Source organism: Sphingomonas sp. CFBP 13728 (assembly GCF_014841895.1).
Classification (GTDB): domain Bacteria; phylum Pseudomonadota; class Alphaproteobacteria; order Sphingomonadales; family Sphingomonadaceae; genus Sphingomonas.
This window is the reverse complement of sequence record NZ_JACYUS010000001.1, coordinates 1-57,671: the sequence shown is the minus strand read 5'-3', so window position 1 is coordinate 57,671 and position 57,671 is coordinate 1. Positions and strand designations below refer to the sequence as shown.

General features: G+C 67.1%; 45 protein-coding genes (1 of these 45 running past the window's edge). 27 read left to right on the top strand and 18 right to left on the bottom strand.

The window, feature by feature from the left end; genetic code table 11:
• From addB to IFT67_RS00180, 10 genes are all read right to left on the bottom strand, one after another.
• A protein-coding gene (gene addB / locus IFT67_RS00225; RefSeq protein ID WP_192144586.1) for a double-strand break repair protein AddB crosses the window boundary here: on the bottom strand, window positions 1-293 show its beginning. It extends 2,668 nt beyond the left edge of the window; only the first 293 of its 2,961 coding nucleotides appear in the window; it begins with the start codon at window positions 291-293; its stop codon lies off the left edge, out of view.
• Window positions 286-984: a nucleotidyltransferase family protein gene (locus tag IFT67_RS00220; protein ID WP_192146280.1), complete on the bottom strand. Its 699-nt coding sequence runs from the start codon at window positions 982-984 to the stop codon at window positions 286-288. Before IFT67_RS00220 ends, addB begins: the two co-directional genes overlap by 8 nt.
• A 53-nt stretch (window positions 985-1,037) precedes the next feature.
• Window positions 1,038-2,018, bottom strand: coding sequence for an aminoglycoside phosphotransferase family protein (locus IFT67_RS00215; protein ID WP_192146279.1), 981 nt, complete (start codon window positions 2,016-2,018; stop codon window positions 1,038-1,040).
• Window positions 2,015-2,458: a tRNA (adenosine(37)-N6)-threonylcarbamoyltransferase complex ATPase subunit type 1 TsaE gene (tsaE, locus tag IFT67_RS00210; RefSeq protein ID WP_244647110.1), complete on the bottom strand. Its 444-nt coding sequence runs from the start codon at window positions 2,456-2,458 to the stop codon at window positions 2,015-2,017. The genes IFT67_RS00215 and tsaE overlap by 4 nt, the downstream gene beginning before the upstream one ends.
• 124 nt (window positions 2,459-2,582) lie before the next feature.
• On the bottom strand, window positions 2,583-4,946 hold the full coding sequence (locus IFT67_RS00205; protein ID WP_192144584.1) for a sensor histidine kinase: 2,364 nt from the start codon (window positions 4,944-4,946) through the stop codon (window positions 2,583-2,585).
• A 166-nt stretch (window positions 4,947-5,112) separates the two neighbouring features.
• Window positions 5,113-8,217 carry a TonB-dependent receptor domain-containing protein gene (locus IFT67_RS00200; RefSeq protein WP_192144583.1) on the bottom strand — a complete coding sequence of 1,035 codons (3,105 nt, stop codon included), beginning with the start codon at window positions 8,215-8,217 and terminating at the stop codon, window positions 5,113-5,115.
• A 306-nt stretch (window positions 8,218-8,523) separates the two neighbouring features.
• Window positions 8,524-9,915, bottom strand: coding sequence for an amino acid permease (locus tag IFT67_RS00195; protein ID WP_192144582.1), 1,392 nt, complete (start codon window positions 9,913-9,915; stop codon window positions 8,524-8,526).
• Window positions 9,916-9,940: 25 nt separating this feature from the next.
• On the bottom strand, window positions 9,941-10,594 hold the full coding sequence (locus IFT67_RS00190; RefSeq protein ID WP_107962524.1) for a GntR family transcriptional regulator: 654 nt from the start codon (window positions 10,592-10,594) through the stop codon (window positions 9,941-9,943).
• A 49-nt stretch (window positions 10,595-10,643) separates the two neighbouring features.
• On the bottom strand, window positions 10,644-11,642 hold the full coding sequence (locus IFT67_RS00185; RefSeq protein WP_192144581.1) for a 4-hydroxyproline epimerase: 999 nt from the start codon (window positions 11,640-11,642) through the stop codon (window positions 10,644-10,646).
• 5 nt (window positions 11,643-11,647) lie between these two features.
• A complete protein-coding gene (locus IFT67_RS00180; RefSeq protein WP_192144580.1) occupies window positions 11,648-12,574 on the bottom strand; it encodes a dihydrodipicolinate synthase family protein in 927 nt (308 codons plus the stop codon).
• Between the two features lie 76 nt (window positions 12,575-12,650).
• On the opposite strand from IFT67_RS00180, the gene IFT67_RS00175 reads away from it, so the two are divergent.
• Window positions 12,651-13,895 carry an NAD(P)/FAD-dependent oxidoreductase gene (locus IFT67_RS00175; protein WP_342450516.1) on the top strand — a complete coding sequence of 415 codons (1,245 nt, stop codon included), beginning with the start codon at window positions 12,651-12,653 and terminating at the stop codon, window positions 13,893-13,895.
• Window positions 13,892-15,067 (top strand): M24 family metallopeptidase, encoded by a 1,176-nt coding sequence (locus tag IFT67_RS00170; RefSeq protein ID WP_192144578.1) that lies wholly within the window; start codon window positions 13,892-13,894, stop codon window positions 15,065-15,067. The genes IFT67_RS00175 and IFT67_RS00170 overlap by 4 nt, the downstream gene beginning before the upstream one ends.
• 30 nt (window positions 15,068-15,097) lie before the next feature.
• Here IFT67_RS00170 and IFT67_RS00165 read toward each other — a convergent pair whose 3' ends face one another.
• On the bottom strand, window positions 15,098-15,955 hold the full coding sequence (locus tag IFT67_RS00165; protein ID WP_192144577.1) for a LysR substrate-binding domain-containing protein: 858 nt from the start codon (window positions 15,953-15,955) through the stop codon (window positions 15,098-15,100).
• A gap of 228 nt (window positions 15,956-16,183) precedes the next feature.
• On the opposite strand from IFT67_RS00165, the gene IFT67_RS00160 reads away from it, so the two are divergent.
• From IFT67_RS00160 to IFT67_RS00145, 4 genes are all read left to right on the top strand, one after another.
• On the top strand, window positions 16,184-16,864 hold the full coding sequence (locus IFT67_RS00160) for a glutathione S-transferase family protein (protein WP_192144576.1): 681 nt from the start codon (window positions 16,184-16,186) through the stop codon (window positions 16,862-16,864).
• A 164-nt stretch (window positions 16,865-17,028) separates the two neighbouring features.
• The gene (locus IFT67_RS00155; protein WP_192144575.1) at window positions 17,029-19,410 is read left to right on the top strand and encodes a TonB-dependent receptor; all 2,382 of its coding nucleotides are present in this window, start codon (window positions 17,029-17,031) and stop codon (window positions 19,408-19,410) included.
• A gap of 35 nt (window positions 19,411-19,445) precedes the next feature.
• On the top strand, window positions 19,446-20,375 hold the full coding sequence (locus IFT67_RS00150; protein ID WP_192144574.1) for an ABC transporter substrate-binding protein: 930 nt from the start codon (window positions 19,446-19,448) through the stop codon (window positions 20,373-20,375).
• Between the two features lie 24 nt (window positions 20,376-20,399).
• The gene (locus tag IFT67_RS00145) at window positions 20,400-21,719 is read left to right on the top strand and encodes an LLM class flavin-dependent oxidoreductase (RefSeq protein WP_192144573.1); all 1,320 of its coding nucleotides are present in this window, start codon (window positions 20,400-20,402) and stop codon (window positions 21,717-21,719) included.
• On the opposite strand, the gene IFT67_RS00140 is transcribed toward IFT67_RS00145, so the two are convergent.
• Both IFT67_RS00140 and IFT67_RS00135 read right to left on the bottom strand, forming a co-directional pair.
• Window positions 21,709-22,278 (bottom strand): ankyrin repeat domain-containing protein, encoded by a 570-nt coding sequence (locus IFT67_RS00140; RefSeq protein ID WP_192144572.1) that lies wholly within the window; start codon window positions 22,276-22,278, stop codon window positions 21,709-21,711. The two genes, IFT67_RS00145 and IFT67_RS00140, sit on opposite strands and share 11 nt — an antisense overlap.
• Window positions 22,279-22,346: 68 nt before the next feature.
• Window positions 22,347-24,059, bottom strand: a complete 1,713-nt coding sequence (locus tag IFT67_RS00135; protein ID WP_274602655.1) for a catalase — start codon at window positions 24,057-24,059, stop codon at window positions 22,347-22,349.
• 287 nt (window positions 24,060-24,346) lie between these two features.
• Here IFT67_RS00135 and IFT67_RS00130 point away from each other — a divergent pair, with 287 nt between their 5' ends.
• The 10 genes from IFT67_RS00130 to IFT67_RS00085 all read left to right on the top strand — a co-directional run bounded on the left by IFT67_RS00130 (window position 24,347) and on the right by IFT67_RS00085 (window position 36,202).
• The gene (locus tag IFT67_RS00130) at window positions 24,347-24,661 is read left to right on the top strand and encodes a hypothetical protein (RefSeq protein ID WP_192144571.1); all 315 of its coding nucleotides are present in this window, start codon (window positions 24,347-24,349) and stop codon (window positions 24,659-24,661) included.
• Between the two features lie 52 nt (window positions 24,662-24,713).
• Window positions 24,714-25,988 (top strand): TolC family protein, encoded by a 1,275-nt coding sequence (locus IFT67_RS00125; RefSeq protein ID WP_192144570.1) that lies wholly within the window; start codon window positions 24,714-24,716, stop codon window positions 25,986-25,988.
• A complete protein-coding gene (locus tag IFT67_RS00120; RefSeq protein WP_192144569.1) occupies window positions 25,985-27,160 on the top strand; it encodes an efflux RND transporter periplasmic adaptor subunit in 1,176 nt (391 codons plus the stop codon). The genes IFT67_RS00125 and IFT67_RS00120 overlap by 4 nt, the downstream gene beginning before the upstream one ends.
• Window positions 27,157-30,372 (top strand): efflux RND transporter permease subunit, encoded by a 3,216-nt coding sequence (locus tag IFT67_RS00115; protein WP_192144568.1) that lies wholly within the window; start codon window positions 27,157-27,159, stop codon window positions 30,370-30,372. The genes IFT67_RS00120 and IFT67_RS00115 overlap by 4 nt, the downstream gene beginning before the upstream one ends.
• 208 nt (window positions 30,373-30,580) lie before the next feature.
• Window positions 30,581-31,795: an acetyltransferase domain-containing protein gene (locus IFT67_RS00110; protein WP_192144567.1), complete on the top strand. Its 1,215-nt coding sequence runs from the start codon at window positions 30,581-30,583 to the stop codon at window positions 31,793-31,795.
• Between the two features lie 109 nt (window positions 31,796-31,904).
• Window positions 31,905-32,177 (top strand): hypothetical protein, encoded by a 273-nt coding sequence (locus IFT67_RS00105; RefSeq protein ID WP_192144566.1) that lies wholly within the window; start codon window positions 31,905-31,907, stop codon window positions 32,175-32,177.
• Complete coding sequence (locus IFT67_RS00100) at window positions 32,174-32,614, top strand: periplasmic heavy metal sensor (protein WP_107962542.1); 441 nt, start codon at window positions 32,174-32,176, stop codon at window positions 32,612-32,614. Before IFT67_RS00105 ends, IFT67_RS00100 begins: the two co-directional genes overlap by 4 nt.
• Window positions 32,611-33,171, top strand: a complete 561-nt coding sequence (locus IFT67_RS00095; protein WP_192144565.1) for a sigma-70 family RNA polymerase sigma factor — start codon at window positions 32,611-32,613, stop codon at window positions 33,169-33,171. Before IFT67_RS00100 ends, IFT67_RS00095 begins: the two co-directional genes overlap by 4 nt.
• A gap of 56 nt (window positions 33,172-33,227) precedes the next feature.
• A complete protein-coding gene (locus tag IFT67_RS00090) occupies window positions 33,228-35,048 on the top strand; it encodes a copper resistance system multicopper oxidase (protein WP_192144564.1) in 1,821 nt (606 codons plus the stop codon).
• On the top strand, window positions 35,045-36,202 hold the full coding sequence (locus tag IFT67_RS00085) for a copper resistance protein B (protein ID WP_192144563.1): 1,158 nt from the start codon (window positions 35,045-35,047) through the stop codon (window positions 36,200-36,202). Before IFT67_RS00090 ends, IFT67_RS00085 begins: the two co-directional genes overlap by 4 nt.
• Before the next feature lie 137 nt (window positions 36,203-36,339).
• Here the strand turns inward: IFT67_RS00085 and IFT67_RS00080 are convergent, their stop codons facing one another.
• From IFT67_RS00080 to IFT67_RS00070, 3 genes are read right to left on the bottom strand one after another with little or no spacing between them, the layout of a single operon-like run.
• Window positions 36,340-38,106: a DUF885 domain-containing protein gene (locus tag IFT67_RS00080; RefSeq protein WP_192144562.1), complete on the bottom strand. Its 1,767-nt coding sequence runs from the start codon at window positions 38,104-38,106 to the stop codon at window positions 36,340-36,342.
• A gap of 2 nt (window positions 38,107-38,108) precedes the next feature.
• Window positions 38,109-39,128 (bottom strand): Ldh family oxidoreductase, encoded by a 1,020-nt coding sequence (locus IFT67_RS00075; RefSeq protein ID WP_192144561.1) that lies wholly within the window; start codon window positions 39,126-39,128, stop codon window positions 38,109-38,111.
• Window positions 39,125-41,473, bottom strand: coding sequence for a glycoside hydrolase family 127 protein (locus IFT67_RS00070; RefSeq protein WP_244647109.1), 2,349 nt, complete (start codon window positions 41,471-41,473; stop codon window positions 39,125-39,127). The genes IFT67_RS00075 and IFT67_RS00070 overlap by 4 nt, the downstream gene beginning before the upstream one ends.
• Before the next feature lie 263 nt (window positions 41,474-41,736).
• On the opposite strand from IFT67_RS00070, the gene IFT67_RS00065 reads away from it, so the two are divergent.
• Window positions 41,737-43,014: a DEAD/DEAH box helicase gene (locus IFT67_RS00065; RefSeq protein ID WP_192144560.1), complete on the top strand. Its 1,278-nt coding sequence runs from the start codon at window positions 41,737-41,739 to the stop codon at window positions 43,012-43,014.
• A gap of 49 nt (window positions 43,015-43,063) precedes the next feature.
• Here IFT67_RS00065 and IFT67_RS00060 read toward each other — a convergent pair whose 3' ends face one another.
• Both IFT67_RS00060 and IFT67_RS00055 read right to left on the bottom strand, forming a co-directional pair.
• On the bottom strand, window positions 43,064-45,124 hold the full coding sequence (locus tag IFT67_RS00060) for a TonB-dependent siderophore receptor (RefSeq protein ID WP_192144559.1): 2,061 nt from the start codon (window positions 45,122-45,124) through the stop codon (window positions 43,064-43,066).
• The gene (locus IFT67_RS00055) at window positions 45,124-47,610 is read right to left on the bottom strand and encodes a PepSY domain-containing protein (protein WP_342450514.1); all 2,487 of its coding nucleotides are present in this window, start codon (window positions 47,608-47,610) and stop codon (window positions 45,124-45,126) included. The genes IFT67_RS00060 and IFT67_RS00055 overlap by 1 nt, the downstream gene beginning before the upstream one ends.
• A 339-nt stretch (window positions 47,611-47,949) precedes the next feature.
• Between IFT67_RS00055 and IFT67_RS00050 the strand changes: the two genes are divergently transcribed.
• From IFT67_RS00050 to uraD, 10 genes are read left to right on the top strand one after another with little or no spacing between them, the layout of a single operon-like run.
• Window positions 47,950-48,222, top strand: a complete 273-nt coding sequence (locus IFT67_RS00050; RefSeq protein WP_192144558.1) for a hypothetical protein — start codon at window positions 47,950-47,952, stop codon at window positions 48,220-48,222.
• Complete coding sequence (locus tag IFT67_RS00045) at window positions 48,219-49,559, top strand: AtzE family amidohydrolase (RefSeq protein WP_192144557.1); 1,341 nt, start codon at window positions 48,219-48,221, stop codon at window positions 49,557-49,559. The genes IFT67_RS00050 and IFT67_RS00045 overlap by 4 nt, the downstream gene beginning before the upstream one ends.
• Window positions 49,556-50,893: an NCS2 family permease gene (locus tag IFT67_RS00040; protein WP_192144556.1), complete on the top strand. Its 1,338-nt coding sequence runs from the start codon at window positions 49,556-49,558 to the stop codon at window positions 50,891-50,893. The genes IFT67_RS00045 and IFT67_RS00040 overlap by 4 nt, the downstream gene beginning before the upstream one ends.
• Entirely contained in the window at window positions 50,890-51,801 is a 912-nt protein-coding gene (locus IFT67_RS00035) for a 5'-methylthioadenosine/S-adenosylhomocysteine nucleosidase (RefSeq protein WP_192144555.1), read from the top strand. The genes IFT67_RS00040 and IFT67_RS00035 overlap by 4 nt, the downstream gene beginning before the upstream one ends.
• A 1-nt stretch (window position 51,802) precedes the next feature.
• A complete protein-coding gene (locus tag IFT67_RS00030) occupies window positions 51,803-53,386 on the top strand; it encodes a gamma-glutamyltransferase family protein (RefSeq protein WP_192144554.1) in 1,584 nt (527 codons plus the stop codon).
• Window positions 53,380-54,747 (top strand): Zn-dependent hydrolase, encoded by a 1,368-nt coding sequence (locus IFT67_RS00025; protein WP_192144553.1) that lies wholly within the window; start codon window positions 53,380-53,382, stop codon window positions 54,745-54,747. The genes IFT67_RS00030 and IFT67_RS00025 overlap by 7 nt, the downstream gene beginning before the upstream one ends.
• A complete protein-coding gene (pucG, locus tag IFT67_RS00020; protein ID WP_524539091.1) occupies window positions 54,734-55,972 on the top strand; it encodes a (S)-ureidoglycine--glyoxylate transaminase in 1,239 nt (412 codons plus the stop codon). Before IFT67_RS00025 ends, pucG begins: the two co-directional genes overlap by 14 nt.
• Window positions 55,969-56,844 carry an allantoinase PuuE gene (gene puuE, locus IFT67_RS00015; protein WP_192144551.1) on the top strand — a complete coding sequence of 292 codons (876 nt, stop codon included), beginning with the start codon at window positions 55,969-55,971 and terminating at the stop codon, window positions 56,842-56,844. The genes pucG and puuE overlap by 4 nt, the downstream gene beginning before the upstream one ends.
• Window positions 56,841-57,221, top strand: a complete 381-nt coding sequence (gene hpxZ, locus IFT67_RS00010; protein ID WP_192144549.1) for an oxalurate catabolism protein HpxZ — start codon at window positions 56,841-56,843, stop codon at window positions 57,219-57,221. Before puuE ends, hpxZ begins: the two co-directional genes overlap by 4 nt.
• A complete protein-coding gene (gene uraD, locus IFT67_RS00005) occupies window positions 57,218-57,622 on the top strand; it encodes a 2-oxo-4-hydroxy-4-carboxy-5-ureidoimidazoline decarboxylase (protein WP_192144547.1) in 405 nt (134 codons plus the stop codon). The genes hpxZ and uraD overlap by 4 nt, the downstream gene beginning before the upstream one ends.
• Window positions 57,623-57,671 lie beyond the last annotated feature (49 nt).

Sequence of the window (57,671 nt, the reverse complement as noted above, 5' to 3'; positions counted from 1 at the left end):
GGCGGATCGATATCGTCCGCGGGATCGAGCGCGGCGCTGACCGCCTCGCCCATCTCCGGATCGCCCAGCGCCACCAGCCGCGGCAAGACGAGCCCACCGCCGCTCGCGCGGACGAACGCTTCGGTGACGGCCTTCACCGCGCGGTTGTTTGGCAGGACGACGAGCGCACGGGCGAGCGCCAGCGGATCGCGCCCCACCCGCCGGGTCAGCCCAGCGACGAGCGCATCCGCAAACGCCCGGTGCGCTGGGATCGTGTAGAGCGTCGGACGAGCCGCCGTGGCGACGTCAGCCATCCGCAAGGATCGCCTCGGTCTTCGGGATCGCGGCGGGCGTCCCGACGTCGAACCACAAGCCCTGGTGGACCTGACCATAGGCGCGCCCGGCGGCGATCGCGCGGTCCCAGAAGATGTTGGTCGAGAACGGCCCCTCCGGCCAGTCGGCGATCAGGCGCGGGTGCAGGATCTGGATGCCGGTATAGGCGAACGGCGCGACGCGGCCGGGCTTGCGGCGGCCAGCGATCCGCCCGTCGCTGCCGAGATAGAAATCGCCCATGCCGCCGTGATTGTTCGCGCGCGCGAGCGGCACCATCAGCAACAGCGCGTCCATCTTCGCGTCGTCCCAGCGCGACGCGAGCAGCCTGATCGCGTCGACCGGCCCGTCGATCCAGAGGTTGTCGCTGTTGACGACCAGCACCGGCGCATCGCCGAGGAGGCCGCGCGCCTGGACGAGCCCGCCGCCCGTCTCCATCAGCATTTTCCGCTCGTCGGAGATCACCACGTCGATCCCGTCGAACCGGTCGGTGACGTGCGCCTCCAGCGTATCCGCGAGATAATGCACGTTGACGACCGCGCGCTTGATCCCGGCGGCCTGCAACCGCTCGAACACGTGATCGATCAACGGCTTGCCCGCGACCTTGACCAGCGGCTTGGGTCGCGTCGCGGTCAGCGGGCGCATGCGCTTGCCCAAGCCGGCGGCCATCACCATCGCCGTCTCCGGCACGACGCCGCGAGGGACGGGCCGGATCGTCTGCTGGCGGCTCACGCGCTCAAGGCCAGCGGATCGCCGCGCAGCGCGGGCGGCACGTTCGCGGCGAACCACGCCGCGACCGGCGCCATTACCGGCTGCGCCAGATCGCGCTCAAGATACGTCCACACACGCGGGCACATCGTCGCGTAATGCGGCTTGCCGTCGCGCTTCCACAGCCGCGTGAAGATGCCGAGGATCTTCGCATTCCGCTGCGCGCCGAGCACGTGATACGCGTTCATGAAGGCATCATCAGTCTCTGGCCCCGCATCCGCCGCCGCACGATATCGCTCCAGCATCGCGGCCTCGACTGCCGAATCGACCGTCCGCCGCGCATCCTGCAACAGCGACACGAGGTCATAGGCCGGATGCCCCGCAAGCGCGTCCTGAAAATCGAGCAGTCCGAGCGAGCGCGCCGGACCGACCAGCATCAGGTTCTCGGCATGATAGTCGCGCAAGACCGTGACAGGAGTCTCGGCAATGGCATGGTCGAACACCGACTCCCAAGCCGCGTCCCATCCTGCGAGATCAGGCTCGATCCCAACCGCGGGGCAATACCATTCGACGAATAGCCCCGCCTCGCGCTTCAGCACCGCGCGATCATAGGGGGCGACCGGCCCAGCCGGCTCGGCACGCAACCGCACCAGCAAGTCGATCGCCGGCGCATACAGCGACAGTTCCTCCTCCGGTGAAGCATCGACCGCCTCGCGCAGTCGATCGTCGCCGAAATCCTCGATCAGCACGAGCCCCTGGTCGAGATCGCACGCTAGAATAGCGGGCGCTGCGAAGTCACGCTCGACCAACCACTCGGCGACCGCGATGAACGGGCGGGGATCTTCGTGCGGCGGCGGCGCGTCCATCAGGATGGCTTGCCGCCCGCTCTCGACTGCGCGGAAATAGCGGCGGAACGAGGCGTCACCGGCGACCGGGAGGATCTCCGCACCTCCCCAGCCATGGGCGTCGAGGAAAGCGGCGGCGCCGGGCGGCGGGGTCATGTCGGCCATCGCGACCTCCAAGCTTCCGGCACGCCGATAGTCAAGCCGCGCGTGCCGTCCGGCTCGATCGTCAGGCTGAGCCGAAGCGCATCCGGCCAGTAATCCGGGCCTGCGCGCCCGGGCCATTCTACGAGCAGCAGCGAATCGTAGCGCGCATCGTCGAGCGCCAGTTCTTCAATCTCTGTCGGGTCGTAGATGCGGTAGAGGTCGACGTGGACGACGGGGAAGCGCACTTCGGGCGGCTCATAGGGCTGGACGATCGCGAAGCTGGGCGATGGCGCTTCGCCGGCTAGGCCAAGTGCGGCGAGAAGACCCCGGGCGACGCTGGTCTTGCCGGCGCCGAGCGTGCCTTCGAGGGTTATCACGTCGCCGGGGCGGACACGCTCGGCCAACAGCGCGCCGAACGCTTCGGTCGCTTGCGGATCGGGTAGGCGGATCATGTGCATTAGCCCTCTCCCCCTCGGGGAGAGGGTTGGGTGAGGGGCTGTTCCGGGCGATGCGCTGCTTGGCGGCCCCTCACCCCGACCCTCTCCCCGGAGGGGAGAGGGAGCAGAAGATACGCCCTCATCGACGCGGCAATTCTACGGTGATCAGCGTGCCGGCGCCGGGTTCGGACACCAGCTCGATCGTACCGCCGTGCGCTTCCACGAACTGCTTCGCCAACGGCAACCCCAACCCCAAAGCGCGGTCCCCCATAGGCTTCGACTCGGCGAACCGATCAAACGCATGCGCCACCGCCTCCGCATCCATCCCGACACCATCGTCCGACACAACGATCCGCGCCGACGTCGCATTGCCGTCGGTATGCAACAGCACCCGCCCGCCATCCGGCGTCGCCGCGACCGCATGTCGCAACAGATGCTCGACGACCTCCTTCAGCCGCTTCGGGTTGCCGTTCACGCGGCCCGTCGACCGCGCGACCTCGATCGCGAAATCGAGTTTGCGTCGCTTGGCCGATGGCAGGATCGTCTCTGCCGCCGCGCGCACGGTGGTCGCGAGATCGACGTCGCTGCGATCGGTTTCCGCACGATCGCTCTCCGCGCGCGTCAGGTCGAGCACGTCGTCGACCAGCAACCCCAGCCGCTCGACGGACTCGAGGATCGCCCCGACATAGCCCTCGGCCTGCGGCGTCAGCGCGCCGGCATATCCGCCATGCAGCATCTCCGCGAACCCGCTGATCGAGGTCAGCGGCGTGCGGAGTTCGTAGCTCATGTTGGCGACGAACGCGGTCTTCACCTTGTCGGTCGCTTCGAGCGCGTCTGCCCGGTCGCGCAACGCCTGCTCCGCGCGACGGCTGTCGGTGATGTCGAGCATCGTGAAGAGCGCGTTCCCATCGGGTAACGGCACGCCAGCGAACTCGAAATGACGCCCGTCGGCGAACGCCACGCGTCCACCGCGCTGTTGCCGCCCGACCGTCGCCGACCGCACCAGATCCGGGATCAACGCCGACCGTCCGGGCGTCGCGAGCTTGGCGCCAGCCGCTTCGGCAAACGCATCGACGCGGGGGTGCGAGGCGAGGAACTCCTCCTCCAGGCCCCAGAGCGCGCGGAACCGGTTGTTCCAGAGCTGCAACCGACCGTCTGCTGCAAACACGCCGAGCGCCTCGAACAGGTTGTCGAACGTCGCGGTGCGCACCCGCAGCAACGTATCGCGCGCGCTGGCGAGCTGGACCTGCTCGGTGCGATCCTCGAAGATCAGCAACAGGCCGCCGTCCGGTAAGGGCTGCGCGACGACGCGAAGATGCGTGCCGCCGCGGAGGTGCCAGTTCTCCTCCATCGCGCCGCCACCGGGCGAGCCGCTGGTCTGCATGAACCAGTCGCGGCGCTCCGCCTTCCAGCTCGGGAAGTCGCGGACCTCCGGCAGGCGGTTGGCCTCGCGCATCCGTTCGAGCACGCGATCGAACTCGGGGCGATCGGCGAGCCATTCGCTGCGCATCGCGAACATCCGCCGGAACGGCTGGTTGCAGAAGACGAGCGAGCGATCACCGCCGAACTGCGCCACGCCCGCCGACAGACGGTCGAGCATCGCGCGCTGGGCTTCGGCGAAGCGCTTCGCTCCCGACCGCGCCTGCTCCAATTCCTCGATATCGATCGCGAACCCGGCGACGCCGCCGCTCGATAACGGCACGTCGTAGATCTGCAACGACCGCCGCGCGCCATCGATCGTCGCCGGCAAGACCTGCCGATGCGGCCGCCCCTGCTCGCGCGCGACCGCTGCACCAGCCAAAGGCCCGCCGCGTCCCGATCCCTCCACCAGTTCAAGTCCACGCGCGACGACGTCGGCGGCATCGCGCCCCTCGACCGCATCGACATACGCCGTATTGACCATCGCCAGCCGGAGATCGGTCGCGCGGTACCACATCGGCATCGGCGCCGCCTCGATCAGCCCGGTCAGCGATTCATACGCGGCACCCAGCCGCTCGGTCTCGGCGCCGAGCCGCGCGATCTCCGCCTCGCTGTCGGTCGCATCGAAGGCCCAGAGCAGTACCGCGCCTGCCGCGCCCATTTCGCCCGGCGCGCGGCCGCCGCGAAACGTGATCGCGCGGGTCGACCCGATCAGCCTGACCGAACGAACGAACGGCCGCCCCGACCGCTGCGCCGCGGTGATGTCGGCAATCAGCCGCGCGGCGTCTTCGGGAGAGAGTCCCGTCCCGCCAGCCGCTAGCTCGGCGAGTGACCGAGGCGGCGTATCCAGGCCAAGCCAGTCCGCCATCCGCTGCGTCATCTCGATCCGCCCACCCGAACGGATCACCGTGACGAGCGCGGGCGAACCGTCGAGCAGCGCCTGCATTTCCGTATTGGTCTCGACGGTATCCGCCGCCGACGCCCGTGCACGCAGTCCCAGGAACAGCAGCGCACCACCCGCCACGACAAACGCCAGCAGGAGCGCGCCCGCCAGCATCACGACGCCGAAGCCGAGCGTGATCATCGCGGAGACGACGGGGTGCGAAGCAAGGTCATGATCCTCGTCTAGGACAGATCGAACCTCACGGGGAAGCCATCCGATCCGAAAACCTTCAACATACGAAAAGGCGGGACCGGTGGTTACCAGCCCCGCCTCGTAGCGAGTGTGTCCTTCGTGACGCCGGCAAAGCTTAGAGCTTCACCGAAGCCCCGATGTACATCGCGCGACCGATGTTGTCATAGATCGCATCGCCGTCGCCGTTGCCGAGCAGGCCGTAAGGCGGCTTCTTGTCGGTCAGATTGTCGACGCCGCCGTACAGCGTGAAACGCTTGTCGACATCGACCGATGCGCGAACCGCGTGGTAGAACACCTTGGGGAAGTACACGACGTCGGCATAGTTCGGGTTGAGCGCCGGAACGCCGTTGGTGTCGTGCTGCGCTTCCCAGTCGGTGATCGACTGACGACCGATGTAGCGAACCTGATAGCCGAGCGTGAAGTTCTTGTGCGTCAGGTCGACCGATGCGTTGACGTTCCAGATCGGATCGCCGAGCTCGCCCTTGACCCGATCGGGCCGGCCTGGCTCGTCGAGATACGGGAAGTCGGTACGGTCGCGGACCCACGTACCGACGACACGGACCGCCGCCTTGGTGTCCGCGCCGAACCGGCGGTTGTAGCTCGCGTCGAAATCGATGCCCTTCGCCTTCAGCGCGGCAAAGTTGACCGTGCTCTGCAACAGGGCTGGTCGTGCGAACAGACCGTTGGCCTGGCGCGGATTGATCAGGCTGCAGAAGCTGTTGCCAAGCGTCGGAGCGTCGTAGCACGCATCCAGGATGGTCTGTGCGTCGACCGCCTGGATGACCTTGTTGATCTTGATGTCATAGTAATCGACCGTGAGCGCAAAGCCCGGGAGGAAGCTCGGCTGGAAGATCGCTCCATAGGTCCAGCTCCGCGACTTCTCGGCCTGCAGACTGGGGTTGCCGCCCGACAGGATCTCCGTGGAGCCTGCGCGTGCCACGCTGTTGACGAAGTTCGTGGGGACGCCCGCTGCCGCGCAGTTCGCCGCCCGCGTCGACCGGCCAGTGTTGATGAAGTTGACGTCGCACGGATCCTCGAGCTGCGCGAAATCCTGGCTGTTCGAGGCGTACAGATCGCCGAGGGTGGGTGCCCGGACCGATCGGGAATAGTTCACGCGGAACTTGATGTCGTTAATCGGCGCGTAGATCCCGCCGAAATTGTAGGCGTAGACGGTTCCCGTGGAGCCCTTGTAGTCGGCGACGCGACCCGCCGCGTTGACCGTCAACTCCTTGGCGAAGCTGATATCCTTGAGCAGGGGAATTTCCAGCTCGCCATACGCTTCCTTCACGGCAAACGCCGGCGGACGGAAGTCGGGGATGACGTTGAAGAACGTGTCGCCGCCCTTGATCGTGTCGTCATAGGCCGAGAACGCAGTCTCGCGACGATACTCGCCGCCGACCGCGAACCGGACAGGACCGCCCGGCAGTTCGAACAGCTGCGAGCTGTCGCCGACGATGTTGCCCGTCACATCGAATTCGGTCGCCTTGCCGCGGCTGGTCGAGGTCGTGTTGATGTAGTTCAGTGCAGCCTGGCTGGCGCGCCCTTCACCCAGGATATCGAGCGGTGCGCACGACGGATCCACGACAGTCGCCTGGTTGATGCGGCACACGATCTGGCCCGCACCGTTACGGACCGAATCGATGGCGTTGTAGAAGCGCGACTGGAACTGGTTGTTGTAGAACTTCGAATTCGTGCGGAATTCGCCATAGTTCACCGAGAAGTCGTACTTCCAATCGTCGTTGAAGTTGCCCTCGGCACCGACAACGATCCGATACGTATCACGGCGATCCGCCTCGTCGCGCGTCCCCAGGTCGGAATTGTTGCGGTTGAGACGGAAATACTCGGAACCGGCGGGCATCAACGAGCGGATCGTCGCCGCAGCCTGAGGATTGAGGAACGCGTTGTCGAAGGCGATCGGGATACCACCGGCGAGATACGTCTCACCTTCGGCATCGGCGCCCTGCGTTCCGCCCTGGTTGAACGTACCCGTCGCCTGCGCGAAGCTCTCGACACGAACGAACTTCGCCTCGAAAAATGGCTTGAACGCGTCCGACACGTCGTAATGGCCGATCAAATTTGCGACGTAACGCTTTAACGAAGGGTTCAGCGTACCCTTGTCGCGCAAGGTAGCGCCGCTGCCGTTCTGATTGTTGTTGTTACCGACGGGCCGCAGGTCCGTTCCGTAATTATATTCGGACAACGCGCCGGTCGGACTGAAGCCGAATACGCGTGGCGCGCCGTTCGCGCGACAGGCTCCCGCGACGTCGTTGCAACCGAGTAAGTTACCATTGGCGTAGGGAATGAAGTTGCCGCCATTGTCATAGCCGAAGCTGCGAATACCGTTCAGGAACGTGCGCTGCGGCTGGCCCGACGCGTTGGTCGCGACGCGCTGGAACTGGCTGCGACCGGCGTAGATGCCCGTCAGTTCGGGGCGGTCGGCATAGGTAAGCAGGTCGGCCTGATTATACTCAAGGCCGAGCGCGATGTTGCCACGACCCTCGGCGAAATTCTTGCCGAACGTGCCCGACAACCGGTACGTGCCGCGGTTGCCGCGGTCGGCGATCCCGCTCTGGGCGTTGAGCGACACGCCGTCGAAATTGCGCTTCAGCACGAAGTTGACGACGCCTGCCATCGCGTCCGAGCCATAGACTGCCGAGCTACCGCCGGTGACGATGTCGACGCGGTCGATCAGATCGGTCGGGATGGTGTTGGTATCGACGAGGAACTCGCCGGTCGAACCCGTGATGTGGCGGCGGCCGTTGACGAGCACGAGCGTACGCGATGGCCCAAGGCCGCGCAGATCGAGCAGGTTGATGCCGGCGGTGCCGATGAACTGCGTCGAGTTCGCCTGGCTGTAGGTCGAGCGCAGCGACGGCAGGTCGTTGAGCACGTCGCCGATGACGATCGCGCCAGTCCGCGTCAGATCGGCCTGGGTCACCGTCGTCACCGGGATCGGCGAATTGAGCGTCGGGCGCGCGATACGCGAACCGGTCACGACGATCTCGCCCCCCGCATTCGCGTCTGGTGCAACCGTCTGCGCTACCGCGCCAGTCGTCGTATCGGAGCCAACCGGGGCAGCGGTATCGGTGCCCGGAACCTGCGTCTGCGCGTCTACGGGCGTTGCCGTCTGCGCTGCGGCTGGAACCGCCGAGGCCAGTACGAACGCGACCGTGGACGCCGTAACGAACAACCCGGACTTCCGGATCGAGATGCCAACCATACTAAAGAACCCTCTGAACCTAAGCGTTTACTATGGGTCGGAAGGACACCTTTCCTGTCGGTTTTTCAATCCGGGTAGCAAAACATTACAAATATGTTGCAGAGCTGCAACACGGATGCGTAACGAAAATCCACGCCCCGTGGCGATGGGCATGGCTTTCCAAAGCCCGCCCCGCGCGTCCCCGAAAATCGATAGCGATCGGACCCGGATGGGCCGTCGACCGGGGCGCGGCGGAAACACCTGCCTGCCCGGCGGCGTTACGCCGAAGCTGATGCAGGCGGGGCGTCGGGCTGGCTGCTGCCGGGGTCAGGCAGCGCTGTTGCGGCGGCCGTATGCAAAGTACAACGCCAGCCCGGCGGCATTCCAAATCACGAAGCGCGCGAGCGTCGAGACCGGCAGGCTCGCAAGCAGGTACAGGCAACCGAGCACGGTGACGGTACCGACGACGTACGCGGCCGGGCAACGGAACAGCCGCGGCCGGTCCGGCGCGGTGCGGCGCAGGACCATCAGGCACACGCCGACCGAGATGAATGCGATCAGCGTGCCCGCATTGGCGAGCTCGGCGATCTCGTCGAGCCGGAAGAACCCCGCGACCGCAGCGATGGACAGGCCGGTCAGCAACGTGATCAGCGTCGGCGAGCCGGTCCGCTTGCTCACCTTGGCGAGACCGCGCGGCAGCAGACCGTCGCGCGCCATCACGAAGAAGATCCGGCTCTGGCCGTACATCATCACCAGGATCACCGACGGCAACGCGATCACCGCCGCCAGCGCGATCAGCTGCGCCGCGAACGGCTGGCTCAGCTGGCGCAGGACCAGCGCCAGCGGCTCGGGCGAATTAGCGAGTTGCGTGAACGGCAGCGCGCCGATCGCGCTGACCGCCACCGCCATGTAGATCACCGTGCAGACCAGCATCGAGCCGACGATCCCGATGGTCAGGTCGCGCTTCGGGTTCTTGGTTTCCTCCGCCGAGGTCGCAACCGCATCGAAGCCGTAGAACGCGAAGAATACGATCGCCGCCGCCGCCATCACGCCGCGCTGGTGCCCGTCAATATCGGTCGAGACGAAGCCGTAAGGCATGAACGGATGCAGGTTGTCGGCCTTGAACGCGGGCGCGGCGTAGATGACGAAGATGGTCAACGCGACCAGCTTGATGACGACCAGCACGATGTTCAGCGTCGCGCTTTGCCGTGTGCCGAGGATCAGCATCCCCATAACCGCGAGCGACACCAGCACCGCTGGCATGTTGACGATACCGCCACCGTGCGGGCCGACCAGCAACGCGTGGGGCAGATGTATCCCGATCGCCTCGATCCAACCGACCAGATAGCCCGACCAGCCGACCGCGACCGTCGAACAAGCCAGCGAATATTCGAGGATGAGGCTCCAGCCGACCACCCAGGCGATACCCTCGCCGAGCGCCGTGTAGCTGAAGGTATAGGCACTGCCCGCCGCCGGGATCAGCGTCGCGAGTTCGGTGTAGGCGAGCGCTGCGCACGCGCAGATCACGCCGCAGATCACGAACGCGAGGATGACCCCCGGCCCCGCGCGCTCGGCTCCTACGCCGACCAGCGTATAGATGCCGGTGCCGACGATGGCGCCGACACCGAGCGCGATCAGATGCGGCCAGCTCAGCGTCTTGGCGAGACTGTGTTCCTGGCTATGGGCAGACGATTCGATCGATTTACGCGGTCCAAACATTACCCATCCCCGGAAGATATGATCGTTATTCGCGCGCTGTGTCGAACTGCATGCGCAGATCGGTGAGCGTCGATTGAATGTGGCTCGTCAGCAGCGTCAGCATGCGCACGTCGTCGCGTGCCAGCCACGCGTCGAGCAACTGCCGATGCTCGAGATGCGCGCGGTCCTCGCGCCCCGCCGGCCGCAGATGCGCGACGACATACCGTTCGGCGAGGATCGCGAGCCGCTCGACCATCTGCGTCGTCAGCAACCGGCGCCCTGGCCGGACCAGCGCGGTATGGAAAATCCGATTGCGGATCGCGACCTCCGCGAGCCGTTCGCTCGCCGCGCTGTCGAGTTCCTCGAACGCGAGCGTGGCGATCGCGCGATCCTCGTCGTTTGCGACGGTCGAGGCAAAGGCGGCGGCCTGCGGCTCGATGCTGAGACGGAGGGCGAAGATGTCGTCCGCCTCGTCCGCCGACATCGGCTGGACCGCATAGCCACGGTTCGCGTGGCTGGTGAGAAGGCCTTCCTGCTCGAGCCGGGCGAGTGCCTCGCGCAACGGAATCTTGCTGACGCCGAGTTCGGTCGCGAGCGCGTCCTGACGGATCGCGGTATGGCCTGCGAGCTTGCCGGTGACGATCTGCTCGCGAACGATCTCGAACACCTGTTCGGACAAGGTGCGGACGACGATACTCATGACGGGACGGCTCCGAAAACGGGAATACCGCACCGGCATAGCCGAAGTGTCATGAAACTTGGAAACCTTCCCAGAACGGATCCTCGCGATCGATCCAGATCGTGTTGAATCCGGTCGCGATGGCCGATCCTTCGATAGACGGGATGATCGCCGCGGTATCGCCGAGCGTGGTTTCGGCTTCGACCCGCCCGATGAAGCGGCTGCCGATATAGCTTTCGTGGACGAACCGGTCGCCGACGGACAGCCGGCCACCGTCCGCCAGATGCGCGAGCCGTGCCGACGTTCCGGTACCGCACGGGCTGCGGTCGATCGCCTTGTCGCCGTAGAACACGGCGTTACGGCCATCCGCGCCGTCGCTGCGCGGTACGTCGGCCCACAGGACATGGCTGACGCCGCGGATCGTCGGGTCGAGGGGATGGACCGGTTCGAACACCGCCCGGACCGCCTCGCGGACACGACCGCTGAGCGCGACGATCTCGGCCGCGCCCAGCGCGTCGAGGCCGGTATAGCGCCCCTGCGGCTCGACGATCGCATAATAATTGCCGCCATATGCGACATCGATGCTGAGCGGACCGATGCCCTCGACATCAATGTCGATCCCGCGCGCCGCGACGTAAGCGGGGACGTTGGTGATCCGTACCGACGTCACCTTCGCCCCCGACGTCTCATACGCGACGTCGATGATGCCGGCGGGCACTTCGATGCGCAGCCGGCCTGGTATCGCCGGCTGGATCAGCCCGTGTTCGAGGCCGAACGTCACCATCCCGATCGTGCCGTGCCCGCACATCGGCAGGCACCCGCTCGTCTCGATGAACAGGATGCCGATATCGGTATCGTCGCGCGTCGGTGGATACAGGAAGCCGCCCGACATCATGTCGTGGCCGCGCGGTTCGAAGCAGAGTCCGGTACGGATCCAGTCGAACCGCGCCAGGAAATCCTGCCGCCGCTCCGACATTGACGCGCCCTTCAGCAACGGTGCCCCGCCCGCGACGAGGCGAACCGGATTGCCGGCGGTGTGGCCGTCGATGCAGAAGAAGGTGTGGCGCATGGCTGTCAGGCCGAAGCCAGCACGGGCTCGGCGGCCGCAAGCGTCGGCCGCGTCGCCGCTGCCTGCTCGACCATCGCGATCACTTCGGCCCTGCGCGCACCGACCAGCGGATAGCGTGGCGGCAGAACCCGCTCGGAACCGCGACCCATGACCTGCTCGGCCAGCTTGATCGACTGGACCAGGTCATGCTCGGCATCGAGATGGAGCAGCGGCATGAACCAGCGATAGATCTCCATCGCCTTGGCATGATCGCCACGCTGGAATGCGTTGACCAGCTCGACCGATTCCCGCGGGAACGCGTTGGTCAGTCCGGACACCCACCCCTGCGCACCGAGGAACAGCCCTTCGAGCGCGACGTCGTCGAGGCCCGCGAACAGCACGTACCGATCACCGAAAGCGTTCTTCACGTCGGAGAAGCGCCGCGTGTCGGGTGCGGATTCCTTGACCGCGACGATGTTCGCGACGTCGACCAGCGCGGCAAGCACCTCGTTGTCGATCAGCGTGCGATACGCGGGTGGGTTGTTATAGAGCATGATCGGCAGGCCGACCTGCTGCGCCACGCCCTTGAAATGCTCGACCAGCTCGTGCGGCTTGGGCACATAGACCATCGGCGGCAACAGCATCAAACCGTCTGCACCGACCTTCTCCGCGGCCTGCGCATAGCGGACCGCGCGGCGCGTATCATATTCCGAGACGCCGGTGATGACCGGCACGCGCCCGGCAACGGCCTCGACGATCGCGGTCAGCACTTCGACCTTTTCATCATATTCGAACGAGTTATTCTCGCCCACCGTGCCGAGCGCGATCACCCCGGTCACGCCGTCGCGGATCAAGTCGTCGACGACGCGTTGGGTATCCGCGAGATCGACGGTCAGGTCCTCGCGGATCTGAGTCGTTACGGCCGGAAATACGCCCTTCCATTCGACAGACATTCGGTATCGACCTTCCTGTATTTCAAGATATATATCGTATACGAAAATGATTGATGCGGTGCAACAGGAGAATGACGTGGCGGCAATCGGACCGACGGTTGGAATAGTCGGCGGCGGCGTGGTCGGCCTGTGCTGCGCCGTGGCATTGCTCGATCGCGGCCACGCGGTGAGCGTGTTCGAACGCGACGCGGATTACAACGCGGCATCCTGGGGCAACGCCGGGCACATCGCGGTGGAACAGGTCGAGCCGCTCGCTTCGCCCGCCGCGTTGCGCTCGGTCGGCAAGCGGTTGTTCGGCGTGGGAGGCGCGCTCGCGCTGCCGCCATCGATGGCAGCGCACTGGCTGCCGTTCGCCGCACGGCTGATCGCTGCATCGACGCCGTCGCGGTTCGCCGCGGGAACGGCTGTGCTGACGCCGCTACTGGCCGGCGCGATGCCCGCCTGGCGCGCGCTGGTGGAGACGCTGGGCGCGCGGGACCTGCTGGGGGAGGACGGCCATGTCGTCGTCTGGGATACGCCGCTACAGGCACAAGCGGGTCGCGAACGCTGGTCCCGGACCGCGATCGGTACGGCACGGATCGAGGACGCCGAGCCCGCGTTGCTCGACCGGCTTGGTTTCCTCGCCGATCCGGTCGGCGGCGCGATCCGGTTCACCGGCAGCGGGCAGATCGATGACCTCCACCGCCTCGCCCTGACGCTGGAGGCTGCCGTCGAAGCACGCGGCGGCCGGATCGTTCGACAGGACGTGCGGCTTGCCGACGATGACGGGCGGATCGTCATCGCCGGACACAAGGTCGACCGCGTCCTCGTTACCGCTGGTGTCCGGTCGCGCGCCCTGCTCGAACCGCTCGGCTACCGCGTGCCGATGATCGCCGAGCGCGGCTATCATATCCGTGCCCGCGCCGACGGCTGGCCCGCCGACCTGCCGCCAGTGGTGTTCGAGAATAGGTCGATGATCGTCACGCGCTACGCCGACTGCGTGCAGGCTGCCAGTTTCGTCGAGCTGGGCGATCCCGATGGTCCGCCCGATCCGCGCAAGTGGGCGCGGCTGGAGCATCATGTCCGCGCACTCGGCCTGCCGATCGAGGCGCCGTTTACGCGCTGGATGGGCGCGCGCCCGACGCTACCCGATTACCTCCCGGCGATCGGCCGCTCGACCGGACGCGCGAACCTGTATTATGCGTTCGGGCATCAGCATCTCGGGCTGACGCTGGCACCGGTAACCGCGCAACTCGTCGCCGCACTGATGACGGGCGAGCAACAGCCGCTGCTTCGGCCCTTCGATCTCAATCGCTTCGGCAAAAAAGGACGGCACGTATGACCATCGGCGGATCCACTGCAGCCGACGAACTGGCCACCCTCACGCCCTGGGCCAACCCTGCGCCGCGGATCGCCGGGGCCGAACGCACCGTACGCCTCGACAAGGCGCGCGCGCTTACCGAGGCGGCGGGTGCCGACGCGATCCTGATCGGCGCAGGGGCGAGCCTGCGCTATTTCGCGGGCGTCCCCTGGGGCGCGACCGAGCGCCTGGTCGCACTGTTGCTGCCCGTCGACGGCACGCCGATCCTGATCTGCCCACGCTTCGAACAGGGTTCGCTTGAGGCGGCAGTCGAAATCGGCGCCGATCTGCGCCTCTGGGAAGAAGACGAAAGTCCGTACGCGCTGGTCGCCGACGCGGTCAGCGGTCGGCTGTTGCTCGATCCGCAACTTCCCTACGGCATGGCGACCGCGCTCGCCGCCACCGGTCTTGATCTCGGCGACGGCGCGTCGGTGATCGACGCGTGCCGGATGATCAAGAGCCCCGCCGAACTCGCATTGCTCTCGCAAGCCAAGGCGATGACCCTCGAAATCCAGCGCCGCGCCGCGCGCATCCTCCACCCCGGCATCGCCGCCAGCGCTGTGATCCGCTTCATCGACGAAGCGCACCGCGCGATCGGATCCTCGGGTTCGTATTTCTGCGCAGTGCAGTTCGGGCTTGCGACCGCCTTCCCGCACGGGCTTCCTGGGGACCAATATCTCGAGGAGGACCAGCTCGTGCTGATCGACACCGGCTGCCAGGTCGAGGGGTATCATTCCGACATCACCCGCACCTATGCGTTCGGCCAGGTCGGCGACGAGGCGCGCGCGATCTGGGATATCGAACACGAGGCGCAAGCAGCCGCGTTCGATGCCGTAAGCCCCGGCGTCCCGTGCGAGGCGATCGACGCCGCCGCCCGCATAGTGCTGGAAAAAGCCGGGCTCGGTCCGGATTACCGCCTTCCCGGCCTGCCGCACCGTACCGGGCACGGCATCGGCCTGTCGATCCACGAACCCGCCTATCTGGTCCGCGGCGACCGCACGCCGCTCGCACCGGGCATGTGTTTCTCGAACGAGCCGATGATCGTAATACCGGATCGCTTCGGGATCCGGCTGGAGGATCACTTCCACGTCACCGAAGGCGGCGCGGCATGGTTCACCGAACCGCAGCCCTCGATCGACCGCCCGTTCGGTTGAGAACCGGCAGCGCCTGATCGCCGCGAGGGGTCAGGCGAGTTCCGGGTCGGGTACGCCCATACTCCGTACACGTTCTTCGATCAGGTCGTAGAGATGGAGCACCGCGGGCGCGAGCCGGTCTCGCCGGCGGAGGACGTAGGAGACCGACGGCAGCGTCGGCAGCACCTGCCCAGTGATCTCGGGTAGCCCCTCGAACAGATCCGTACGGCACGTGATGCCGACCCCGCTGCGTACCGCGGCGCGCAGGACCGAAAGGCTCGGCGTCTCGACCACCAGTTGATAGGGTCGGCCCGCTGCATCGAGCGCCGCGATCGCCGCATCCCGAAAGCGACACGGTCGTTCGAGAACCGCGAGCGGGATCGTTTCGCGCGCCGGTAGGCCGGCATTCCCGAACCAGCGCATCGGTTCCTCGCGGATCGCGGTCAGATCCCCTGCCACGCCCATGCCGAGGATGATGTCGAGCCGGTCGCTGTCGAGCAGGTCGAGCAGCTGCGGCGTGCCACCGACCCGTACTTCGAGCCGCGCGTCGGGATGCAGCGCCACGAGCTGCGCCAGCAAGCCCTGCAACAGCGTTTCGGCGAAATCCTGGACGAATCCGATCCGCACGGGTCCCGCCAGTGCATCGCCGGTGAGCGTGGCGACGATCGAATCGTTGAGCGCCAGCATCTCGCGCGCCAGTACCAGAACGTCGTCGCCCTGCGTGGTCAACACGAGCCGCCGCCCCTCTCGACGGAACAACCGGATCTGCAGCAGCTCCTCCAGGCGCTTGATCTGCAAGCTAATCGCGGGCTGGCTGAGGAACACGCGCTCCGATGCGCGCAACATCGACCCGCCATCGACCACCGCCACGAAACTGCGCAACACATCGATAGGGAGATTGAGGGCCATGCCGCACTCATAAGCCCAATCAATCAGGACAGTGAGCAAATCTATATTGATCGGATAGGAGTTAAGCTGTTGTTGGCGCCATACGCACTGGCATCCCGCCGGCGTCGGAGGCGACATGACGATAGCTGGACCGTCTGACAAACGACCACCGCCGCAACATTCGCGCAGATCGCAGCCCGTATCGGCGACCTACGCGCGATCGGCGGCTTCGAACCCCGGCACTCTCCCATGACGGCCCCCATCCCGCTCGCGGGTTCGACCGCCTCGTCGATTTCGCTCTACTTCGCCCCTAACAGTTCGGCATTCGCACCGCTCGTTCTGCTCGAGGAGGCCGATGCCGAATACCGGGCCGTCTCCATCAGTCTCGCAACCGGCGAGCAGCATGGTCCGGCCTATCGAGCGATCAATCCACAAGGCCGCGTCCCAACGCTCGTCGTCGACGGTACGCCGATTCCGGAGGTCGTCGCGATCGTGACGTGGATCGCGCATCGCTATCCGGGGGCAGAGATACTCCCCGCCGATCCCGTCGACCGTGCACAGGCCTATGCCTTGATGAGCTGGATCGCGAGCACGGTGCATGTCGCGCTGGCGCAGATACGGCGTCCCGAACGCTACGCCGACGATCCGTCGATCCGTGCCGCGCTCGAGGCACCGGGCCGCGCAGCCTTCGCCGCGGCGCTCGCCGATCTGGAAGCCCGATCGAACGCCACGTCGTCGCCCTACCTGATCGGCGACCGGTTCGGCGCGGTCGATGCCTATGCGCTGGTCGTTCGTCGCTGGGCGGACGGCCTCGGTCTGGATCGCACCGGTTTCGCAAGCTTCGCCGATCGCACCGACGCGCTGTTCGAACACGCATCGGTGCGCAGGGCCCGCAACCGCGAGACGCTCACACTCTCGGCCGCAGCCTGAAAGGATGGTGACGACCGACCTCGGCCGTCCCGAGCAGCGGGCCGACTAGCCGACCTGCTGCGCCTCGCACCGACACATACCTCGCCCCGCGGCAGCCGCCACGGGGAACGGAGACGCACGTCCGATCAACGGCGGCGCTCCCACCGCAAAATCAGGGATCATCAATGCACGCTCGCCATTATCAAACCGTTGCTTCGAGCCTTGCGGTGCTGATCGCCATGACCGCGTCCGGGATCGCCCAGGCGGCTGACAGGGCGAAGGAGCCGGCCAACGCCACGACCGCGCTGCCGTCACCTGCGGACGCTGCTGCCGACGCGCCCAACGACGACATCGTGGTGACCGCCCGCTACAAGAACGAGACGCTGCAGACCGTGCCGATCGCGATCACGGCGTTGTCGTCGGCGCAGATCGAAGCAGTGGGTGGGCAGACCAGCCTCAAGACGCTTGCCGTCTTCGCGCCCAGCGTCAGCATCCAGGGCTTCAGCGGCCGCAACCAGACGATCACGATCCGCGGCCTCGGCACCGACTCGGGCGGTACCAACGACGGACTGGATCAGGGCGTCGGTCTCTACATCGATGGCGTCTATCGACCACGCACGGGCACGGTCATCAACGACCTGCTCGATCTCGACAGCGTGCAGGTGCTGCGCGGTCCACAGGGCACGCTGTTCGGCAAGAACACCGTTGCAGGCGCGATCGACGTCCGCACCAAGCTGCCGAGCTTCGCGCCCGAGTTCGCGTCCGACATCACCTACGGCAATCACAACTACATGCGCGCGCAGGCGTCCGCGTCGGGCGGGCTCACCGACACGCTCGCGCTGCGCCTGAGCGGCCTGGTCAGCGCGCGCGACGGTCTGGTCTACAACACCACCCAGCATCAGGACTGGGACAATTACGAGAACGTCGCGGTCAAGGCCGACCTGCTGTGGAAGCCCAGCACCGCGCTGACCTTTCGCCTGACCGGAGACTATGCGCGCCAGACCGGCAATATGGGCTTCTATCTCTCCGGCCAGGTGCTTCCCACCACCCGCGACAACGGGGTGCCCGTAAAGGGGTTTTACCAGCACGCCACGGAGGTCGGCTACACGCCGATCGCAATCGATCCCTATCGTCGCCAGACCGATATCAACGGGTCGCAGGCGATACGAATGCCGAGTGGCGGCGTCACCGCGCGGATCGACGCGACGCTCGGCGGGCATACGCTGACCTCGATCACCGCGGGGCGCTTCTGGAAGTGGATTCCCAATTGGGACGGCGACCAGTTCGGCGCCGACGTGCTGGGTCAGGCAACCGTCGCGACGGACCAGAAGCAGTTCAGTCAGGAACTCCGCCTCACCTCACCGAGTGGCGGCAGCATCGAATACACCGCCGGCCTGTATTATTTCTGGCAACGCGCGGACCTGACGCAGGAATTGTCGTTCGGGAAGGACGCCGCCAAATGGTATCTTGGCGCCGCAGCACCCGATGCGCTGCTGAACGGCCTCGATACGTTCAGCTATCTCAACCCCTCGACCAACAGCTACGCCTCCTATGGGCAGGCGACGTGGCACGTCACGCCGAGCACCAGCCTGACCGGCGGGCTGCGCTATACCTATGAAAAGAAGGCGGGCAGTTACGATGCGGTACAGGTCGGCACGCCTGCGCCGATCTCCAGCCTGCCCGTCGCCTATCAGGCGACCGCCGCCGCGGTCCGCGCCGCCTATGCCCCGTCCGGCGGTGCGTACGAAGCCAGCCGATCGAAGGGGACGGTGTCCTGGCTGCTCAGCGCCAACCAGGACATCGGCGACGACGTCCACGCCTATGCCAGCTACTCGCGTGGCTATAAGTCGGCGGGGATCAATCTCGTCCGCCAGAGCGCGGGCATCAACATCTTCGTCGAGCCGGAAAAAGTCAATTCGTACGAGGTTGGGTTCAAGACGCAGTTCCTCGATCGCCGCGTGCAGTTCAACACCGCCTTGTTCTGGACGATCGACCAGAACTACCAGGCCAATCTCTACGACGTCTCGAACCGGATCAGCTATCTTGGCAACGCGGGCAAGGTGCGCAGTCGCGGCGTCGAGGTCGATCTGCGCGCCAGTGTCGCGCGCGGATTGACGTTCAGCGGCTCCGGCAGCTTCACCGATGCCAAGTATCTCCGATACACCAATGCGATCTGCCCGTTCCTGCAATCGTACCAGCCGTCGTGCGACATTTCGGGCCAGCGCCTGTCCGGGACCTCGAAATGGGCGGGCGCAGTGCAGGCCCGCTACGAGGTGCCGGTCAGCGATCGGCTGATCGGCTATACCGCCGCGGACGCCAGCTATCGCTCGTCGTTCTTCTCGGCGGTGAACGACGATCCGTTCTCACGCATCAAGGGCTATGCGCTGGTCGGCGCGCAGTTCGGGCTGCGCGCCGCCGACGGTCCATGGGACGTTTCGGTCTGGGGCCGCAACCTGTTCGACAAGGACTATCTGGTCACCTCCACGGTCAACGCGACCTGGGGAATCACGCAGGTCGGCGTCGGCGAACCGCGCACCTACGGCGTCACGCTGCGCACGCGCTTCTGACCGTGCATCTCCCTCTCAAACCTCAGGATACCGCCATGCTCGACCTGCGTCTCACCCGCCGGACCAGTTTCGCTGTCGCAGCGGCAGGCCTGCTCGCCGCCTGCACGAAGGCCACCGCCCGGACACTCGTGATCGGCGACCAGCGCGGCGGGGTGCAGGCGCTGCTCACGGCATCGGGCGAGCTGAAGGACGTGCCGTATCCGATCGAATGGGCGCAGTTCCCCAACGCGGCGCCGCTGATCGAGGCCCTCGCCGCGGGCGCGATCGATACCGGCGTCGGCGGCGATGCGCCGTTCATCTTCAGCCTGCAATCCAACGCCGGCGTGAAGGCGATCGCGGCGTTCCGATCACAGGGCCCTTCGACCACCATCCTGGTCCCCGGCAGATCGTCGATCCACGCGTTCGACGATCTGCTCGGCAAGCGCGTCGCCACGCCGCGCGGTTCGATCGGCCATCACCTGCTGCTCGCCGGCTTGCAGCGCGCAGGCAAACCGTTCGACGCGATCGACATCAAGTTCCTGTCACCGGCGGACGGTCGTGCCGCACTGACCAGCGGCTCGGTCGATGCCTGGTCGATCTGGGATCCCTATGCGGCGATCGGCGAACTCAGCGACGGCCTGCGCATCCTTCCGGTCGATCGCGACCTGGCGCCCGGGATCGGTTTCGTCTTCGGCACCGAAGCCGCGCTGCGCGACAAGCGATCGCAACTGGCGGACCTTGCCGCCCGATTCGCCCGTGCCCGCCGCTGGGCCGAAACGCACCGCGAGGCCTATGCGCGGATGCTGACGCAGCAGACCGGCGTGCCGATCGAGGCGACGCGGCGCTACATCGGCCGCAGCGTGAACGTACCCGTGCCGATCAACCCGGCACTGATCGCCGAGGAACAGGGCATCGCCGACCTGTTCCATGCCGCCGGCCTGCTCGCGAAGCCGGTGCAGGTCGCACCGCATTTCGCGCAACTCTGACACCCGACGGCGAAGGACCTTCCCATGACCAAGCGACAGTTGAAACTCGGGCTCGTGACGACCGGCGTCGGTGGGCCCGGCGACAGCAACCGGTGGCTCGATCCCGAGATCCCCGTGGATGCGAGCGTGAACATCGACTGGTATATCGATATCGTCCGCCAGGCCGAGACGGCGAAGTTCGATCTCGTCTTCATCGTCGACAGCCAGTTCATCACCGCGGATTCGCCGCCGCACTATCTGAACCGGCTGGAGCCGCTGACGTTGCTGTCCGCGCTCGCCGTCGCGACCAGCCATATCGGTCTCGTCGGAACGCTGACGACCTCGTACAACGATCCGTACAACCTCGCGCGCCGGCTGGCGTCGCTCGACCTGATCAGCAAGGGTCGCGCCGGGTGGAACGTGGTGACCACCGGCGATGCCGGCACCGCGGGCAATTACGGGCGCGACGAGCATTACGACTATGCCACGCGCTACGGCCGCGCGTTCGAATATCTCGATGTCGTGCGCGGGTTGTGGCGATCGTACGAGGACGGCGCGCTCGTCCGCGACCGCGACACCGGGGTCTTTCTCGACAAGACCAAGCTCCATGCGCTGAACCACAAGGGCGAACATTTTTCGGTCGTCGGCCCGCTCAACATCCAGCGTTCACCGCAAGGCGAACCCGTGATCTTCCAGGCCGGCGATTCCGAACAGGGCCGTGATCTCGGCGCGAAAGTGGCCGATGCCATCTTCACGCACGCGAGGACGATCGAGCAGGGCCAGGCCTTCTACGCCGACCTCAAGGATCGCGCAGCACGGCACGGCCGCGATCCCGACGCCCTCGTCATCCTGCCCGGCTTCACGATCACGATCGGCGACACGGACGAGGACGCACGCGAGATCCAGCGCGCGCACCGACGCGCCGACCAGAGCTTCGACCAGACGCTGGCAGAATTCGGTCGCGCGTTCGGCTGGCACGATTTCCGCCAGTACGATCTCGATGTGCCGTTTCCGGCGGCGGCGCTCGATCATGCAAAGACCAGCTTCTTCACGCAGGCCAAGCGCATCACCGAGATCGCGGTCGCGCGCGGTTTCTCGTTGCGGGACACGATCGAGTTCGTCCGCGATCAGCACACCGGGCCGTTCGTCGGATCGGCTGAAACGGTGGCCGCCGAGATCGCCCGCTGGTTCGAGGGGCGGGCGTTCGACGGGATCAACGTCCATGCCGGTCACCCCAGCCAGTTCAGGCGGTTCACCCAGGAGGTCGTGCCGCTCCTGCAACGGCGGGGGCTGTTCCGTACGCAGTACGAAGACACGACCCTGCGCGGCAATCTTGGTCTTGCCGCTCCGACCCTCAGCGCTTGACCCGTGCCGCCATCGGGGAATTGCCCTGATCCGCCGCCACCGAACTTGCCGAACGACCGGCGGCATCCTGGATCGTGCGGTCGGCGCCGGCCGCCAGCAGCATGTCGACCTGGCGCGTCCGGTTGAAGAGCGAGGCCATCATCAAGGCCGTCTGCCCGGCATTGTTGCGGGCGTTGACGTCGCATCCCGCCTTCAGCAGGCGCGCGGCGATCGCGTCCTCGCCCTTGAACGCCACGCCCATCTGCGCGGTATTGCCCTGGTCGCGATCCGGGCGGCAGGCGTTCGCGCCCTTGGCGATCAGCGCATCGACCGTCGAAAGCTGCCCGTTATACGCGGCCAGGATCAACGGCGTGAAACCGCGATCGTCATAGGCATTGATGTCCGCGCCGGCCTTGAGCAGCGGATCGATCATGTCGGTTCGGCCAAGTCGGGCCGCGTCGAACAGCAATTGCTGACGACGTTCCGGCGATGGCGCGGCAACCAGAGGCGATGCGGGGCGATTGGCAGGCGCCGCTTGCGGGGCGGCAACGGCGGCGATCGCCGCGAGGAATATCAGCATCGTCTGTCTCGTTTCTTGAGAGGCATGCGGCAGGGGGCACGGATCACGCCGCGCCCCCTGCCCCGCGTTCAGCGACGCGTCGTCTGCGCCGGGGTCTGCGCCGGGTTGGCGGCGCGGTATTCCGCGGCGGCGCGCGACACGTCCGCCATCGGTACGTTGACCGCGGTTGCGAGGCGCGTGCCGAAGTCCGGGTCGGCCTGGTAGAAGTAGCTGACCATGATCGTCTTCGTGCGCGCCGAGGTCACGACGTTCAGGTCGCCCGCCAGATTGGTGACGAGATCGGTCCGGTCCTGCGGCTTCAGCGCACGGTAGAACGCGCCCGCCTGTGCGAAATTGTCGGTCTTCGAGATCGGCTTGGCATCGACCACCGCGTCGACCTTGTAGGTCGACTGGCGATACCCCGCCGCGGTCGTCTTCGCGGCGGTCTGCGCCGGGAAGTAGTTCACGTCCGAAGACCGCGTGCCGTGATCGAGCGTACCGTCCTGGTAGTTGTTCACCACCGGCGCGCGCGGCCGGTTGACCGGCAGCTGGAGCGCGTTGGCGCCAAGCCGGTAGCGCTGCGTATCGGCGTACGAGAACAGCCGCCCCTGCAGCATCCGGTCGGGCGACGCCTCGATCCCCGGCACCATGTTCGACGGTGCGAACGCCGACTGCTCGGTCCATTCGAAGAAATTGTCGGGCACCTTGTTCAGCACCATCTCGCCGACCTTCTTGAATGGCACGTCGAGCCATTCCTTGGTGTCGTCGAACGGGTTGTACGACAGCTTGGCGAACTCCGACGCCTTCATCGTCTGCACCATCAGGTCCCAGGTCGGGAAATTGCCCTTGGCGATCTCGCCGTACAGGTCGTCGGTGAGGTAGTTCCACGATGCGGTCGCGACCTGTGCGCCGTTGAGGTTCTTCACGCCCTGGCGGCTGATCCAGCGGAACTTGGCGAAGATCGTCTCGCCCTGTGCATTGACCAGCTTGAACGCATGGACGCCGTTGCCGTCCATCGTCCGGTACGACGCGGGCGTGCCGAGGTTCGAATAGACGTGCGCGAGCATGTTGGTCGCCTCGGGCGTCGCCGAGAAGAAGTCGAAAAGGCGGTTCGGATCCTGCTTGTTGGTGATCGGCGAGGGCTTCAACGAATGGATCATGTCCGGAAACTGGATCGCGTCGCGGATGAAGAAGATCGGCAGGTTGTTGCCGACCAGATCCCAGTTGCCTTGATCGGTGTAGAACTTAGTCGCGAAGCCGCGCGGGTCGCGCATGCCCTCGGGGCTGCCCGACGGGTGAATCACGGTCGAGAAGCGGACGAACACCGGGGTCTGCTTGCCGGGTACGAACAGCGACGCGCTGGTGATGTCGGCGATGCTCGCGGTCGCGGTGAACTGGCCGAGCGCACCGGTGCCGCGCGCGTGGACGACGCGCTCGGGGATACGCTCGCGGTCGAACCGGGCGAGCTTCTCGATCAGCGTCGTGTCTTCGAGCACGACCGGGCCGAGATCGCCCGCCGCCTTCGAGTGACGGTTCTCGCCGATCGGCGCGCCGTTGTCGCGCGTCATCTGCGGTGCCGCCGTGCTGCCGGCATTGCCCTTCGCGTCGACGGTGCCGGCGACGCCGGCCTGTGCGAGCGGGGGCTTGCCGGCCGAGACGGGTGCGGCGGCGGTGGTCATGCGGGTTTCAGCCTGCGTCTCGGACGGTGCCACCTGCGCCGCAGCCGGCAGCGCGATCGCGTTCGCCGAAACGGCGGCAAGCAAAATCGCGACCGCAGCCGTGCGGCTTTCAAAACTCTTCATCGGAACCCCTTGTTTATGCCCGCGACATTCGCCGGCACGACCGCGCAGACGGCGCGTTGCGAGGCTCATGGTCGAGCGGCCCAGCCCGTCCAAACAGGGATTTGTGATCACACCCATCGAGCCCCTCACTCGATCCCGTTTCCGGATCTACCTGCGCTCCGCGACGTGACCGGCGTTTTCCACGGGCCCTAGCCGGCCGTGGGTGCCATATCGAGTTCGGCCTTGCTGCGCTGCCGCACGTCGCTTACGCTACCGATGTGACTGCCCACCGTTCCAGGACCGCCTTGATGGCGACTCTGCTAGCGTTTCTTGCCGTGCTGGGGATGAGTGCGCTCGGCGGATGGCATGCCGCGACGTTCCATATCGACGAGACGGCACTGACGATCTCCGCGGACCATGTTCACGTCGCGGATGTGATGGACGATCACGACGACAACGTCGTGCATGTCGCCGCGCATGCCGTCAGCCATGCATTCGGGATCCCCGCCAATACCGCGCCGTCGGTCCAGCTCGCCCGTGTCGTTCTGGCATGGCGGACGATCGACAGTATCCTGCCTGCGGGAACCGGCCCGACGTCACCGTTGCGCCCCCCACGAGTCTGAGCCGCGCGCGCCAGGAGGCGTGCCAGGATTCACTCGTGCAGGATGACAATGGATGAACGATATTCTCGGCCGGTGGCGCATGCGTGCGCTTGCCGGTTCGTTCGTGGCGCTCAGCGCTGCGGGCCTGGCGGGGACGGGTGTGGCGTGCGCCGATCCCGCGCCCCCCTTCGCGGTGCTTCTGCGCCAGACCGCGGCCTCGCCGAGGGTCGCGATCCTCGACGCGGGAGTCGAGCAGGCCGAGGGGCTCGCCGAACAGGCGCGCGCGCGGCCCAACCCCTCGATCAGCGTGTATGGCGAGAATTTCGGCGGCTCGTCGCCCTATGGCGGGTTCGGCCGGACCGAGACGACGCTGCAGTACAACCACCCGTTCGAGCTGGGCGGCAAGCGTGCCTCGCGGATCGAGGCAGGGCGGGCCGGCGTCGCCGCAGCGCGCGCGCGCGGCGTCGAAGGGCGTGTCGCCTATGCCTATGAGCTGGCCCGCGCCTATGCCGGCGCGGAGATCGCCGATCGCCGGATCGCACTGGCCGAGGACGAGGTCGAGGAAGCCACCGCCGACCTGAAGGTGGCGAGAGCACTGGTCGCGGCCGGCAAGGAAGCACGGCTTCGCCAGCTCCGCGCCGAGACCGACCTGAACGCGCTGCAATCCGACCTGGAGGCGGCGAAGGCCGGGCGGACCGTGGCGTTCGCGCAGCTGTCGGCACTGGCGGGGATCGAGACACCCTATACGAGCCTGTCGGAATCGCTGCTCGACCGGCTTGCGGCCCGCCCCTCGACCGGCCCGATCGATCTGCTCGCCACCGTCTCGGTTCGGGCCGCGCAGGCCGACCGCGATGCGGCGGAACGGCGGATCGTCGTCGAACGCAAGCGCGCTTTGCCCGACGTGACCGCGCAGATCGGCGTGCGTCGGCTCGAGATCGACAATGCGACCGCGGTCGTTGCGGGCATCTCGTTGCCGCTCGCCATCTTCGATCGCAACCGCGGCAACATCGCCGCCGCCGAAGCCGAGTTCCGCGGTGCCGAGGCCCGTGCCCAGGTCGTGCGGCTCGATGCGCGCGCGGCCGCCGGTTCGGCTCAAGCGCTGATCGACTCGGCCGATCGTCGGGCCGCCGCCGCCGACCGGACGCTCGCCACGGCCGAGGAGACATACCGGCTGGCCCGGATCGCGTATGAGGCGGGCAAATCGCCGCTGATCGAACTGCTCGCCGCCCGCCACGGGCTGGGCGTGGCGCGGGGCGTCATCCTCGACGCCGCCGCCGCCCGCCTCGACGCCCGCGCCGGCTTCGCCCGCCTGTCGGGCCGCACCATCACCGGAGACTTGCTCCCATGACCAAGACCCGTCTCTACGCCGGTACCGCCCTCGCCTTGGCGGCCGCCGCCGCGCTGGGGTTCGGCGCCGCACGCCTGACCACGCCGGCTCCAACGGCGCCTCCGACCGAAGCCGCCGCAACGCCGCCTGCGTCCGGCGATACCGTACCGATCACCGCGGAAGCGATCCGCATCTCCGAGATCGGCGTCGCCCCCGCCGCCTCTGGCGAGCTCGATGCCGCGATCCCCGCGTCTGCCACCGTCGAGGCGACACCCGATGCCGAGGCGATACTGACCGCACGGGCGGCGGGCACCGTCACGCGGATTCTCAAGCGGATCGGCGATCCGGTGCGCGTGGGCGAGACGATCGCGCTGGTCGAAAGCCGCGAAGCGTCGTCGATCGCCGCCGATCGCAGCGCCGCGTCGGCACGCGTGACGCTCGCCGGTCGCCAGTTGGTCCGCGAACGATCGTTGCTCGCCCAAGGCGTCAGCCCGCGTGCGGACTATGAATCGGCAGAAGCCAACCTCGCCGTCGCGCAGGCCGATGCGCGGCGCGCAAGTGCTGCGGCAGGTGCGGCGCGGGTCACCGGCGACGGACGATCGGTCGCCGTCGCCAGCCCGATCACCGGCCGGATCACCGCCGCGCCTGCCAGTCTTGGCCAGTATGTCGCGGCCGAAACCGCGCTGTTCCGCGTCGCCGATCCGCGACGTCTGCAGATCACCGCCAACGTTCCGCCCGCCGACGCGGGTCGCGTTCGTACGGGCGACCGCGTGGAACTCACCACCAACGATGGGCGGACGATCGCAGGACGGGTCCGCTCGGATACCGGCGTCGTCGATCCCGAGACGCGCGCCGCGACGATCGTCATCGTACCGACGGCCGTCATCGTACCGGCTGGGGGGGACGCGACGCTCGTGCCGGGGCAACTCGTCCAGGCGCGAATTTTCGCGAGCGGCGGTGCTACGCGGGGCGGCGTGATGGTGCCGCAGGATGCGGTCCAGACGATCGGCAACCGGACGGTGGTGTTCGTCAGGACTTCCGCCGGCTTCAAGGCGCAGACGGTCCAGGTCGGCGCACGCAGCGGTGGGCTCGTCGCGATCGTATCCGGACTCGCCGCGGGCACGCCGATCGCGACGAGCAACGCGTTCCTGCTGAAGGCCGAACTCGGCAAGAACGAGGGGGGCGAGGAATGATCGCGCGCATCCTCGGCCTCTCGGTCCGCGGCCGCTGGTTCGTCGCGTTCCTGACCGCGCTCGTCGTCGCGTTCGGCGCATGGCAGATCACCAAGCTGCCGATCGACGCGGTGCCGGATGTCACCAACCGGCAGGTCCAGATCAGCACATTCGCACCCACGCTGGGGCCCGTAGATATCGAGAAACAGGTCACCTTCCCGGTCGAAACCGCGCTGGCGGGAATTCCGGGGCTCGAAATGACCCGGTCGATCAGCCGCAACGGGTTCAGCCAGATCACCGCCGTGTTCACCGACGCGACGGACATCTATTTCGCCCGGGCGCAGGTGACCGAGCGATTGGCGCAGGCGCGCGACAGTCTTCCCGCGACCGTCCAGCCACGGCTCAGCCCGCTCGCCACCGGGCTCGGCGAGATCTTCATGTATTCGGTCGCGTATAATCACCCCGACGGCAAGGGTGACGAACACCGCGCGGGCAAACCAGGCTGGCAACCCGGTGGCGCGTATCTCACCCCAGAGGGCGAGCGGCTCACCACCGAACTCGAAAAGGCGGCGTATCTGCGCACCGTGCAGGACTGGATCATCCGTCCGCAGATGCGCGGCGTGGCGGGTGTCGCGGGTGTCGATTCGAACGGCGGCTATGTGAAGCAATATGTCGTCGAGCCGAACCTCAACGCGCTGTCGACGTATGGCCTGTCGGTCACCGCACTCGCCGATGCGCTCGAACGTGCCAACGTCTCGGCCGGCTCGAACTACATCCGTCGCGCCGGCGAGAGCTTCCTCGTCCGTGCCGACGCCCGGCTGAAATCGGTCGCCGATATCGAGAATGCGGTGGTCGCGACGCGCGGCGGCAACCCGGTGCGCGTCCGCGACGTCGGCCAGGTCGTGATCGGCGGCGCAGTCCGGACCGGATCGGGCAGCCTGATGGGCTCCGAAGCGGTCATCTCGACGATCCTGATGCTGACCGGCGAGAACAGCCGCGTCGTCGCGACCCGCGTTGCCGACAAGCTGGTCGCGATCAACCGCGTCCTGCCACCCGACGTCACCGCGCAGCCGGTCTACAACCGCTCGAAGCTGGTCAATGCGACGATCGCGACCGTCGAGAAGAACCTGATCGAAGGCGCGCTGCTCGTCATCGTCATCCTGTTCCTGCTGCTCGGCAATGTCCGCGCGGCGCTGATCACCGCAGCGGTCATCCCGATCACGATGCTGATGACCGCGGCGGGGATGAACGGCCTCGGTGTCTCGGGCAATCTGATGAGCCTCGGCGCGCTCGACTTCGGGCTCATCGTCGATGGTGCGGTGATCATCGTCGAGAACGCGCTGCGCCGCCTCGCCGAGCGGCAGGAGCATGAGGGGCGATTGCTGAGCCGCGCCGAGCGGATGGAGGAAACGACGCTCGCCGCGCAGGAGATGGTCAAGCCGACCGTTTACGGCCAGGCGATCATCTTCCTCGTGTTCGTGCCGCTGCTCACCTTCCAGGGAGTCGAGGGCAAGACCTTCGCGCCGATGGCGATCACGCTGATGGTCGCGCTGGCGTCGGCGTTCATACTGTCGCTGACGTTCGTGCCGGCGATGATCGCGCTGGTCGTGACCGCCAAGGTCAGCGAAACCGAGGTCAGGCCGATCCGCTGGTTCAAGGCCAGATACGCGCCGATCCTGGATAAGGCGGTCGCCCGCCCCGTGCCGTTCGTGCTGGGCGGCGTCGGCGTGTTCGTCGCCGCGGTACTGATGTTCGGAATGCTCGGCGAGGAGTTCATGCCGCAGCTCGACGAGAAGGACATCACCGTCACGAACTTCCGCGTACCCTCCGCCTCGATCGACCAGTCGACGCAGATGCAACTGCGGATCGAGGATGCGCTGAAATCGCTGCCGGAAGTGGCGCTGGTGTTCTCGAAGAACGGCAACGCCGATCTCGGCACCGATCCGATGCCGCCCAACGCGTCCGACACGTACGTCATTCCCAAGCCGCAGCGCGAATGGCCCGAGGGCGTGACCAGCAAGGCCGACATCCTCGCGCGGATCGAGGCGAAGATGAAGCCGCTGATCGGCAACCGCACCGAGATCCAGATGCCGATCCAGATGCGCTTCAACGAATTGATCGCGGGCGTCCGCTCCGACGTCGCGGTCAAGCTGTACGGCGACGATCTGGAGGCGATGACCGAACAGGGGGCAAGGATCGCCGCGGCGCTGCGGACGATCCCGGGAGCGGCGGACGTCCAGGCCGAACAGACAGACGGTGCGCCGACCTTCGATATCCAGGTCGATCGCCAGGCGGCCGGGCGCTATGGCCTGCCCGTCGAGGAGGTCGCGAACACCGTTGCCGCGGCTCTCGGTGGGCGCGAGGCGGGCGTGCTGTTCGAAGGCGATCGGCGGTTCGACGTCGTCGTCCGCCTGCCCGATGCCCAACGCGATGACATCGAGACGCTGGGATCGATCCCGGTGATGCTGCCGGCGGTGGACGGCCAGTCGGCACGCTCGATCCCGCTGCGTGAGGTCGCGCGGTTCCGCTATACCGAGGGACTGAACCAGATCAGCCGCGAGAACGGCAAGCGGATGGTCGTCATCCAGGCGAATGTCCGCGGCCGCGATCTGGGCGGATTCGTGACCGAGGCGCAGGGCAAGGTGGCTGCCATCACCCTGCCGCCCGGCATGTATACGCAGTGGGGCGGCACCTTCGAAAGCCTGCAATCCGCACGGCTCAGGTTGGCGATCGTCGTGCCGATCTGCTTCGTGCTGATATATGCGCTGCTCTACATGGCGCTGGGCGGTTTCGTCCCGGCAGCGATCGTGTTCAGCGCGGTGCCGATGGCGTTGGCGGGCGGCGTGTTCGCGCTGCTGCTGCGCGGCATCCCGTTCTCGATCACCGCGGCGGTCGGGTTCATCGCGCTGTCGGGCGTCGCCGTCCTCAACGGCCTCGTGATGATGAGCGCGATCCGCAAACGTCGTGACGATGGCGAAGGCGACGACGCGGCCGTCGTCGGCGGCGCCATGGAGCGTGTCCGCCCGGTATTGATGACCGCGCTCGTGGCGAGTCTGGGCTTCGTACCGATGGCGCTGGCGACCGGCACCGGCGCGGAGGTCCAGCGACCGCTCGCGACCGTCGTCATCGGCGGGCTCGTCACCTCCACCATCCTGACGCTGCTCGTGCTCCCGGCCATCACCGTGCTGGCGGCGAGACTGGTTCGACGAAGGGACAGGCTCGCCGAGGCCTGATAGCGTTCGATCCGACGAGCCGGGCACCTATCGAGCGGGATACGGCGTGGCGTCCGGTCCTGCCGCACCCGGCGGGAATCGCGCACGCGGCGCTTCCCTCGATCGAGCGATCGGGAATTCGGTGCTTCCAGAAGGCCTCCCCGCACAATACTGCGTATCGCTGCCGCGAGCCGCGGTGATTTCCGGGTGATCCGGTTTGGAGGCGAGCATGGCGAGCTTGGCAGGCGAGACGACGGCGGCCGTATCCGCAACGACGCGCGGCCCCGCCGCCGCCCCCGCTGCGACGGCGACTGCAACCGGGCGGTTGATGAGCATCGATGCGCTGCGTGGGCTCGTCATGCTGCTCATGCTGCTCGATCACCTGCGCGAGACGTGGGTCCTGTACATGCCCGTCAGCGATCCGGTCGATGCCCGGACCGTCATGCCCGCGCTCTTCTTCACGCGCATCACCAGCACGTTGTGCGCACCGGTCTTCGTCGCGCTGACCGGGCTGTCGGCGTATCTGTACGGCCAGAAACACACGCGGGCCGAAACATCCGCGTTCCTGCTCAAGCGCGGGCTGTTCCTGATAGTCCTCGAACTGACCTTCGTGAACTTATCGTGGCGCGCCGAACTGCCGTTCCAGTTCGTGTTCCTTCAGGTCATCTGGGCGATCGCGCTGTGCATGATCGCGCTCGCCGCACTGCTGCATCTGCCACGTAGGGCGATCCTGATGCTGGGGCTGGCCATCGTCGGCGCGCACAACCTGCTCGACGGGATCGTCCTGCCGCCCGATCACCCGCTCTACGTGCTGTGGGGCGTCGTTCACGAGCGATCGGTGACGCAGTTCCTCGGCATGACCGTCAAGATCAACTATCCGGTGCTACCCTGGATCGGCGTGATCTGCCTCGGCTGGTCGATCGGTCCCTGGTTCACGACCTTGGCCGCGAACGAGCGGCGGCGGCGGCTGACGATACTCGGCATCGCGATGGTCGTCGGCTTCACGCTTTTGCGGCTGCTCAACATCTACGGCGATACGCCGTGGTTCGTGGTGCCGGGCGATCGCCTGCGCACCCTCATGAGCTTTCTGGCACTGACCAAATATCCCCCTTCGCTGCTGTTCCTGCTGCCGACTCTCGGAATCGGCGCGATCCTGCTCGGTGTCTTCGAGAGGCTGGAAGGCCGGCGTGTATCGCGTTGGCTGTCGGTACTCGGCGGTGCGCCGATGTTCTTCTACCTCTTCCACCTCTATCTGCTGCGGATCCTCTATCTGGCCGCACTGGCGATCTTCGGACCCAATCACGGTGCGATCTTCGGCTTCGATTCGCTCGCCTGGGTATGGGTCTGTTTCGCGGCACTGATCGTGCCGCTCTATTTTCCGACCCGCTGGTTTTCCGCGCTGAAGCGGCGCCGCAAGGATATCTGGTGGCTGAAATACCTGTGAGAGACCGGGTGCGGGCGGGGCCAGACGGTCCCGGCCTGCGCACCCGCTTCGATTGCGTGAGGGTTTGCCGCCTGCCCCGCGTATGACAGGGAAAGATCCGGAGCATGCCATGAAAGATCCTGTCGACGCCTGCCTAGCCTCGATGGCCGCCACGCCGATCCCGGCCCGGTTGTCGTCGATCGAGACCGATGTGTTTGCCGCGATCGACAACGCCGCACGCGAGGATGCCGGACGACGCAGCATCGGCAGGCTCTCGATCGGTGCAGCACTCGCACTCGGCCTGGTAGGCGGCGGCGTGGTCGGCGGCACCGTCCAGCCTGCGATCGCCGGCCCGATGAGCACCGACTCGCTGGCCCCGTCGACATTGTTGCTCGGCCGATGACGGCGGCGGTGCGGCGCAATCTGCTGACGATGCTGCTTGCATTCCTGGCGGCACTCGCGGGTGTCGTGATCGGTTGCCGGATCATGCTGCCGCACGGCCATCGCGGGTCGGAGATCCACGCGCTGATCCACGCGAACATCGAACTCGATGCGCGGCAGGATGCTGCAATCGACGCGCTCGAAGCCGATTTCTCGGTCACCCGGCAACGCTACGAGGCGCAGCTTCGCGCCGACAACGCGCACTTGGCGTCCGCGATCGCCGAAGAGCATGGCAATGGGCCAAAGGTCGCCGCCGCGATCGACCGGTCGCATCACGACATGGGGGAGCTGCAGAAGGCGACGCTCGCGCATGTCTTCGCGATGCGGCGGGTCCTCCGTCCGGACCAGGCCGCGACCTTCGACACGGTCGTCGTACGGGCGCTGACCTCGGCCCCGTGAGCGCCGACCTCGATGCACTGGCGGATCCTGACCTCGTCTCGCTGTATCTGGCGACGCGCGCGCAGCCCGTGTTCGCGACGATCGTCGTGCGACACAAGCAGCCGCTCTACCGGCTGATCGTCGCGCAGGTCCGTGACGCCGACGAGGCTCTCGATCTGGTCCAGGAGACGTTCGTCGCCGCGCATGGTGCGCTGGCCCGGTTCGATACGACGCGGTCGCTCCGCGCGTGGCTTGCCCGGATCGCGATCAACAAATGTCGCGACTGGGCGCGGCGGCGGCGCGTCCGGAACTTCCTGTCACACATCCTCCCGCTGCACGCGACGCGCGATGTCGTGGACGACACCGTGAACGTCGAAACCGCGGCAATCGGTCGCGACACGCTGGCGCGGACGCTGGACGCGATCGGTCGGCTGCCCGCGGCGCTGCGCGAACCGCTGCTGCTGTGCACGGTCGAGGACCTGAGCCAGGCCGAGGCGGCGGAGGCGCTGGGGATCAGCGTGAAGGCGGTCGAAACGCGGGTCCGGCGTGCGCGCGCTGCACTTCCGACGTCCGCTTGAGGGCAGTGGAGCCGGGCCGCGTATACTCAGCATGACACTCACGCGTAAGGCCCAGCATGATTGACCAAGATCGCCGCCGTTTTCTTCGGAACGCGGGATGGGGTGTCGGCGCACTTGCGGTGCCGTGGCTGCCGGCCTGGGCGCAACCGGTGACGGCGGGGACGACGACGCCGTTGCCGACCGTCTCCGGCGATACGATCGCGCTGAAGGTCGCGCACCAGATGATGACGATCGACGGCAAGCCCGCGCACGGAATCGGTATCAACGGCACCGTGCCGGGTCCGCTGATCCGCCTGCGCGAAGGCCAGACGGTAAAGCTCGCGGTCACCAACGATCTCGACGAGGAAACCTCGATCCACTGGCACGGCCTGCTCGTGCCGTTCCAGATGGACGGCGTGCCGGGGATCAGCTTTCCCGGCATCGCCGCGCGCACGACGTTCACGTACGAGTTCCCGCTGATCCAGTCCGGCACCTACTGGTATCACAGCCACTCGGGATTGCAGGAGCAGATGGGCCATTACGGTCCGATCGTCGTCGATCCCGCGGGCACCGATCCGATCGCGTCGGACCGCGAGCACGTCATCCTGCTGTCCGATCACAGTCCGCTGCATCCGCACGCGATCTTCAAGAAACTGAAGCAGCAGGGTGGCTATTTCAATTACCAGAAGCAGACGCTCGCCGGGTTGCTGAGGGGCAAGGATCAGCCGCTGAAGGACCGCACGATGTGGGGCGGGATGCGAATGGACCCGACCGACGTGTCCGACGTCACCGGATCGACCTACACCTACCTCGTCAACGGGCACGGCCCCGCGGATAACTGGACCGCGCTGTTCCAGCCTGGCGAGCGTGTCCGGCTGCGGATCGTCAACGCATCGGCGATGACGATCTTCAACGTGCGCATTCCCGGCCTCAAGCTGACGATCGTTCAGGCCGACGGTCAGAATGTGAAGCCGGTCGCGGTCGACGAGTTCCAGATCGCGGTCGCCGAAACCTACGACGTGATCGTCGAGCCGGCCGCACCGATCGCCTATACGCTGGTTGCCGAGGCTTGGGACCGGTCGGGCCTGGCACGCGCCACACTGGCACCACGCGTGGGAATGATCGCCGCCGTCCCCGCGCTGCGTACGCGACCGCTCGCGACCATGAAGGACATGGGCATGGGCGATATGGCGGGCATGTCCGGGATGAAGGGTATGGAACACCACGCGGCACCCGCCAGTACGCCGGCCGCGACGTGCCTGCCCGAACATGCGGCGATGGGGCACTGCACGCCCGACGAACCGATGGGCGAAGGCGGGATGGCCGGCATGAGTCACTCTATGCGCGATTTCTCCAACGCACCCGGGTTGCCGAAAACGCCGACCGTCCAGACGGTGGCGCCAATGCCGATGGATCGCACCGGTGAACCGCCCCAGGGACTTGGCGACGTCGGCCATACGGTGCTGGTCTACAGGGATCTGGTCGCGCTGGAGCGCAATCCCGATCCGCGCGCGCCGTCGCGGCAGATGCGGATCCACCTGACCGGCAACATGGAACGCTATATGTGGGCGTTAGACGGCGTGAAGCTGAACGAGGTCAAGGCACCGATCCCGTTCCGTGCGGGCGAGCGCGTCCGTGTGACGCTGGTCAACGACACGATGATGGCGCACCCGATCCACCTCCACGGGCATTTCTTCGAACTGGTGACCGGACACGGCGACCACGCGCCGCGCAAGCATACGATCAACGTCGCCCCCGGCGGCACCGCGACGTTCGATCTTACCGCGGACGCGATCGGCGACTGGGCGTTCCACTGTCATTTTCTCTATCATATGCACGCCGGGATGATGCAGGTCGTCACGGTTCGAGCCTACGACGCACCGGGAGCAGCGGCATGAAGACGCTCCTGCTGACCGTGCCGATCCTTTTGGTCGCAACGCCCGCAGCGGCGCAGATGCACGACATGGCCGGGATGAAGATGCCCGGCATGACGATGCCCGCGAAGGGGAGCGCAAAACCGGATGTAAAACCGCACGCGAAGCCGAAGGCGGCTGCGAACGCCAGGGCGGTTGTGAAGGCCAAACCCTCGGGGAAACCGAAACCCATACCGCGAAAGACTCACGCCGAGGTCGCCAAGCCGATGGCGATGCCCGGCATGGACATGACGGCGCCGGCAGGACCACCGAGTTCGACATCGGCAGCGCCCCTGTCCCACGCATGCCTGCCTGAACACGCGGCGATGGGGCATTGCACGCCTGCCGCACCGTCATCCGAGCCGGCACCGGTAGCGCCCTCCGGGACCGATCAGGCCGCCGGTGACGCACCGCCCCCCGCCCCGCCCACAACGCTCGCCGCCGCGCGGTTCTACGATCCCGCGACGATGGCGACGGCCAACCGACTGATGCGCGACGAGCATGGCGGCATGCGGCTCAGCCAGGTCATTTTCAACCTCGCCGAGGTGCAGGTCCGGAACGGCCGCGACGGCTATCGCTGGGACGGCGAAGGCTGGTTCGGTGGCGACATCCACCGCCTGGTGGTCAAGACCGAAGGCGAGGGCAGCTTTGCCGACAGGGTCGACAACGCGGAAGTACAGCTGCTCTATTCGAAGGCGCTGGATCCCTATTGGAACCTCCAGGCCGGCGTCCGCCAGGATCTCGGCGCAGGTGCCAAACGGACCTATGCCGTGGTCGGCGTGGAGGGACTCGCGCCGTACTGGTTCGATGTCGAAGGTACCGTCTTCCTGTCGGACAAGGGTGACGTGCTCGCGCGAGGCGAGGCATGGTACGACCAGCGCATCACGCAACGCGCGATCCTCCAGCCGCGCGTCGAACTGAACTTCGCCGCGCAGGACATGCCGGGCAGCCGGATCGGCGCTGGGCTATCGACCGCCGAAGTCGGTCTCTGCCTCCGCTACGAGATCAAACGCGAGTTCGCGCCCTATGTCGGCGTATCGTGGGAGCGTCGCTACGGCGCGACGGCACGCTTCGCTCGTGCCGATGGCGACGACACCGGCGGCATCGCGCTCGCGCTGGGGGTTCGTGCATGGTTTTAAGCGCGGCGGCGTTTCGGTTTCGAAGATTGGAGCATCGGAGCCGCACGCGAACGTCGAACAGCTATCTCCCATGCGGAACAGCGAGCACTCAACCACTACATAAAACGCAGTAGTGCCGGGCAAACCTTGCCGCGCACTCACTCCTCGTCTGGATACGGCCCCTTCCCGCCTTCCGCGATCAACTGATCCGTGCGCGCTTCGATGACCGGAACCGGCACCGATCCCATTTCGAGCATCGCGTCGTGGAACGCGCGGATGTTGAACTTCGCGCCGAGCTTGTCCTGCGCCTTTTTCCGCGCCGCCTGGAACGCCATCTGCCCCATGTAATAGGACAGCGCCTGCCCCGGCCACGCGATGTAGCGGTCCACCTCGGTCTCGATCTCGTGATCCGACAGCGCGGTATTGTCGTGTAGATAGTCCTGCGCCTGCTTCCGGCTCCAGCCCTTGGCGTGGATGCCGGTATCGACCACCAGCCGTGCGGCGCGCCATGCCTGATAGCTCAGCATCCCGAACAGGTCGTAGGGCGTCTCGTACATCCCCATGTCCTCGCCGAGCGTTTCGCAATACAGCGCCCACCCCTCGCCATAGACGGACAGATACGTGTCGCGCCGGAACGCCGGCAGGGCCTTGTTTTCGGAAGCGAGCGGCATCTGGAACGCATGCCCCGGTGCGCTCTCGTGCAGCGTCAGCGCGACCTGCGAATAGAACGGCCGCGACGGCAGGGCATAGGTGTTGACCAGATAGATGCCCGGCCCACCACGCCCGCCGGTATAGAACGGCGCGATGTCCGCGGGCACCGGCCGAATCGCGAACCGGCTGCGCGGCAGGTGGCCGAACCACTGCGATGCCTTGCCGTCGAACGTCTTGGCGATCCACGCAGCGCGGTACAGCAGCTCGTTCGGCGTCTTGGGATAGAATTGCGGATCGGTGCGCAGGTGATTGAAGAACGCCTGCAGGTCGCCCTGGAACTTCACGCTCCGCATGACACCGTCCATCCGCGCGCGGATCTTGGCGATCTCGGCAAGCCCGAGAGTATGAATCCGCTCCGGCGTGAGGTCCTGCGTGGTGTATTCGCGGAGCTTCGACTGGTAATAGGCCTTGCCGTCGGGGAGGTCGTACGCCGCCAGCGCCTCACGGGCATGCGGGATGTAGTCGGTGCGCAGGAACTTCAGCAGCGTCGCATAGGCGGGCACGACCGCCTGCGAGATCGCCGCCGCGCCCTCGGCCCTCAGCGCAGCCTGGTCGGCGGCAGGGATCGTCGAGGGGAATGTCTTGAACGGCTCGTAGAACGGCGACTCCACCGGCGTCTTCGCCTCCGCGACCTGCGCAACGCCGATATCGCGCCCCGTCAGAGTCACTCGCGCCGGTGTGAACCCGCGCGCGAGCCCCGCGCGCATGTTGCCGGTCTGCTGGTCGAAATAGCGCGGGATTTGCCGCATCATCGCGATGTAATTTCGATAGTCCTTCACCGACTTGAAATTGCCGCGCGCGCCCTCGGCGACATCGCCCCAGAAGCTCGTGTCCGCGGTCAGCGGCTTTTCGTAGTCGCGATAGCGTTGCTCGGCGAGCAGGGTTTCGATCTGTTGCGCATAGACGGCGTAATTGACACGGTTGGCCGGCGAGAGGCTGGCGGGCGCGATCGCCGCCAGTTGGCGCGACACGTCGGTCCAGCGCGCGAGACGGTCGGCCTGCGCCTTGGGGCCAACGTCCGGCAGGCGGGGCGCGGCGTTCGGGTTGTCCTCGCCCTGCGCAAACTGAAGTTGCCGCCACGCATATTCCGACGTGTAGAGTGCCTTGAACCGCGCATCCGCAGACGTCGCCGCCGCAGCCGCCTTTGGAGCCTTGGCCGGCATTGCCGCCCCCGCCGTGGAGCCTAGCGCAAGCAACAGGATCAGAGCCTTCATCGTCATTCTCCTGGAACCAGCGCCATGATGTCGCGGTACAGTGCGGCGGGTATAACCACGCCCTCGGTCAGACTCCGCGCCCGCGCCGCGTAACGCCGCTGCGACGGCAGGCGCGCGCCCTGCCCTTCGATCGCGCCGAACATCGCTTCCGCACGCGCGAGATGCTCGGTCACGGCACTGCCGAGGAACCCGGCGGGATCGATCGCGATGATCAGCTCGCCGCCGATCGGCGACCCGCCACGTGCCGCGTCCGCCTCGAGCGACTCCCGGCTGGTCATGTCGCCGATCAGCGGACCCGCGAGCAATTCCACCATCGCCGCCAGCGCCGAGCCCTTGTGCCCGCCGAACGTCCGCATCGCGCCGTTCAACACCGCCGCCGCCTCGGTGGTCGGCTGCCCATCTGCATCATAGCCCCAATCGTCGGGCACCGCCTTCCCCGCGCGCCGATACAGTTCGATCTCGCCGCGTGCGACCGCACTCGTCGCAAAGTCGAACACGAACGGTTCGCGCCCCGGCCGCGGCCAGCCGAACGCGATCGGATTGGTCCCGAACACCGGCTGCGTGCCACCGGCCGGCGCTACCCAGGCATGGCTCGGCGTGACCGCGAGTGCGACGAGGCCATCCTGCGCCAGCGCCTCGACCTCGGGCCACAACGCCGCGAAATGCACGACGTTGTTGAGTGCCAGCGCGGCGATCCCGTACCCTTGCGCCTTCTTCGCCAGCAGCGGTCGGCCGCGCTCGAACGCGAGTTGCGCGAACCCGCCGCCGCCATCGACGCGGACCAGGGCTGGCGCCGGTTCGCTCACCGCCGGATCGGCATCGACCGCGACGACGCCCTTCGCGATGCTGTTCGCCGCGACCAGCAGGCGGTAGATGCCGTGGCTCGCGCAGCCATCGCGCTCGCCCGCGACCATCGTCTCCCCCACCGCTTCGGCATGCGCGCGCGACAGCCCTGCCCCGAGCAGGACTTTGCGCGCCAGTGCCCGCACCTCGTCGAGCGTCATCCGCACGTCTTCGCTCATACGGCGGCACCCGGCTTGGTGGTCACGATCCGCACACCGAACACGGGCCCGGCGGACGATCGATCATGCGGCACGAACCGCACCTTCACGCTCGCCTTGCCGTTCGTCAGTGCGACCGGCAGCGGATAATCCACATCGAAGAACTTGCCCGGCTTGTCCGCCTGGAGATGTTGCGTCGCGACCTTCACATTGTCGACCAGAATATCGAAATCGCGCGCGCGTTCGTCGCCCCAATAGGTCGCCTGCAACACCAGCGGCCCTGCGCGGGTCTTCATCGCGAATTCAAAGAAACCGCCCGACCGCGCATCACGCCCATTCCGCCCGCGATAGCTGACCGGATACGAAATCTCCGACGTCAGCGCATGATCGCGCTCGGGCTGCATCTCGCCCAGATGCATCACGTCGACCGACCGTGCGGCGATATCCTTCAACCGCGCCTGTTCGGTCAGGAATGCCGCCTCCTCGGTCTTCCACGCGGTCTCGCTGAACCGCTTGAAATATACCGCGCTGCGCCGGTCGTACTGGCTGTAGAACGGGACGAAGTTCAGGTCGCCGGGCCGGATGATCCCGTGCGTCGCGTAGGTCGCGTCGCCGGTCGCGGTCGGCGTGAACGCGGCGAGCAGGTCCGCACCGACCATCGCCGGATCGGCTCGCTCCCACCTCACGTTGGTCGATCCGAGATCGGCCGCCATCACCATCGGCCCGCGCAGCACCGCGACCGTATCGACGTCGCCCGGCGCGCTCTCCAGCCGCAGGTCGAGCGGCACGCTGATCGCGACGACGTCGCCGGCCTTCCACCGCCGCTCGACGACCGCATAGCCCTTCGCGATCACCGGCACGACCGTGGTGCCGTTGACCGTCACCGTCGCGCGCCCGTTCGCCCAGCCCGGCACGCGCAACGCGATCGGAAAGCGGCCCGGCCTGCCAAGCCTGGTCAGGGTCAGTCGCGATTCCGGCTCGTAGGGATAGCGCGTGTCCAGCGTCAGCACCGCGCCGCGCGCCTTCCACCGCCCCTCCGCCGGGATAAAGAGATTGACCAGCAGCGTATCGCCGCCCTCCCAGAAGATCGCCTCGCCGTGTTTGGCATGGCTCTCCATGCCCGTACCGACGCAGCACCAGAACGCGTCGTCCGCCGGTGTCGAATACTCGCGCGCCGACCCCGTCATTAGCGGCGTCATATAGGTGAAGCCCGCATTCTTCGGGTTCTGCGCGGCCATGATATGGTTCAGATGCGCGCGCTCGTAATAGTCGAACATCGCGCCGTCCGGCGCCCAGCCGTATAGCTGCTGCGTGAGCTTCAGCATGTTGTAGCTGTTGCAATGCTCGCACGTCTGTTCGGTGATGTGCGTGGCGATGCTGTCGGGTTCGGAGAAATACTCGCGGTCGGCATTGCCGCCGATCACATAGCTGTGGTGCTGCGTGACGGTATTCCAGAAGAACCGCGCGGCATTCGCAGGCGCGGGCTTGCCGGTCAGTTCGTGGATCCGCGCCAGGCCGATCAGCTTCGGCACCTGCGTGTTGGCATGGAAATTGGCCAGCTTGTCCTCACCCGCGACCATCGGATCGAGCATCTTTCGATCGTAGAGCCGTTCCGCCACATCGAGCCAGCGACGATCCCCGGTCCGCGCCGACAACTCGGCGAAACTCTCGTTCAGGCCGCCATATTCGCACCCCAGCAACTGCTGCATCTGCGCATCGTCGAGGGCTGCGAACACCCTTGCGAAATACGCACCGAGTCCGGTCGCGACAGCCAGCGCCTGCGTGTTGCCCCACGCCGCGTGCACGTCGAGCAACCCCGCAAACACCTTGTGCACCGTATACAAGGGCGACCACGAGCCGTTGAGATCGAACCCGCCCGACTTGATCTCACCGCGCATCACCTCGGGGAAGATCTCCTCGCCATCGACGACCGTCCCGTCCTTACGCTTGCGCCCCAGCGCGCCGATATACCCCGTCCCGCGCTTGGCCTGCGCCCGTGCCAGTTCCGCGACGACGTACTCGGCCCGGACACGACATTCCGCGTCACCGGTCTGCGCATGCATCAGAACCAGCGCGGTCAGGTAATGGCCTAGCGTATGCCCGGCGATCGTATCGCTTTCCCATCCGCCGTACAGTGGCGCCTTGGCGGGAAGCCCGGCATAGACCATGAAATTGTGCAGCAGCCGATCCGCGCTCAACCGCAGCAGATACGCGCGATTGACCTCGACCGCGGTCGCGTAGACGGATGGTCGCAATCGTACCGCGGACAGCGGCAGGGGCTTGGCCCGCGACGGCAACAGCGTCGCCATATCCTTGCCGAACGCCTGTTCGCCCACCGACAAGAGCGCCACGGCCGTCGTCCCCATCAACACATCCCGGCGGCTCGCAAGCATAATCATCTCCATTCGGATATCGTATACTATACATTGAAGTGCGGGGTGCAAGAGCCGACTTGCCAGCTTGGCCCGAGCATAGCCCGCCTGACGCTCTCCGTCAGCGCAGACCTCAGCCTGCCAAAACAGCATTCCACGTTGACGCAGTGCAGCATCGCACCTAACAGCCCGCGCTCGCCAATACGCTAAGCCTCACGAGGCGCAGCCTAGCTCAGCGCTGGAGGCGCCGCGTGACAATGACCATGACTTTCGCCGATCTCGCCCTTGCGCCATTTTTGCTGCAGGCGCTCACTGAAGAGGGCTATGTCAGCCCGACACCGATCCAGGCGCAATCGATCCCGATGCTTCTGCAGGGTCGCGACATGCTCGGTATGGCGCAGACCGGCACGGGCAAGACCGCAGCGTTCGCGCTGCCGCTGCTGCACCGGCTTGCTGCCGATCCTCGGCCTGCACCCAAAAATGGAGCCCGCATCCTCGTTCTCGCGCCAACGCGTGAGCTGGTGTCGCAGATCGCCGCCGGCTTCGAGAACTTTGGCCGCCATCTGAAGCCGCGCGTGACGACGATCTTCGGTGGCGTCAGCCAGTTCCACCAGGTCAAGGCGCTCGGGGCTGGCGTCGACATCATCGTCGCGGCACCGGGCCGCCTGCTCGACCTGATCGACCAGGGCCTGTGCGACCTGTCGCAGCTCGAGGCGCTGGTGCTCGACGAGGCGGATCAGATGCTCGACATGGGCTTTGCCAAGCCGATCGAGCGGATCGTCGCGACGCTGCCGGCGGATCGCCACACCTTGTTGTTCTCGGCGACGATGCCGAAGTCGATCGCCGCGCTGGCCGAGAGCCTTCTGAGCGATCCGGCAAAGGTCGAGATCGCCCCGCCATCGACCACCGTCGACCGGATCGAGCAGTCGGTGATGTTCCTCGATGCCGCCGACAAGAAGGCCGCGCTGCTGGCCCTGTTGCAGACGCCGGACATGGGTCAGGCGGTCGTCTTCACGCTGCAGAAGAACATCGCCAACGAGGTTTGCGCCTTCATCGGCGAGGCCGGCATCACCGCCGAAGCGCTGCACGGCAACAAGTCGCAGGGTCAGCGCGAGCGCGCGCTCGACGCCTTCCGCGCCGGGACCGTGCAGGTTCTCGTGGCGACGGATATCGCCGCACGCGGGATCGACGTCGACACGGTGACGCATGTCTTCAATCACGACCTGCCCAGCCTCCCGGAAAGCTATGTCCACCGGATCGGCCGGACCGGTCGCGCAGGCCGCAGCGGTTTTGCTATCACGCTGTGCGACGCAGAACAGCGCGCCTGGCTGCACGACGTCGAGCGCGAGATCGGTCGCACCCTGACCGTGCAAGACGATCACGAATGGCATTGCGAAGTGGCGCGCCACTCGACCAAGCGCGCGCCGGTACTGGGCGGTGGCCCGGTCAAGCAGGTCAAGCCGACGAAGGAGCGCGTGCGCAAGGTCTGGACCGAGGAAGAGAAGATCGCCGCGCGCATGGCGGCGATGGCGTAATACGCTCTTCGGCGGCCATTCGAGCTGCGGCGCCTGCCGTAGCAGGCCGTTAGATCTCGACCGCGAGGCGAACCGATACGGTACGGGGTGCGCCCGGATAATTGGTCGTGCGCGCCACCGGCTGTTCGATGTAGAACGTGTCCGCGACGTTCCGGACGATCAGGCCGAGGCGGTAGCGGTCCGCGATCCGGTAGTCGGCGGTCAGGTCGACGCGCGTATAGCCCGGAATGCTGTAGGTGTTGGCAAGGTCCCCCTCGCGCTCGCCGACACGCGTCGCACCCGCGCCCAGCATCATACCTGCCAGCGGGCCATTGGCGACGCGATAGGTGGTCCACAGGCTGGCGCTGAATTCGGGTACGCCGCGTAGACGGTTACCGACCGCGATCACGCTGTCGCGCGTTACCGTCGCATCGAGATAGCCGGCGCTGGCGATCATTCGCCAGCCCGGCAGTATCTCGCCGCTGAGGTCGATCTCGGCACCACGCACGCGTTGCTGCCCGGTCACCACGACGAAGCCGCTATTGTCGGGATCGGCGCTAGACACGTTGTTCTTGGTGATGTCGAACACCGCGGCGGTGGCGATCAAGCGGCCGTCCGCCGGGGTCAGCTTGATGCCGGCCTCGTATTGGCGGCCGGTTTCGGGCGGGGCAGAGCCGCCGCCGAAGATGCTGGCGCTACGTGGCCGGAACGAGGTCGACCAGTTGCCGTACACCGCGAGCACCGGGTGCGGATGCCAAACGAGACCAAGCCGCGGCGATGCGCGCCGGCCGTTCTCGACGGTGCGGGCGCTGTTGTCGACGGTCGTCTGGTCGACATCGTCCCAGCGCACGCCCGCGAGAATGTCGATCGTGTCGCCGATGCCGATCTGGTCCTGGACATAGCCTGCGCGGTAGCGCGCATCGACCGCGATCGTCCTTGCCGGCACGAATGCGCCGGGTTGCGCGTCCTGGACCGGGTTGGCGATGCTGATGCGCGCCAGCGTCGCGCGTGCCTCGCTGGTGTCGCGGTGTGCGTCGACATATTCGAAGCCGGCGAGCAACAGATGCTCCAGCGGACCGGTGCGGAAGCGGACCAGCGCCTCGCTCTGGCTGGTGGTCGCAGAGACCTGCTGGACCTGCTTCACGCCGCGACGCAGAACGAACAGCCCGTCGGTGCTGAGACCGGTGAAGTCGGCGACCGTCCGCCCGCTGTCCCCCGACTGGCGCGAGACGATCTGGCGCAGCGTCAGCCAGTCGGCGACGTCGTGCTCGATGCGACCGCGGATGGTGTGCGAGCGCCCGTAGTTCTTCGACCAGGGCTCACCGAAGCTGCGCCCGACCGGGCCCGCGACGGTGTTGCCGACGACGACCAGGCCGCGGTCGCCCGGGCTGGCCTGATAGGTGTAATCATAGTCGATATCGGCGCGCGTCTTCGTACCGGGACGCCATGCGAGCGTCGGCGCGAAGAAGACGCGGGCGCCGTCCGCCTGGTCATCGCGAAAGCTGCCGGTCTCCTGCCCTGCCATGCTGACGCGCGCGGCGAGCGTGTCGGTGAGCGGCCCGGTCACCGACAGCTGTCCCCGCCGCAACCCGAAATCATTGGCCTGCACCGCCGCCTCGAGTCCGAATTCCTGCGAAGGGCGGCGGGTGACGATGTTGATCGTGCCGCCCGGCTCGCCGCGCCCGTAGAGCACCGATGCGGGGCCCTTCAACACCTCGACCTGCGCGACGTTGGCGAGATCGCGAACCGTCTCGGTGAAGTTCTGCGCGGGGCTGAGCAGGATGCCGTCGATCGCGTAGGAATTCACCTCGAACCCGCGCACCATGAACAGCTCGGAGCGATTGCCCTGCGTGCCGCCCTGCTGGACGTTCGACACATTGGCGACCGCATCGCCGAGCCGCGTGATCTGCTGTTCGTCGATCACTTCGCGCGGGATCACCTGGATCGCCTGCGGGATATCCTCGATCCGGGTCTGCGTGCGAGTGGCCCCGGCTGCCTGCTCGGGACGGACGCTGTGGCGACGCCCGGTCACCAGGATCTCGTCGAGCAGCGAGCCGTCCTGCGCCGCGGCTGGAAATGGTGCGAGCGCGGCAAGGAGACTCGAGGCAAGCAAGGCGTAACGGACGTGCATCAATAGATATCCCGACGGTACAAGGAGGTGGCGATCATCGTCTCGACACGATCGTCGCCGAGGATCGCCCGGAGTGCGGCATCGACTTCGCTCGCCATCCCGGCGAGACTGCCGCAGACGTAGAACGCGGCGCCGCGGTCGGCCCAGTCGACGATCCCGGACGCGTTCTCGGAGAGCAGGTGCTGGACGTACCGACCGCACTCGGCGTCGCGGGAGAACGCGCGATCTATCCGGGCGAGCGTCCCACGGCCGAGCAGCCCATCGAGTTCGTCTGCGAACGGCCGGTCATGGCCTGCGCTGCGTTCGCCGTAGAACAGCCACGCGGCGCCGCCACCGGTCCGCGCACGGTCTCGCAGATGCGCCATCAACCCGGCGAGCCCGGTCCCGTTGCCGATCAGTACGAGTGGCGTGGCCGGGTCCTCCGGCGCGGCGAACCCGGGGTTCGCGCGGATGCGAACCGGGATCGGATCGCCGATCGCCGCGATCTTCGTGAGCCAGCCCGAGCCGATCCCCAGCCCGCCATCCGCCGCAGGACATTGCCGCACGAGCAGCTCGACCATCCCGGACGCTGCGATCGATGCCACCGAATAATCACGGTGCGGCAGCGGTTTCAGCGCGTCGGGATCGACCATGCCATCCTCCGGCAGGATCGCGGTGGCGAGTGCGTTGCGCAACGCGGCATCGTCGGTCGCATCGCAGGCCGCGAGCACGCGGTCGATCCGCGCGGGATCGTGGCGCGGCTGGATTTCTGCGATCGCGCCCGGTGTCCAGTCGGCGTCGGCCGGCGCGGCCAGGACGACGCGGTAGACCGGCGCACCCGGGCTGCCCGGATTGACCAGCGTGCGTTCGACTAGCGGCCACGGCGCATAGGCGGCGGGCTGCCAGTCGGACTGTGCGGCATCGGCACCGATCGCGTGCAGCTGTTGCTGCCAGTGGCGCTCGCCGTCGGGATCGTCGCCGTCGAGCTCGACCAGGTCGAACAGCCGCCGCGCGCCGCTGGCATGCAGCCACGCATCGACGCGGTGGCCGAACGCGCAGAAATCGACATATTCGCGGTCGCCGAGCGCGAGCAACGCATAGTCGACGCCCGACAGATCGGCAGGCATCGCCATGACCGAGCGCTCGAACGCGTGCGCCGAATCGGGTGCATCGCCCTCGCCATAGGTCGCGACGACGAACAGCACGGTGCCGGCTGCACGCAGATCGGCAGGCGACACCGCCGCCATCGCGCGCACCGTCGCCTGCGGGAACGCGGCGGCACTCAGCCGCGCGAGCCGCTCCGCACCGCCGGTCTGCGAGGCATGGACGACCAGGACGCCCGTGCCGTCCTCCGCCTGTCCAGACGTCATGACCGCCGCCAGCGCACGCTTGCTGCGGCGGCGCGCGAGATACAGCAGAAGCCCGGTCACCGTGAACAACGGCATCGTCAGGCTGGTCAGGAACAGCGCGATACGCCCCGGCAGCCCGAAGAATGCCCCTGTATGGAGCGGATAGATGTTGGTCGCGATCGTCTCGCCGATGCTGCGGTCGTCATAGCGATCCGTTTTGAGCGACGCGCCGGTGGCGGCATCGAAGCGCAGTTCGTCGGTCATCCGGTCGAACCGCGCGCCTTGCGGCAGGACGCGCATCGTCACTGGCTTGTCCCCGGTCGGCAGCGTGACGACGACGCGGTCGTAGTGCGCGCCGTCGCTGCGCAGGAAACTCGCCCAGGCGGGTCCCATCGGCAGCGACGGGCTGGTCGGTACATCGTCCTTGCCGCGTTCAGCGGTGCGGCGTTCGGCGGGCGCGCTCTTGCCGGTCAGCGCATACCGCACGCCCTCGCGGTACCAGCCATAGGACCACCACAGCCCGGTCAACGCGCTCAGCAGATAGAAGGCGAGCATCCACCCGCCGATCACCGCGTGAAGCGCACGGTACAGGTTGCGCCCGGTCTTGCGCAGGTCCAGCACGAACCACGCACGCCAGTCGAGCGGATGGCGTGGCCAGCGCAGGTACAACCCCGACAGCGCGAAGAAGATCAGCGCGATCGCCGAGAACCCGGTGATCTGCCGGCCGACGCCGTTGCCCGCACCCGGCAGCGCCAGCCAGCGGTGCAGATTCTCGATCGTGCGGAAGACGCCGGCGCCGGTCGCCTTGCCCAACAACACGCCGGTACGCGGATCGATATAGCTGCGATCGCCCAGTCGCTGGCCTTTTTCGGGCGCGAAATGCACTGCGGCGGCACGCGTCGGATCGCGCTCGATCGTCACGTCCTGCACGCGCGCACCATCGCGCTGATAGGCAGCGGCGGCGGCCAGCGCGTCGGGAGACAGAGCGTTCGCACGTCCGGTGGGCGCTGCGATTCTGACGACACCGGGACTGAGCGCTGCCATGATCTCGTCCTCGAACGCCATCCCGGCGCCCGTGACGCCCATCAGCGCGAGAACGAACCCGGCCGTGATGCCGAGGAACCAGTGAACCTGGAACAGGGCGCGCCGTACGGTCACGTCGCGGCGTACCGGTTTAGAACTACAGACTGCATACACCCCCGATTCACGAGCGGGCGTTAGCAGTTATTGATATTGGTTCTCAACCGCAGATGAAGATTTTTTCACGATCGTCCGTATCAGGGTGACGAGGTTGCAACGTTCCACCGCTCGCGAACGGGGGTGCGCTCATTTTTGCAACGATACACGCAATTCAATGTGGTGGATCGGTCGGATCGAACCGGGCATCATGCCCGCAATGTCCCGTCCCACCCTCCTGCCGCCTCTTATAGTCGTCTCTCGAACCCCGCGAGATGGCGGATCCAGGGCGATTTCGGCACGTCTCGAGGCACATAGGCGATGACCTTGCTCTGGGTCCGGCACGTGATGCATTGCCTGTCGGGCGCGCCACGCGCCGGGCACGCGAACACCGCGACACCAAGTACATCGGCCGATCACGTCGACCAGGATTCGCTCGCCCTTCCCCGCACCGATGCCGAGATCGCGCTAGCGGCGGCGGGCATCGATCTGGTCATACCGGACGCGTGCGTGGCCGGCGTCGTCGCAAACCTCGCCCTCCTCGACACGCACGCCAGCAACTTACGCGACGGAAGCCGGGAGACCGGTCGATGATCGGCGCGGTAACCATCGCCCGCGACGTTCGTGCAGGCCGGATCACCGCGAGTGCCGTCATCGAACGCTGTCTCGCCAATCTGGAGAGCAAAGATCGTCGCCTCGGTGCGGTCACGCGCGTCCTTCATGATCGTGCGCGTCAAGAGGCGCGGCAAATCGACGACGAAGTCGCGGCGGGGCGGGATCCCGGCCCGTTGGCGGGCGTGCCGTATGGCGTGAAGGACCTGTTCGACGTCGCCGGCCTGCCGACGACCGCCGGTTCGACGATCTACGCTGACGCTGAACCCGCCCGAGCCGATGCCGAAGCGATCCGCCGGCTGCGCGAGGCCGGGGCCGTTCTGGTCGCGACGCTCAACATGGACGAGTTCGCCTATGGCTTCGCGACGATCAACGCGCGGCATGGGACGACACGCAATCCGCACGATCTCGATCGGCTCGCGGGGGGATCGTCGGGCGGATCGGCCGCAGTGGTCGCCGCCGGGCTGCTGCCTTTCGCGCTCGGCTCGGACACCAACGGCTCGATCCGGGTGCCGGCCAGCCTGACCGGTGTCTATGGGCTTAAACCGACGCATGGCGACCTGCCGATGGGCGGTGTGTTTCCGTTTGCCGAGAGCTTCGACGATATAGGCCCGTTCACGACCTCGGTCGCCGACCTTCGTCGCGTATGGGAGGTGTTGCGGGGGAGTGCCCCCGCTGACGATCCCGACCAAGAGTTTCGTGTCGGGCAATTGGGCGGTCGCTTCCTGCAAAATGCGGATCCGGACCAGCTGGCAGCGATCTCCGAGATCGCTCCCGACGCGCGCGTGGTCGACCTCCCCGACATCGCCCGAGCGCGGTCCGCGGCGTTCCTGATCACAGCGTACGAGGGCGGCACGCTGCACCGCGCGGCGCTGGCAAAGGTTGCGATGGCGTTCGATCCAGCCACCCGCGACCGCCTCCTCGCCGGAGCGCTTATCCCCCGCGCGCTCTGCGACGCCGCGCAGGACTTTCGCAGGTCGTTCGAGGCGATGATCGTCGATCTTGTCTCGGAGCATGACGTTCTGCTCGCCCCTGCCGCGCCGTGCGTGGCGCCACTGGTCGCCGATCCGCGCATTACGATCGATGGCATGCTGAAACCCGCGAGGTCGGATCTCGGCATCCACACGCAGCCGATCAGCTTCACCGGCCTTCCCTCGCTCAGCGTGCCGTTGCGGAGGCCGGGACGGTTGCCGCTAGGGCTTCAGCTGATCGGGCGGCCCAATGGAGAATCGACGCTGTTCCGTTTCGCCGCCATGCTGGAAGACAGGGGGGTGATCGGAGTGTCTCCGCCGCCCGGGGTTTGGGGAAAAGACGCATGACAGCAGCAACGGGTCGACTCGACCGGTACTTCAGCCTGACCGAACGCGGTACGTCCGCGCGCACCGAGGTGCTGGCCGGCTTCACCACCTTCCTGACGATGGCGTATATTGTGCTCGTCAATCCCGCGATCCTCGGCCAGGCGGGCATGCCGATCGCCTCGGTCGCGGCGGCGACGTGCTTTGCCGCGGCATTCGGCTCGATCCTGATGGGCTTCGTCGCCAACACGCCGCTGGCGCTGGCGCCGGGCATGGGACTGAACGCGTATTTCAGCTTCACGGTGGTGCAGCAGATGGGCGTGCCGTGGCCGGTCGCGCTCGGCTGCGTCTTCCTGTCGGGGGTCGCGTTCCTGATCCTGACGCTGACCGGCGTGCGACAGCTGATCGTCGCCGTCATCCCGATGCACCTGTTCGCCGCCGTCGCTGGCGGGATCGGGCTGTTCATCGGCTTCATCGGCCTGAAGAACGCGGGCATCGTCGTCGCCAACCCAGCGACCTTCGTGGCACTCGGCGACCTGAAGGCACCCGGCGCGGCGCTGGCCCTGTTCGGTCTGCTCCTGATCGCCACGCTCAGCGTCTGGAAAGTGCGCGGGGCGATGCTGATCGGGATCGTCGCGACCACGCTCGTCGCCTGGATCTTCGGCCAGGTCACCGTGACGCCCGCGCCGTACAGCCTGTCCGCGCTCACCGGCACCGCCTTCGCGCTCGACCTGCCGGGCGTGTTCGGTCTTAGCAGAAAGCACGGCCTCGGCCTGCTCGAGATCCTGTTCGTGTTCCTGTTCGTCGACCTGTTCGACAATATCGGCACATTGGTCGCGGTCACCAAGCGCGCCGGGCTGATGGACGCCGCGGGCCGCATCCCCGGCCTCAACCGCATCCTGATGGCCGATGCGGCAGCGACGATCGTCGGATCGATGGCGGGCACCAGCACCGTCACCAGCTATGTCGAGAGCGCGGCGGGCGTGCAGGAGGGTGGGCGCACCGGGCTCACCGCGGTCGTCACCGGCATCCTGTTCCTGCTGACGATGTTCGTCGCGCCCTATGCGCAGATCGTGCCGCTCGCAGCGACCGCGCCCGCGCTGATCATCGTCGGCGGGCTGATGCTGCTGCCACTGACCGAGGTTCAGTGGGAGGATCCGCAATCGGCGATCCCCGCCTTCCTGACGGTGGCGATGATCCCGCTGACCTTCTCGATCGCCAACGGCCTCGCCTTCGGGATCACGGCGCACGCCGCGCTGAAACTGCTGCGCGGCCAGGCGGAGCGGAAGGACTGGTTCCTGTTCCTGCTCGCCGGCCTGTTCGTCGTTCGCTTCGTCTGGATGAGTGCCGCCGCATGAAGATACTCTGCCTTGCCCTGCTCGCGATCGTCGCCACGCCCGCGGTTGCCGAACCGCTCGACGCCACCCCGCGCACCGTCGTGATGACCGCGTTCGCGCCCGAGTGGGAATCGCTCGCGCACTCCGTCGACACGCCGAAGACTTACAAGATCAACGGCCTGACCTTCCTCACCGGCACGATGGCGGGCAAGCCCGTGCTGTTGATGCAGAGCGGCGTCAGCATGGTAAACGCAGCGATGAACACGCAGCTCGTGCTCGATCGCTTCACGGTGCGGCGGATCGTGTTCTCGGGAATCGCCGGCGGCGTCGATCCGGCGCTGTCGATCGGCGACGTCGTCGTCCCCGAACACTGGGCGCAATATCTCGAAGTCTCGTTCGCCAGGAAGGCCGGCGATGGCTGGACGCCGCCCGAGACGACCGATGCGGACGCGCCGAGGAACTACGGGATGATGTTCCCCCGCGGCGTCCGCGTCGGCAATGCGGCCGAGCCGGCGCGTCGCCACTACGCCTTCCCGGTCGACCCGGCGATGCTCGCCTTGGCGCGGAAAGTCGCATCCGGCGTAAAGCTGCGGCGGTGCGTATCCGGGGATGCGAAAGCGCCCGGCTGTCTCGCGGAAACGCCCAAGATCGTCGTCGGCGGCACCGGGGTCAGCGCCGGCGTCTATGCCGACAACGCCGAATTCCGCACCTATCTGTCGCAGACCTACAAAGCGCCTGTGCTCGACATGGAAAGCGCCGCGGTGGCGCAGGTCGCCTACGCCAACGCCGTCCCGGTGATCGTCTTCCGCAGCCTCTCGGATCTCGCCGGCGGCGATGCGGGCGCGAACCAGATGACGGTGTTCATGGAGCTTGCCGCAGTCAACTCCGCCGACGTCGTCCGCGCGTTCGTCGCGGTATTGCCCAACTGACATGACGCTCGCCACCATCAGCGGTGCGAACGGGATGGTGACCGCGCCACACCATCTCGCGGCAGAGGCCGGACTTGGGGTGCTGAGCGACGGCGGCAACGCGGTCGAGGCGGCGGTCGCGGTCGCCGCCACGCTGGCGGTGGTCTATCCGCACATGACGGGGATCGGCGGCGACGGCTTCTGGCTGATCTGCGAACCGGACGGCGAGGTTCGCGCGGTTCACGGCTGCGGTGCCGCCGCAGCCAAGGCGGACCTGTCCCTCTATACCGGCCTCGACGCGGTGCCGAACCGCGGTCCGCTGGCGGCGAATACGGTCGCCGGCACGATCTCCGGATGGGCCGCGGCGCTGGAGCAGGCTGGCGGCACCCTGACCCTCGACCGCCTGATGCGCGACGCGATCGACCATGCGGAGGCCGGCGTCGCCGTCACCACGGGCGGCGCGGCGATCGCCGCCGCGAAAGGCGACGAGCTTCGCAGGCAACCCGGCGCCTATGCCGCGATCTTCGAACCCGAAGGCCGTCCCCTTCGCGCCGGTGATCGCCTGCGCCAACCGCTGTTGGCGGAGACCCTCCGCAGCCTCGCGGCGAACGGGCTCGACGATTTCTACCGCGGCGAACTCGCCTCACGGATCGCGACCGACCTCGCGGTGCTCGGCAGCCCGGTCGGACTCGCCGATCTCGCCAACCACCGCGCGACGCGGCCGGCGCCGCTGACCGTCCGCATCGACGGCGCGCGTCTCTACAACACCGCGCCACCGACGCAGGGAATCGCGTCGCTGCTGATCCTGGCTCTCTTCGATCGGCTCGCAGCGGCGCAGGGCGACGGGTTCGACCATATCCACGGCCTGATCGAGGCGACCAAGCAGGCATTCCTGTGGCGAGACCGGCATTGCGGCGATCCCGGTTTCATGACCGACGAACCGCAGGCGTTGCTCGACGACGCCGCCGCGCTCGATGCGCTGGCCGCACGGATCGACCCGACCCGCGCGCTCGCCTGGCCGCAGCCGCCACAATGGGGCGATACGTGCTGGTTCGGCGCTGCCGATGCCGAGGGCCGCGTGGTCAGTGCGATCCAGTCGACTTATTTCGAGTTCGGGTCGGGCCTCGTCCTGCCCGGCACCGGCATCACCTGGCAGAACCGCGGCAGTTCGTTCCGCCTCGCCGAGAGCGGCTGGAACGCGCTGAGACCCGGCCGCCAACCGTTCCACACGCTCAACCCCGCGCTCGCCCGCTTCGACGACGGCCGGACGATGGCCTACGGCACGATGGGCGGCGAAGGCCAGCCGCAGACCCAGGCCGCGCTGTTCACCCGCTACGCGCGGTACGGCAGCGATCTCCAAGCCGCGGTCAGCGCGCCGCGCTGGCTGCTCGGCCGTACCTGGGGCGAACAGAGCACGACGCTCAAGATCGAGGACGGCCTGCCCGACGGCCTGTACGCAGCACTCGCCGAAGCAGGCCACGACGTCGAACGCGTCGGCCCGCTGACGCCGATGATGGGCCACGCCGGTGCGATCGTCCGCCACGCCAATGGCCGGCTCGAAGGCGCGACCGATCCCCGCAGCGATGGCGGCGTGGCGGCATGGTAAGCGCCCTTCCCCCCGGCGGCGCCCGCGCCATCGCCCGCTGCGACGAACTCGGCGTCGCACCGTATAGCGACCTGCCGGACAGCCTCTACCGCGGCTATCTCACCCCCGCCTATCGCGCCGCGCTCGACCGCGTGGGGGCATGGATGGTCGAAGCCGGCATGCAGATCAGGATGGATCCCGCCGCCAACCTGATCGGGCGTTACGAAAGCCTCACGCCCGATGCGCCCGCGCTGATCATCGGGAGCCACATCGACAGCGTCCGCGACGGCGGGCGGTACGATGGTCCGCTCGGCATCATGCTCGGGATCGAAGCCGTTGCCGCGCTGCAAGGCCGCCGCCTGCCCTTCGCGATCGAGGTGATCGCGTTCGGTGACGAGGAAGGCTCGCGCTTCCCCGCCGCGATGCTGACCAGCCGCGCGGTCGCCGGCACGCTCGACGCCGCCGCGCTCGACATGGTCGACGTGCACGGCGTCTCGGTTGCCGAAGCGCTTGCCGAAATGGGCCTGGACGTCGCCGAGTACCTCACCGCCGCCCGCCCGCGCGGCGCCACGCTCGCCTATCTCGAAGCGCATATCGAACAGGGCCCGCTGCTCGAAGCGGAGGGCCTGGCCGTCGGCACGGTCACCGGCATCGCCGCGCAACTCCGCTACGAGATAACCGTCACCGGCACCGCGGGCCATGCCGGCACCACGTCGATGCCGCTCCGCTGCGACGCGCTCGCCGGCGCGGCCGAGATGATTTTGGCGGTCGAAACGATCGCGCGATCCGCGGCCTCCGATCTGGTCGCCACGGTCGGCCGCATCGAAGCATCGCCCGGCGCGGCCAACGTCATTCCCGGCAGCGTAACCTTCACGCTCGACGTTCGCGCAGGGGACGCGGCCCGACGCAACGAGGCCGCCGCGGACATCCTCGAAGCCATCCGTGTGATCGCCGCTCCCTCCTCGTTCCCCCGCGAAGGAGGGGGCCCAGGGTTACAAGCGATACCGTCCGTGGCTCCTGTTCCCCCGCCTTCGCGGGGGAACAGCGGTTTTGCGCAAGATGGTGGCGAAGGACGCAACCTCGACGTAGCGATCACTCTTATCCACGACCTCCCCGCCAGCCCCTGCGACCCCGCCCTCATGGACCTGCTGGACGCCGCCACCGCCGCCGCAGGCCAACCGATCCGCCGCCTAGTCTCCGGCGCAGGCCACGACGCGATGGTCATGGCCGCGCTCTGCCCGACGGCGATGCTCTTCATCCGCTGCCGCGGCGGGATCAGCCACAACCCCGCCGAACATGTCGACCCCGCCGATGCCGAGATCGCGCTGGCCGTCATGTCCGGATTCATCGACAGACTGGGAGCGACCCTTGATCCTGCTTGACCCCCTGTTGTTCGGGGAAATCGATCCTCCGCAGCGTCTGCTGATGGGCCCCGGCCCGATCAACGCGCACCCGCGGGTTCTGCGTGCGATGGCGGCGGACCTGCTTGGCCAGTTCGACCCCGAGATGACCGCCTATATGAACCAGGTCATGGCGCTCTACCGCCCGGTCTTCGGCACGACCAACCACTGGACGATGCTGATCGACGGCACCGCGCGCGCCGGGATCGAGGCGGCGCTGGTCAGCCTCGTCACGCCCGGCGACACCGTCCTCGTGGTCAATTTCGGCCGCTTCGGGCTCCTCCTCACCGAGATCCTCGCCCGGATCGGCGCGGTCGTCGAAACCGTCGAGGCACCCTGGGGCGAGACCGTCCCGCTAGACGCGATCGCAGCCGCCATCGAACGCACCGCCCCCAAGGTAGTCGCCTCGGTTCACGGCGATACCTCCACGACGATGGCGCAACCGCTCGAAGGGCTCGGCGCGCTATGCCGGGCGGCTGGCGCGCTCAGCTATGTCGACGCGACCGCCACCATCGGCGGCATGGAGATCGCGACCGATCGCTGGGGCATCGACGTCGTCACCGGCGGCTTGCAGAAATGCCTCGGCGGCCCGTCCGGCTCGGCCCCGATCACGATCTCCGACACCGCCGCGGCGCACATCGCGGCACGCCGCCATGTCGAGCGCGGCATCCGTCGCGACGACATCTCCGACGGCGCCGGCCCCCGCATCGGATCCAACTATTTCGACCTCGCGATGATCATGGATTACTGGTCGGACAAGCGCCTCAACCACCATACCGAAGCAACGTCGATGCTCTACGCGGCAAGGGAATGCGCAAGGCTGGCGCTCGGCGAAGGCCTCGACGCGCGCTATGCCCGCCACGCCTCAGCCGGCCGTGCCATGACCGCCGGCCTGCGCGCCATGGACCTCAGGGTCTTCGGCGATGACGCGCACCGGATGACCAACGTGACTGGCGTCTACATCCCCGACGGCGTCGACGGCGAACGCGTCCGCACCGCGATGCGCGAGCATTTCGAGATCGAGATCGGTACCGCGTTCGGACCGCTTCAGGGCAAAATCTGGCGGCTCGGCGCGATGGGCTATAACGCGATGAAGCATAAGGTGCTGCTGACCCTCGCCGCACTCGAGGCATGCCTCAAAGTTGAGGGCTATTTGCTCCCCGACGGCGAAGCGGTGAAGGCCGCGCTCGAGGCCTGGCACGCATGACTCCCGCGCGCGACCTGATCGGCTACGGCGCCACACCCCCCGATCCGCGCTGGCCCGGCGGCGCACGCGTGGCCGTGCAGTTCGTCATCAATTACGAGGAAGGCGCCGAGAACAGCGTCCTCAACGGCGACGCCGGTTCCGAGGCGTTCCTCTCCGAAATGGTCGGCGCAGCAAGCCACCCCGACCGTGCGATGGCGATGGAAAGCCTCTACGAATATGGCGCGCGAGCCGGCTTCTGGCGCCTCCGCCGCCTGTTCACCGAACGCGCGCTTCCCGTCACGGTCTTCGGCGTCGCCAAAGCGCTCGAGACGAACCCCGCCGCAGTCGAGGCGATGCTCGCCGCGGATTGGGAAATCGCCAGCCACGGCCTCCGCTGGATCGACTATCAGTCCGTCCCCGAAGCCGTCGAACGCGCGCACATCGCCGAAGCCGTCGCGCTCCATACCCGCCTGACCGGCACCCGCCCGCTTGGCTGGTACCAAGGCCGCACCTCGCCCAACACCGCGCGGCTCGTCGCGGAGGAAGGCGGCTTCGCCTACGATGCCGACAGCTATGCCGACGACCTGCCCTACTGGGTCGGCCGGCAGTTGATCGTCCCCTACACGCTGGACGCCAACGACATGAAGTTCGTGAGCCAGAACGGCTTCACGGAAGGAGACCAGTTCTTCCGCTACCTTCGCGACACGTTCGAGCAACTGCGCAGCGAAGGCGGGCGGATGATGTCGGTCGGCCTCCACGCACGCATCGCCGGCCGCCCCGCCCGCGCGCTCGCGCTCGGCAAGTTCATCGACCACGTCATCGCCAGCGGAGACGCGTGGGTCGCACGCCGCATCGATATCGCCCGCCATTGGATGGAGGTGCACCCCGCATGATGATCGACGACCCCGTCCTGCTCGCCGAAGTGACCCAGGCGTTCGAAGCCTATGAGCGCGCGCTGATGGCCGACGACGTCGCCGCGCTCGACGCGCTGTTCCACGCCGCGCCCACCACCAACCGCTACGGGGTCGGCGAAGTCCTGTACGGCATCGACGCGATCCGCGACTTCCGCAAAGGCCGCGGCGGGTCGCCCCAGCGCAAACTCGGCCGCGTCGCGATCACCGTCTATGGCGATGCGTTCGCCACCGCCGACGCCGAATTCCACCGCGAAGCCAGCGACCGCCGCGGCCGCCAGACGCAGGCCTGGGTGAAGTTCGCCGATGGCTGGAAAGTCGTCTCCGCGCATGTCAGCCTCGAAGGGACGACGCATTGACCGCCGCGGAAGCGTTCGTCGCGCGCCATGCCGCCCTGTTCGAGCACTCGCCCTGGGTCGTCGAACGCGCCGCCGAACGGCTCCCCTTCACCGACGTGCACGCCGGACTGATGGCCGCGGTCCACGCCGCAAGCCCCGAAGACCAGCTCGCCCTGATCCGCGCGCATCCCGAACTCGCCGGCAAGGCCGCGATCGACCGCACGCTGACAGCGGCCTCGACCGCCGAGCAAGCCTCTGCCGGTCTCGACCGCCTGACGCCCGCCGAGTTCGACCGCTTCCAAGCGCTCAATACAGCCTATCGCGACCGCTTCGACTTCCCGTTCATCATCTGCGTCCGCCTGACCGACAAGGCGGGCATCCTCGCCGCGATGGAGCAACGCCTTAGGGTCAGGACCCATTGATGTGAGAGGCGCGATCTGATTCAGGCTCCGTGAGGAGAGCGTGGATGAG

Bases quoted from the DNA above. Each gene is read 5' to 3' on its own strand.
- IFT67_RS00220 (WP_192146280.1), bottom strand. From the start codon at position 984: ATGGTGATGGCCGCCGGCTTGGGCAAGCGCATGCGCCCGCTGACCGCG.
- IFT67_RS00215 (WP_192146279.1), bottom strand. From the start codon at position 2,018: ATGACCCCGCCGCCCGGCGCCGCCGCTTTCCTCGACGCCCATGGCTGG.
- tsaE (WP_244647110.1), bottom strand. From the start codon at position 2,458: ATGATCCGCCTACCCGATCCGCAAGCGACCGAAGCGTTCGGCGCGCTG.
- IFT67_RS00205 (WP_192144584.1), bottom strand. From the start codon at position 4,946: ATGATCACGCTCGGCTTCGGCGTCGTGATGCTGGCGGGCGCGCTCCTG.
- IFT67_RS00200 (WP_192144583.1), bottom strand. From the start codon at position 8,217: ATGGTTGGCATCTCGATCCGGAAGTCCGGGTTGTTCGTTACGGCGTCC.
- IFT67_RS00195 (WP_192144582.1), bottom strand. From the start codon at position 9,915: ATGTTTGGACCGCGTAAATCGATCGAATCGTCTGCCCATAGCCAGGAA.
- IFT67_RS00190 (WP_107962524.1), bottom strand. From the start codon at position 10,594: ATGAGTATCGTCGTCCGCACCTTGTCCGAACAGGTGTTCGAGATCGTT.
- IFT67_RS00185 (WP_192144581.1), bottom strand. From the start codon at position 11,642: ATGCGCCACACCTTCTTCTGCATCGACGGCCACACCGCCGGCAATCCG.
- IFT67_RS00180 (WP_192144580.1), bottom strand. From the start codon at position 12,574: ATGTCTGTCGAATGGAAGGGCGTATTTCCGGCCGTAACGACTCAGATC.
- IFT67_RS00170 (WP_192144578.1), top strand. From the start codon at position 13,892: ATGACCATCGGCGGATCCACTGCAGCCGACGAACTGGCCACCCTCACG.
- IFT67_RS00165 (WP_192144577.1), bottom strand. From the start codon at position 15,955: ATGGCCCTCAATCTCCCTATCGATGTGTTGCGCAGTTTCGTGGCGGTG.
- IFT67_RS00160 (WP_192144576.1), top strand. From the start codon at position 16,184: ATGACGGCCCCCATCCCGCTCGCGGGTTCGACCGCCTCGTCGATTTCG.
- IFT67_RS00155 (WP_192144575.1), top strand. From the start codon at position 17,029: ATGCACGCTCGCCATTATCAAACCGTTGCTTCGAGCCTTGCGGTGCTG.
- IFT67_RS00150 (WP_192144574.1), top strand. From the start codon at position 19,446: ATGCTCGACCTGCGTCTCACCCGCCGGACCAGTTTCGCTGTCGCAGCG.
- IFT67_RS00145 (WP_192144573.1), top strand. From the start codon at position 20,400: ATGACCAAGCGACAGTTGAAACTCGGGCTCGTGACGACCGGCGTCGGT.
- IFT67_RS00140 (WP_192144572.1), bottom strand. From the start codon at position 22,278: ATGCTGATATTCCTCGCGGCGATCGCCGCCGTTGCCGCCCCGCAAGCG.
- IFT67_RS00135 (WP_274602655.1), bottom strand. From the start codon at position 24,059: ATGAAGAGTTTTGAAAGCCGCACGGCTGCGGTCGCGATTTTGCTTGCC.
- IFT67_RS00130 (WP_192144571.1), top strand. From the start codon at position 24,347: ATGGCGACTCTGCTAGCGTTTCTTGCCGTGCTGGGGATGAGTGCGCTC.
- IFT67_RS00125 (WP_192144570.1), top strand. From the start codon at position 24,714: ATGAACGATATTCTCGGCCGGTGGCGCATGCGTGCGCTTGCCGGTTCG.
- IFT67_RS00120 (WP_192144569.1), top strand. From the start codon at position 25,985: ATGACCAAGACCCGTCTCTACGCCGGTACCGCCCTCGCCTTGGCGGCC.
- IFT67_RS00115 (WP_192144568.1), top strand. From the start codon at position 27,157: ATGATCGCGCGCATCCTCGGCCTCTCGGTCCGCGGCCGCTGGTTCGTC.
- IFT67_RS00110 (WP_192144567.1), top strand. From the start codon at position 30,581: ATGGCGAGCTTGGCAGGCGAGACGACGGCGGCCGTATCCGCAACGACG.
- IFT67_RS00105 (WP_192144566.1), top strand. From the start codon at position 31,905: ATGAAAGATCCTGTCGACGCCTGCCTAGCCTCGATGGCCGCCACGCCG.
- IFT67_RS00100 (WP_107962542.1), top strand. From the start codon at position 32,174: ATGACGGCGGCGGTGCGGCGCAATCTGCTGACGATGCTGCTTGCATTC.
- IFT67_RS00090 (WP_192144564.1), top strand. From the start codon at position 33,228: ATGATTGACCAAGATCGCCGCCGTTTTCTTCGGAACGCGGGATGGGGT.
- IFT67_RS00085 (WP_192144563.1), top strand. From the start codon at position 35,045: ATGAAGACGCTCCTGCTGACCGTGCCGATCCTTTTGGTCGCAACGCCC.
- IFT67_RS00080 (WP_192144562.1), bottom strand. From the start codon at position 38,106: ATGAAGGCTCTGATCCTGTTGCTTGCGCTAGGCTCCACGGCGGGGGCG.
- IFT67_RS00075 (WP_192144561.1), bottom strand. From the start codon at position 39,128: ATGAGCGAAGACGTGCGGATGACGCTCGACGAGGTGCGGGCACTGGCG.
- IFT67_RS00070 (WP_244647109.1), bottom strand. From the start codon at position 41,473: ATGGGGACGACGGCCGTGGCGCTCTTGTCGGTGGGCGAACAGGCGTTC.
- IFT67_RS00065 (WP_192144560.1), top strand. From the start codon at position 41,737: ATGACCATGACTTTCGCCGATCTCGCCCTTGCGCCATTTTTGCTGCAG.
- IFT67_RS00060 (WP_192144559.1), bottom strand. From the start codon at position 45,124: ATGCACGTCCGTTACGCCTTGCTTGCCTCGAGTCTCCTTGCCGCGCTC.
- IFT67_RS00050 (WP_192144558.1), top strand. From the start codon at position 47,950: ATGACCTTGCTCTGGGTCCGGCACGTGATGCATTGCCTGTCGGGCGCG.
- IFT67_RS00045 (WP_192144557.1), top strand. From the start codon at position 48,219: ATGATCGGCGCGGTAACCATCGCCCGCGACGTTCGTGCAGGCCGGATC.
- IFT67_RS00040 (WP_192144556.1), top strand. From the start codon at position 49,556: ATGACAGCAGCAACGGGTCGACTCGACCGGTACTTCAGCCTGACCGAA.
- IFT67_RS00035 (WP_192144555.1), top strand. From the start codon at position 50,890: ATGAAGATACTCTGCCTTGCCCTGCTCGCGATCGTCGCCACGCCCGCG.
- IFT67_RS00030 (WP_192144554.1), top strand. From the start codon at position 51,803: ATGACGCTCGCCACCATCAGCGGTGCGAACGGGATGGTGACCGCGCCA.
- IFT67_RS00025 (WP_192144553.1), top strand. From the start codon at position 53,380: ATGGTAAGCGCCCTTCCCCCCGGCGGCGCCCGCGCCATCGCCCGCTGC.
- puuE (WP_192144551.1), top strand. From the start codon at position 55,969: ATGACTCCCGCGCGCGACCTGATCGGCTACGGCGCCACACCCCCCGAT.
- hpxZ (WP_192144549.1), top strand. From the start codon at position 56,841: ATGATGATCGACGACCCCGTCCTGCTCGCCGAAGTGACCCAGGCGTTC.